Here is a 57,671-nt window from a genome sequence, read left to right as displayed (position 1 = left end):
GCGCAGGCGCTGGCGAAGCCGGAGTGCAAAATCATGCTGCTGTGCAGCCCGCACAATCCGACCGGTAAAGTCTGGACGCGGCCGGAGCTGGACACCCTGGCGGCGCTGTGCGAGCGACACGGCGTGCGGGTTATCAGCGACGAAATCCATATGGATATGGTGTGGCGTGGCAGCCATACGCCCTGGAGCGCGGTCGGGCGCGGCGTCTGGGCGCTGGTCACCTCGGCGTCCAAGAGCTTTAACATTCCTGCCCTGACCGGCGCTTACGGGTTCATCAGCGATCCGCAGGCGCGGGAGGCGTACCTGACGGCGCTCAAGGGGCAGGATGGGCTTTCTTCACCGGCGGTGCTGGCGCTGGTGGCGCATATTGCTGCCTATCGCGACGGATCGCCCTGGCTCGACGCGCTGCGCGACTACCTGCGGGCTAACCTCGATTACGTTGCGCAGACCCTGAATGCGGCGTTTGCGCAACTCAACTGGCAGCCGCCCGCCGCCACCTATCTGGCGTGGATCGATCTGCGTCCGCTGGGTCTTGACGATAAGGCGCTGCAACAGGCGCTGATCGAGCAGCAGAAGGTCGCCATTATGCCGGGTTACACCTACGGCGCAGAAGGCAACGGCTTTATCCGCCTCAACGTGGGCTGCCCGCGGGTTAAGCTGGAAGCCGGGGTTGCGCGCTTAATCGCCGCCATTCGCTCACTTAACTAACGCTTCGGGGTGGAAACACCCCTTTTTGTTGCGCAACGTAGCTTTTTCCCCCGCTTTATTTTTATAATGCTCTGCACTTTAGCTAAAAAAAGAGTGCGACCATGATTGATACCACCCTGCCGTTAACCGACCTGCACCGCCACCTCGATGGCAACATTCGCGCCCAAACCATTCTCGATCTTGGTCGCCAGTTCAATCTGAGCCTGCCCGCTACCACCCTTGAAACCCTGCGCCCGCACGTGCAGGTCACCGCCAACGAACCGGATCTGGTGAGCTTCCTTGCCAAACTCGACTGGGGCGTGAAGGTGCTGGCGTCGCTGGATGCCTGCCGCCGCGTGGCGTATGAAAACATCGAAGACGCCGCACAGCACGGCCTGCACTACGTCGAACTGCGCTTCTCACCGGGTTATATGGCGATGACTCACCAGCTGCCGGTGGACGGCGTGGTGGAAGCGGTGATTGCCGGGGTGCGTGAAGGCTGCCGTGATTTTGGCGTGCAGGCGCGTCTTATCGGCATTATGAGCCGTACCTTCGGGGAAACCGCCTGCGAGGTGGAGCTGGACGCCCTGCTGGCGCACCGCGACCATATCACCGCGCTCGATCTGGCGGGCGACGAGCTGGGCTTCCCCGGCAGCCTGTTCCTGCCCCACTTCAACCGCGCCCGCGACGCCGGCTGGCGTATCACGGTGCATGCCGGTGAAGCGGCAGGTCCGGAGAGCATCTGGCAGGCGATTCGCGAGCTGGGTGCCGAGCGTATCGGTCACGGCGTGAAGGCGATTGAGGATCCGGCGCTGATGGATTTCCTCGCCGAACAGCGCATCGGGATTGAGTCCTGCCTGACGTCGAATATTCAGACCAGCACCGTGGCGGCGCTGGAGAAGCATCCGCTGAAAACCTTCCTTGAGCATGGCGTGCTGGCAACCATCAATACCGATGACCCGGCGGTTCAGGGTGTGGACATCACTCACGAGTATCAGGTGGCTGCCGCGCAGGCCGGACTGAGCCAGGCGCAAATCCGCCAGGCCCAGCAGAACGGCCTGACAATTGCGTTTTTAAGCGAGCAGGAGAAACAGGCGCTGCGCGAGTCCGTTCGCGCCTGATGCGTTACGGCTCAGGGTTTTGCCTGGGCCGTCTCTTCCGCTGCGGTACGGCGGGCGTAACGCTGCGCCAGTACCGCACAGACCATCAGCTGGATCTGATGGAAAATCATCAGCGGTAGCACCATCACCCCCACCGCACTGGCCGGGAACAGCACATTCGCCATCGGCACGCCGTTCGCCAGGCTCTTTTTCGAACCGCAGAACACGATCGTCACCTCATCAGCCGTGTTAAAGCCCAGCATCCGCGCCGCCAGGGTGTTCACCACCAGCACCACCGCCAGCAAGACCGTAGACAGGCCTACCACCACCATCAGCGCAGCGCCGTCGATCTGATGCCAGATCCCGCCCACTACCGCTTCACTGAATGCCACGTACACCACCAGCAGAATCGACGAGCGGTCGGTCATGTTGATCAGCTTTTTATGACGATCGACCCAGCGGCCAATCAGCGGGCGCGACAGGTGCCCCACCACAAACGGCACCATCAGCTGCAGCACGATCTTGCCGATGGCATCGAGGGTGTTGGTATCCCCCTGCTGGGCCTGCATCAGCGCCCCGACCAGCACCGGCGAGAGGAAAATCCCCAGAATGCTCGATGCCGAGGCACTGCAGATGGCAGCGGCCACGTTGCCCTTCGCTACCGAGGTGAACGCGATAGCCGACTGCACCGTGGCCGGCAGCGCGCAGAGATACAGAAAGCCGAGCCAGAGCGACGGTGGCAGCACCGAGTGCGGAATAAACTGCATGAGCAGCCCGAGCGCCGGGAACAGGGCAAAGGTGCTGATAAACACCACCAGATGCAGCCGCCAGTGGCCCATCCCGGCAAAAATCGCCTCGCGGGAGAGCTTTGCACCGTGCATAAAGAACAGCAGTCCGATTGCAAAAGTCGTCAGGTATTCAAAGGCCGTTTTCACCCTACCTTCGCACGGGAAAAACGAGGCGACGATCACTACGCCAATCATAATCACTAAGAAGGTGTCTATCTTCAGACGCTGCAGCCAACGCATAGGGTATCCCTGTTGATATCAAAAAAGCCTACTCTGCCCTGGTCGGGGGCAATGATAAATATAACCTGCTATTAACATTCTGTTTGTTGAGCGGCGGTTGAGCGAAAAAAAGGGGCGTTTTCACGCCCCCGGCAGGACTGCGGCTACTCAGGCCAGCGACAGCGTCGCGCGATGCTTCGCCGATTCGATACCCAGCTCAATCAGCTCCATGATGGTAATCGCCTGGCTTGCCAGCACCGGATTTTCGCCGTTGCCGGTCAGGGCGTCGCGGATTGCCGCATAGTAGGCCGGATAGTTGCCCGGCACCGTCAGCAGCGTTTTCTCCACCATCTCCTCGCCCTGCGCCAGCGTCAGGGTGCCATCGCGCATGTCGTAGCCCCAGTCGCTCTGCGGCAGGCGCTCCCCGGCCTTCAGGCGATCCTCCTGCGGGTCGAGACCAAACTTCACATAGCTGCCGCGGGTGCCGTGCACGATATAGCGCGCCGATTCCGCCGCCGCCAGCATGGTGCCGTGCAGCACGACCCGGCGCTGCGGGTAGCTCAGCACCGCGTGGAAGTAGTCGGTCGCCTGTGCGCCGGGACGCAGCTGGGCGAGATCCACCGACAGGCTGACCGGCAGGCCAAACAGATTAATCGCCTGGTCGAGCAGGTGCGGAGCCAGATCGTACCAGATGCCGCTGCCCGGCCCAGCCTGCTCGCGCCAGCGGTTACGCACCTGCGGACGGAAGCGGTCAAAGTGGGATTCGAAGTAGCTCACTTCGCCCAGCGTGCCCTCTGCCACCAGCGCTTTCAGCGTCAGGAAGTCGCTGTCCCAGCGGCGGTTGTGAAACACCGACAGCACCAGATTGCAGCTTTTAGCCAGCGCGTCCAGCTCGCGTGCCTGTGACAACGTCACGGTGAAGGGTTTATCCACCACAACGTGCTTGCCCGCTTCCAGCGCGGCTTTAGCCAGCGGGAAGTGGGTATCGTTGGGGGTGGGAACCACGATGAGGTCGATATTGGGATCGTTAAACAGTTGCTTCGGCTCGGATACCACCGGCACGGTCGGCCAGTCGGCATGAACCTTTGCCGCATCGCTGCTGGAGATGGCGGCCAGCTCCATGCCCGGCGTGCCGGCGATCAGCGCCGCATGGAAGGTTTTACTGGCATAGCCATAGCCGATGAGTCCAACGCGGATTTTATCACTCATAGAGATTCCTCTGGTCAGTTGACGCTGTCATTTCACACCAATCCCCCTGATGTCTCAACAGATTATTACCGTATCGTTACCGCGCCGGGTTTCACATGAAAGCGGAAAAGTGATCGCGATCGCAACGCTGCAACCGGTTACCGAAACCGGTTGCAGCGTGAAAAAGCCGTTGCCTACACTCGATGACATCACCACTACGCAAGGAGTTACCGATGTCAGGATTTCCACAGGATTTTCTCTGGGGTGCGGCCAGCGCAGCGTATCAGGTTGAAGGCGGACATGATGCCGACGGCAAAGGCCCGTCGATCTGGGATGTGTTTTCCCACCTGCCGGGTACCACATGGCAAGGCACTAACGGCGATATCGCCGTCGATCACTACCATCGCTTCCGCGAGGACGTGGCGCTGATGGCGGAGATGGGGATGCAGAGCTACCGCTTCTCCATTGCCTGGCCGCGCCTCCTGCCTACCGGGCGCGGCGCGGTTAACGAAGCCGGGGTGCAGTTCTACAGCGATCTGATTGATGCCCTGCTGGAGCACAACATTGAACCGATGATTACGCTGTATCACTGGGATCTGCCCCAGGCGCTACAGGATGAAGGCGGCTGGGAAGCGCGCTCCACCGCCGAGGCGTTCCTGGAATATGCGCAGCTCTGCTATGACCGCTTTGGCTCCAGGGTGAAGCTCTGGGCGACGTTTAACGAAACCGTGGTATTCATTGGTCACGGCTACATCACCGGCAGCCATCCCCCGGCGGTACAAGATCCTGCCCGCGCGGTACAGGCCTGCCATCACGTGTTTGTCGCCCATGCCCTGGCGGTCAACGCGTTTCGCAAAAGCGGCATTAAGGGGCAGATCGGTTTCGTCAACGTGCTGCAACCCCACACGGCGCTGACCGACAAGCCGGAAGATGTGGCAGCGAAAGACCTGGCCGATGCCATCTATACCCACTGGCTTTACGATCCGGTGCTCAAGGGCGAATACCCGGCGCAACTCGTGGCGCAGACCCAGGCACTGTGGGGCGTGCCGCGCTATGCCCCGGGAGATGACGCGCTGCTGAAAGAGAATATCTGTGACTTTATCGGCCTGAACTACTACAAACGGGAAACCGTGGCGGCCAACCCGGATGCAACCGGCCTGAAAGCCAACCACAGCGGGGAGCGCAACAGCGGACACCAGTTCGGCTTCAAGGGGCTGTATAAGTTTGTGCGTAATCCACAGGGGGTCTATACCGACTGGGACTGGGAGATCTGGCCGCAGGGACTGACCGACGGCATTATGCAGGTAAAAGCCCGCTACGGTGATATTCCGATCTACATCACCGAAAACGGCCTGGGGGCAAAAGACCCGATTATTGATGGCGAGGTGGTGGACGATGCGCGCATCGATTATTTGCGTATGCATATTGACGCCATGGAAAGCGCCATTGCTCAGGGTGCGGACGTACGCGGCTATTATCCCTGGTCCTTCATTGATTTATTAAGCTGGCTGAACGGTTATCAAAAACAGTACGGCTTTGTGTATGTCGATCATAACGACAATCTCAACCGGAAACGGAAGAAAAGTTTCTGGTGGTATCAGAAGGTTATCAGCAGCAACGGCGAACAGCGTTAATCTCAACGGGTCAGGTATCGTGCGGTGCCTGGCCCTCTGAACGCAGGATTACTCTTAAAGTCTTATTCCCCCGTGGTTATTTATCCAGCCTTTTCCGCTTTCAGTTTATTATTCGTTAACGTTAATTCAGCTACGCTGGCTGGCTTCTCATTAAGGAATATTTACCGATGACGGTGCAGGACTATTTATTAAAGTTTCGCAAAATTAGCACGCTCGACAGCCTGGAAAAGCTTTTTGATCATCTTAATTATTCCCTGACCGATAATCAGGAGATTATTAATATGTATCGCGCCGCCGATCACCGCCGTGCCGAACTGGTTTCCGGCGGCAAACTGTTCAACATCGGCGAGGTCCCGAAATCCGTTTGGCGATACGTGCAGTGAGCCCTGTGCGACAGTAGCAATTACTGAGAATTTCTTTATAATTCCTGCGCTCTTAATTCGTTTGCGCGCCGTGAAATTCCTGAGGAGGCTGTATGTCTACCACGCCGACAACGCGTATCGGAGGCTGGCTGCTGGCCCCTCTCGCCTGGCTCTTATTAACGCTCCTCAGCACCTCGCTCGGCCTGGTCGTCTGGTTTATGGCGATCATTTCGCCGCGCGCGCATCAGATGTTAAGCGAAATGAGCACACAAAATGTCGTGCTGTGGTATCTGTCGATGGCCACGGCGGTGGCCGTATGGATCTACACCCTGTGGCTGAGCGTGGCGTTCTTTAAACGCCGCGCGCTGGTGCGCAAGCACTACATTATCTGGCTGCTGGTTTGCGTGCTGCTGGCGCTCAAATCTTTTGCCTTTTCGCCGGTTAACGATGAGATTGCGGTGAGTCAGCTTATTTTACCTCTGCTGGCTGCGGCGCTGATGGCGCCCTATTTCCGCTACGCCCAGCGCGTAAAAAACACCTTCGTTAACCCGTAAATAACCCTACGGATACTACGTTGTCGCATTCGGTCGGATGACCGATAATATGCGGCTGCTTTTGTTTCAGGTCGAAAAATGGCTGATTATCTGCTTCTTTTTGTTGGTACGGTGCTGGTCAATAACTTCGTATTGGTGAAGTTTCTTGGCCTGTGTCCGTTTATGGGCGTATCGAAAAAGCTCGAAAGCGCCATCGGAATGGGACTGGCCACCACCTTTGTGATGACGCTGGCGTCAATCAGCGCCTGGCTTATTGATACCTGGATCCTCATCCCGCTGGATCTTATCTACCTGCGCACCCTCTCCTTTATTCTGGTCATCGCCGTGGTGGTGCAGTTCACCGAAATGGTGGTGCGTAAAACCAGTCCGGCGCTCTATCGCCTGCTGGGCATCTTCCTGCCGCTTATCACCACCAACTGCGCGGTGCTCGGCGTGGCGCTGCTCAACATCAACCTTGGCCACAACTTCCTGCAGTCGGCGCTGTACGGTTTTGCCGCTGCCGTTGGCTTCTCGCTGGTGATGGTGCTGTTTGCCGCCATCCGCGAGCGTCTGGCCGTGGCCGACGTGCCGGCACCGTTTCGCGGTAACGCCATTGCGCTTATCACCGCCGGGCTGATGTCGCTGGCCTTCATGGGCTTTAGCGGGCTGGTGAAAGCGTAATGAGTGCTGTCTGGATTGCGATTGCCGCCGTCAGCGTGCTGGGACTGCTGTTCGGCATGATCCTCGGCTTCGCCTCGCGCCGCTTTGCTGCCGATGAAGATCCGATCGTTGACCGTATCGATGACATCCTGCCGCAAAGTCAGTGCGGGCAGTGCGGCTACCCCGGCTGTCGTCCTTACGCCGAAGCCGTGGGCAATCAGGGTGAAAATATCAACCGCTGCGCCCCCGGCGGCGAAGCGGTGATGCTGAAAATCGCCACGCTGTTAAACGTTGACCCGCAGCCGATTGGCGAAGATGCCCAGGCCGCAGAGCCGGTGCGCATGCTGGCGGTGATCGACGAACCCAACTGCATCGGCTGCACCAAATGTATTCAGGCCTGTCCGGTGGATGCCATCGTCGGCGCGACGCGCGCGATGCATACCGTGGTCAGCGATCTCTGCACCGGCTGCAACCTGTGTGTCGATCCCTGCCCAACCGCCTGTATCGAGCTGCGTCCGGCTGCAGCCACTACGGATAACTGGAAGTGGGATCTGCACACCATTCCTGTCCGCAATATTCCAGTGGAACAACATGCTTAAGTTATTTTCCGCTTTCCGCAAAGACAAAGTCTGGGATTTTCACGGCGGCATCCATCCTCCGGAGATGAAAACCCAGTCTAACGGTACGCCGCTGCGTCAGGTTCCTCTGCCGGGGCGTTTTGTTATCCCGCTGAAGCAGCATATCGGTGCCGAAGGCGAGCTGGCGGTCGCCGCGGGCGATCGCGTCCTGCGCGGCCAGCCGCTGACCCGCGGCCGTGGACGGATGCTTCCGGTGCATGCGCCGACGTCCGGTATCGTTACGGCGATTGCGCCCCACTCCACCGCGCACCCGTCGGCGCTGGCCGAGCTGTCAGTCATTATTGATGCCGATGGCGAAGACCGCTGGATCGAGCGCGACGGCTGGCAGGACTATCAGTGCCGCAGCCGCGAGGAGCTGATCGCCCGTATTCACCAGTTCGGCGTGGCCGGGCTGGGCGGTGCCGGCTTCCCCACCGGCAATAAACTGGCGGGCGGCGGCGATAAGATTGACACCCTGATCATCAACGCCGCGGAATGCGAACCCTATATCACCGCTGATGACCGTCTGATGCAGGACTGCGCCGCACAGGTAGTGGAAGGCATTCGCATCCTCGCCCACATCCTGCAGCCGCGTGAAGTGCTGATCGGTATTGAAGATAACAAGCCGCAGGCCATCTCGATGCTGCGCGCGGTTCTGGCGGATGAATACCGCATCAAGCTACGCGTGATCCCGACCAAATACCCGTCCGGCGGCGCGAAGCAGCTGACGCAGATCCTGACCGGTAAACAGGTGCCGCACGGCGGCCGTTCATCGGATATCGGCGTGCTGATGCAGAACGTCGGCACCGCCTATGCGGTAAAGCGCGCGGTGATCGACGGTGAACCGCTGACCGAACGCGTAGTGACGCTGACCGGCGAGGCCGTGGGCCGTCCGGGCAACGTCTGGGCGCGCCTCGGCACCCCGGTGCGTCACCTGCTGGAAAACGCCGGTTTTATTCCCACCAGTGAACAGCTGGTGATCATGGGCGGCCCGCTGATGGGCTTCACCCTGCCGTGGCTCGACGTGCCGGTGGTGAAAATCACCAACTGCCTGCTGGCCCCTTCCGCCAGCGAGATGGGCGAAACGCCGGAGGAGAAAGGCTGTATCCGCTGCAGCGCCTGCGCCGATGCCTGTCCGGCGGACCTGCTGCCGCAGCAGCTCTACTGGTTCAGCAAAGGCCAGCAGCACGATAAAGCCACGGCCCATAACCTGGCGGACTGCATCGAATGTGGTGCCTGCGCCTGGGTCTGCCCGAGCAACATTCCGTTGGTGCAGTATTTCCGTCAGGAAAAAGCAGAAATTCGCGCCATCGCTGAGGAAGAGCGCCGCGCCGCGGAAGCGAAAGCGCGCTTTGAAGCCCGTCAGGCGCGTCTGGAACGCGACAAGCTGGCTCGCGCCGAACGCCACAAAAAAGCGGCGGTGCAGCCTGGCAGCGAAGATAAAGAGGCGATCAACGCCGCGCTGGCCCGGGTGCGTGAAAAACAGGCCGCCGCTGCCGAACCTGTTAACGTTGTTGCCGGTGAAACGCCGGATAACAGCGCGGTTATCGCCGCGCGCGAGGCGCGCAAAGCGCAGGCCCGCGCCCGTCAGGCAGAAAAAACACAGCCGGAGACCGCTGAGGCGGCCGATCCGCGCAAAGCGGCAGTGGAAGCCGCTATCGCCCGTGCCAAAGCGCGTAAAGCAGCCCAGGCGGAAGAGCGCGTTGCCGATGCGCTAACCCCTGATGCCACTGAGGCTGTCGATCCGCGTAAAGCGGCAGTGGAAGCGGCCATCGCCCGTGCCAAAGCGCGTAAAGCAGCCCAGGCGGAAGAGCGCGTTGCCGATGCGGTAACCCCTGACGCCACTGAGGCTGTCGATCCGCGTAAAGCGGCAGTGGAAGCCGCTATCGCCCGTGCCAAAGCCCGTAAAGCAGCCCAGGCGGCGGAAGCGGCTGAAGCTGAACCGGCTCAGGACGTTGACCCGCGCAAAGCGGCGGTTGAAGCGGCCATTGCCCGCGCCAAAGCGCGTAAAGCCGCTCAGGCCGCTGAAGCCGCGGCAGAAACCGCGGCTGCTGAGCCGGAAGCGCCAAATGTCGAGGCGGTCGATCCGCGCAAAGCGGCGGTGGAAGCCGCCATTGCCCGCGCTAAAGCCCGAAAAGCGGCCGAGGCGGCCCGGACGGCAAGCGATGCGGCTCCGCAGGAACCCGAGGCCTCGGTGATCTCCCAGGTGGAAGCCGACGATCCGCGCAAAGCCGCAGTAGAAGCTGCTATCGCCCGTGCCAAAGCGCGTAAGGCAGCGGAAGCGGCCAACGAAGCGGCAGAAGAAGATTCAGACGATCCTCGTAAGGCGGCGGTCGCTGCCGCTATTGCCAGGGTTCAGGCGCGTAAAGCCGCACAGAAGGTCGTTAACGAGGAATAAATGGTTTTCAGAATCGCAAGTTCGCCCTATACCCATAATCAGCGCCAGACCGCGCGTATTATGCTGCTGGTCAGCCTCGCCGCCCTGCCGGGCATCGCGGTGCAGTGGTTCTATTTTGGCTGGGGTACGCTGGTTCAGACCGGCCTCGCTATCATCGCCGCCGTGCTGGCCGAAGCTCTGGTGGTGCGTCTGCGCAAGCAGAACGTAACCGCTCAACTGCGGGATAACTCGGCGATGCTCACCGGGTTGCTGCTCGGCATCAGTCTGCCACCGCTTGCGCCCTGGTGGATGATCGTCCTCGGCACGCTGTTCGCGGTGATTATCGCCAAACAGCTTTACGGTGGTCTTGGCCATAACCCGTTTAACCCGGCGATGATCGGCTACGTCGTGCTGCTGATCTCCTTCCCGGTGCAGATGACCAGCTGGCTGCCGCCGCAGGAGATTGCGGCGGCGGCACCGGGCTTTATCGATACCCTGAACGTGATCTTTACCGGCCATACCGCCGGCGGGCTGAATGCCGATACCCTGCGTCTTGGTGTCGATGGCATCAGCCAGGCCACCCCGCTCGACACCTTCAAAACCGGGCTGCGGGCTGGCCACAGTGCCGATGCGGTGATGGAGATGCCGATCTATCGCGGCGTGCTGGCAGGCGTTGGCTGGCAGTGGGTAAACGCCGCCTTCCTGCTCGGCGGCCTGTTTATGATCTGGAAAAACACCATCCGCTGGCATATTCCGGTGAGCTTCCTGCTGTCGCTGGGCCTCTGCGCCACCCTCGGCTGGGTGTTTGCGCCGGAATCGCTGGCTTCGCCACTGGTGCATCTGTTCTCCGGGGCGACGATGCTGGGCGCGTTCTTTATCCTTACCGATCCGGTTACCGCTTCGACTACCAACAAGGGGCGTCTGCTGTTTGGCGCGCTGGCAGGTCTGCTGGTGTGGCTGATCCGCAGCTTCGGCGGCTACCCGGATGGCGTGGCGTTTGCCGTACTGCTGGCGAACATCACCGTGCCGCTGATCGACTACTACACGCGTCCGCGCGTTTACGGACACCGTTAATATGGACATGCTGAAAGCGATACAGAAACATGGCGTGACCCTGGCGGTGTTTGCCGCCGTCACCACCGGACTTACCGCGCTGGTGAACGAGCTGACCCGCACTACCATCGCCGGCCAGGCCGCAGAGCAGCAAAAGGCGCTGTTTGACCAGGTGATGCCCGCCGACCTGTACGACAATGACTTACAGAGCAGCTGCTTTGTGGTTACCAACATGCAGCTCGGCAGCGGCAGCCATCGTATTTATGTCGCACGCCAGGGCGATAAGCCAACCGGCGTGGTGATGGAAGCGACCGCGCCCGACGGCTACTCCGGTGCCATTCATCTGCTGGTCGGGGCGGATTTTAGCGGCACCGTGCAGGGTGCGCGCGTCACCGAACACCACGAAACCCCGGGCCTCGGCGATAAAATTGAGCTGCGCCTGAGCGACTGGATCCTCTCATTCAACGGGAAACGCATCCAGGGCAGCGATGACGCCAGCTTTGCGGTTAAAAAAGACGGCGGTCAGTTTGACCAGTTTACCGGGGCAACCATCACGCCACGCGCGGTAGTCAACGCGGTGAAACGGGCCGGGCTCTATGCGCAAACCCTGCCGGACCAGCTCGATCGTCTGCCGGCCTGCGAGGAGTAATCATGAATCAGATTAAAGAGATTTTTGTTCAGGGGCTGTGGAAGAACAACTCGGCGCTGGTGCAGCTTCTCGGCCTCTGCCCGCTGCTGGCCGTGACCTCCACCGCCACCAATGCCCTCGGTCTGGGGCTGGCGACCACGCTGGTGCTGACCCTGACCAACACCTCCGTCTCCCTGTTCCGCCAGTGGATGCCAGAAAGCATTCGTATTCCCATCTACGTGATGATCATCGCTGCGGTGGTGAGTATCGTGCAGATGCTTATTAATGCTTACGCATTCGGCCTGTACCAGTCCCTCGGCATCTTCATTCCGCTGATCGTCACCAACTGTATCGTGGTGGGACGTGCGGAAGCCTTTGCTGCCCGCAACGGGCCGTTCCTCTCCGCGCTGGACGGCTTCGCTATCGGCATGGGGGCAACCTGCACCATGTTCGTGCTGGGTTCCCTGCGTGAAATTCTCGGCAACGGCACGCTGTTTGATGGTGCAGAGGGGCTGCTGGGCGGCTGGGCGAAATCCCTGCGTATTGAAGTGTTCCACACCGATACCCCGTTCTTGCTGGCGATGCTGCCGCCAGGGGCATTTATCGGCCTCGGGATGCTGCTGGCGATCAAGTACCTGATCGACGAGAAGAAAAAAGCGAAACGGGCGGCGGTTCAGCCTGTGGTACAGGGAAGCCCTGAGAAAGCCTCATGAACAATATTAAACGGCGCGAGATCCTGACGCGCCTGCGTGACAACAATCCTCATCCCACCACCGAGCTTAACTTCAGCTCACCCTTTGAGCTGCTGATTGCCGTGCTGCTCTCGGCCCAGGCCACCGACGTCAGCGTCAACAAGGCCACTGCCCTGCTCTATCCGGTGGCGAATACTCCGGCGGCGATGCTGGCGCTGGGCGTAGACGGCGTGAAGACCTATATCAAAACCATCGGCCTGTTTAACAGCAAAGCGGAGAACGTGATTAAAACCTGCCGCATTCTGCTGGAACAGCACGGCGGCGAGGTGCCGGAAGATCGCGCCGCGCTTGAGGCGCTGCCCGGCGTTGGCCGTAAAACCGCTAACGTGGTGCTCAATACCGCCTTCGGCTGGCCCACTATCGCGGTGGATACCCATATCTTCCGCGTCTGCAACCGTACCAACTTTGCGCCGGGTAAGAACGTCGAGCAGGTGGAAGAGAAACTGCTGAAGGTGGTGCCGGCCGAATTCAAAGTGGACTGCCACCACTGGCTGATCCTGCACGGCCGCTACACCTGTATCGCCCGCAAACCGCGCTGCGGCTCCTGCCTGATTGAAGATCTGTGTGAATTTAAAGAGAAGGTTTACGCTGAGTAATACCGATGCCCGATGGGCATCGGTATTCACCGTCTAAATTGTTGCGTAAGCATTCATGTCCACAGGAAATACATGGTTACGCTGTTCCGGTTGGTTACTGGCTTTTAATCCCGGCGGTTACGCAAAAACCCTTGTTATCGACTGGTCAATACCACCCCTGCAGGTTAATCATTTTTTTTCGACAGGAATTTTCTATAAATTTGTGACAGCGATCACTTTGATAACATGGTGTTAAGAGTGGTGAGTAATTATGCAGTTTACGTGCCTGAAACCCGGAGTAATTTCGTCAGTAAACCATATATATAACCAGATTTAGTTAGCCAGCCAATCAATATCACCACTTCCTGCGCAAGTATCCAGCACATCTCACCGCGAGCTACCAGAAAACCCTTCCAGACAGAGGAAAAAACTGCCGTTTCCCTTACCATAAAATTTAACCCTCGATAACAAATTCAGATTCCGAGCATTATTCCGCGCCGGTTATATGTAACAGAGTATTACAAAAGCCTTGCCTGATGGCCCTGGATAGTGAACATTACCCGCCGTTTCCCCTCCCTATATAACAAAAACAGCGGCTGCCGAAACGGCATCACGCTGTCAGCACCCCCGTTACTACGGGATGTAAAAAAAGAGGTATATGTGTCGACTGCAAACAAGAAACCAGCACAAAGCGTGAGTCTTAACGCTTTCAAACAACCAAAATCGTTCTATCTGATTTTCTCCATCGAACTGTGGGAGCGTTTCGGCTTTTACGGCCTGCAAGGCATCATGGCCGTCTACCTGGTCAAAATGCTGGGTATGTCCGAAGCGGATTCCATTACGCTCTTCTCCTCCTTCAGCGCGCTGGTCTATGGTCTGGTGGCCATTGGCGGCTGGCTGGGCGATAAAGTCCTCGGCACCAAACGCGTGATCGTGCTCGGCACCATCGTGCTGGCAATCGGCTACGCGCTGGTCGCCTACTCCGGTCACGATGCTGCCATCGTGTACTTCGGTATGGCCACCATCGCGGTGGGTAACGGCCTGTTTAAAGCCAACCCGTCCTCCCTGCTCTCTACCTGCTACGAGAAAGATGACCCGCGTCTGGATGGGGCGTTCACCATGTACTACATGGCGATCAACATCGGTTCCTTCTTCTCAATGCTGGCGACCCCGTGGCTGGCGGATAAATTCGGCTGGAGCGTGGCGTTCTCGCTGAGCTTTGTCGGCATGCTGATCACCCTGGTGAACTTTATGTTCTGCAAGAAGTGGGTGAAAAATTACGGTTCTAAACCGGACTTTGAGCCGATCAACTTTGGCAAGCTCATCGCCACTATCGCCGGTATCGTGGTGCTGATCGCCATCGCCACCTGGCTGCTGCATAACCAGGGTATCGCCCGTATGGTGCTGGGCGTGGTCGCGCTGGGTATCATCATTATCTTCGCTAAAGAAGCGTTCGCGATGCAGGGCGCAGCGCGTCGTAAAATGATCGTCGCGTTTATCCTGATGCTGCAGGCAATTGTCTTCTTCGTGCTGTATCAGCAGATGCCGACCTCCCTGAACTTCTTCGCTATCCGCAACGTTGAGCACGAGATCCTCGGCCTGACGTTCCAGCCGGAGCAGTTCCAGGCGCTGAACCCGTTCTGGATCATGGTGGGTAGCCCGATTCTGGCCGCTATCTATAACAAGATGGGCGACCGTCTGCCGATGCCGCACAAGTTTGCCTTCGGTATGCTGCTGTGTTCCGGTGCCTTCCTGGTGCTGCCGCTGGGTGCGAAGTTTGCTAACGACGCCGGTATCGTCTCCGTTAACTGGCTGATCCTGAGCTACGCCCTGCAGAGTATCGGTGAGCTGATGATCTCCGGTCTGGGCCTGGCGATGGTGGCACAGCTGGTGCCGCAGCGTCTGATGGGCTTCATCATGGGTAGCTGGTTCCTGACCACCGCTGGCGCAGCGATCATTGCCGGTCGCGTTGCTAACCTGATGGCGGTGCCGGAAAACGTCACCGACCCGCTGATGTCGCTGGAAGTGTACGGCCGCGTCTTCATGCAAATTGGTATCGCCACCGCGGTGATTGCCGTGCTGATGATGCTCACCGCACCGAAGCTGAACCGTATGACCCAGGACGACGAGGCGGATACCCGCAGCGAAGCGGCGAAAGCCTGACGTTAACGAGAAACGTCTGCGTTAAACCACTAACCTTCGGGTTAGTGGTTTTTTTTTATCCGTGATAGCCCTACCATACGACGACAGCTAACCCAAGGAGAGTGACTGATGAAACTGTTCTATAAACCCGGCGCCTGTTCGTTCTCGCCGCATATCGTGTTGCGCGAGGCCGGCGTGGACTTCACGCTGGTTAAAGTGGACCTGATGACCAAACGCCTGGAGAACGGCGAGGACTACTTTGCCATCAACCCGAAGGGCCAGGTACCGGCGCTGCAGCTCGATGACGGCACGCTGCTCACCGAGGGGCTGGCGATTGTGCAGTACCTGGCGGATACCGTTCCCGATCGCCAGCTGCTGGCGCCCGCGGGCAGTATCACCCGTTATCAGGCGCTGGAGTGGCTCACTTACATCGCTACCGAGTTCCACAAAGGCTTTACGCCGCTGTTCCGCCCGGATACGCCGGAGGATTACAAACCGGTGGCCCGCGCCCTGCTGGAGAAAAAACTGGCGTATATCAATGAGAGCCTGGAAGGGAAGCAGTGGATTGTCGGAACGCGCTTCAGCGTGGCCGATGCCTACCTGTTTACCGTGCTGCGCTGGGCGCCGCACGTTGGCCTGAATCTCGACGGCTACAGCAATATCACCGCATACATGGCCCGTATTGAGGCCCGCCCGGCGGTTGCCGCCGCCCTCGCTGCCGAACGCGGATAATAAAAAAGGGCAGCCGCTGGCTGCCCGTTTCACGTCATTCGTCACGCGTCAGAGTTTTACCGCGCTGAAGTAGTGTTCCGGTTTGGCTATTCCGTCCTGGGCCGCCACCACCTGCAGTTCATATTCTTCCATGCGTTTGGTCACTACCATGATGTCGTACACCGCCGCCGTCACGTGCTCCAGCGCGTCGCGCAGGGCTGCACCCTGCAGCAGCTTCACCAGCAGCAGACCGCTGGTGACATCGCCGACGCCCACCGGCTGACGGGCACCGAAATCCACCAGCGGACGGCTGATGTGCCAGGCTTCCTCAGCGGTGACCAGCAGCATCTCAAAGCGATCGGTCTGGTAGCCAGCCCGCGCCAGATGCTTCACCAGCACAATCTCCGGCCCCTGAGCGATCAGCTCCCGGGCGGCGCTTACCGCTTCATTCACGTTATTGACGCCGTGGCCGGTCAGGATCTCCAGCTCCAGCAGGTTCGGGGCGATGATATCGCTCGCCGGCATGGCATAGCGGGTGTGAAACTCCGCCACGCCCGGCGCGACGATACAGCCCTTTTCAGGGTGACCCATCACCGGATCGCAAAAATAACGCGCCTGCGGATTGGCAGCTTTCACCTGACGCACAATGCCCAGAATATGCTCGCCCTGCTCCGCCGACCCCAGATACCCGCTCAGGACCGCATCACAGCGCGCCAGTTGCCCGATGTTGGCGATGCCCTGCACGATCTCGCTCAGGTGCGACGGCGGCATTACGGTGCCGGTCCACTGGCCGTACTGGGTGTGGTTGGAGAACTGCACGGTATTGAGCGGCCAGACGTTCGCCCCGAGGCGACGCATGGGGAATTCAGCCGCACTGTTGCCGGCATGACCGAACACCACGTGGGACTGGATGGCGAGAATATTCTTCATTGTGTTGTGTTACCCGGACTCATTTCATTGCCAAAAATAAGGGGCGTGGTCTCCCACGCCCCTTGCCGGTTGCGATTACTTCCAGCAAACCAGGCAGTAGTTTTTCTTGCCGCGACGCAGCAGCGTATAGCGACCGAACAGGCGGTCAGCGTCGGTAAAGGTGTATTCCGGGTCAGACTGCTTCTCACCGTTGATGGTGACCGCGTTAGAGGCGATGGTTTTACGCGCCTGGCCACGGGACGGCTGCAGCTCAGCGTCCACCAGCGCCTGCTGGAGGTCTGCGCCTTTTTCCATCTCGACCATCGGCACGCCATCCTGCGCCAGCTGTTCGAAATCAGCTTCGCTCAGGTCGCTCAGGGTGCCGTTAAACAGGCTTGCCGTGATGCGCTTCGCCGCGGTCAGCCCCTCTTCGCCATGCACCAGACGGGTCACCAGCTCGGCCAGCACATACTGGGCCCGCGGCGCTTTACCGCTGTTCTTGTCTTCTTCTTCCAGCGCGTTGATCTCGGCGATGTCCATAAAGGTGAAGAATTTCAGGAAACGGTACACGTCTGCGTCCGCGGTGTTGATCCAGAACTGGTAGAACTTGTACGGCGAGGTCTTCTTCGGATCGAGCCATACCGCGCCGCCTTCGGTTTTACCGAATTTGGTGCCGTCCGCTTTGGTGATCAGCGGAACCGTCAGACCGAACACCTGGTTCTGATGCAGACGACGGGTCAGGTCGATACCGGAGGTGATGTTGCCCCACTGGTCGGAACCGCCGATCTGCAGCGCCACGCCGTATTTTTCGTTCAGGCAGGCGAAGTCGTAACCCTGCAGCAGGTTGTAGGAGAATTCGGTAAAGGAGATGCCGACATCGTCACGGTTCAGACGCTGCTTCACCGCTTCTTTGTTGATCATCTGGTTGACCGAGAAGTGCTTACCGATATCGCGCAGGAAGGTCAGCACGTTCATGCTGCCGAACCAGTCGTAGTTGTTCGCCGCAACCGCTGCGTTATCGCCGCAGTCAAAATCAAGGAAAGGTGCAACCTGACGACGAATCTTCTCCACCCACTCGTGGACCGTGTCCTGGGTATTCAGCTTACGCTCAACGGCTTTAAAGCTCGGGTCGCCAATCAGACCGGTTGCGCCGCCGACCAGCGCCACCGGCTTGTGCCCGGCTTCCTGGAAGCGTTTCAGGCATAACAATGGAACCAGATGCCCCAAATGCAAGCTGTCGGCGGTAGGATCGAAGCCGCAATAGAGCGCGATCGGGCCTTGCGCCAGTCGCTCTGCTAACGCTTCCTCGTCCGTCACCTGAGCCACAAGGCCCCGCTCTTGCAGTTGTTTAATCAAGTTACTGCTCGCCATCAAAATCTCCATGTATCTACGATTGCACCTTTGCCGGTACACGACTTTTTCGCGAGTGCGAAAGAAAATTTAGCGAGCCATAGAATAAAGCGCTGACACCCGGAGTACCAGCGCTTCACACAAGAAAATCAGGGTTCAGGGCGCGAGACGGTCAATTTTCCATGCCGCTCCGTCGCGCTGGTATAAAAAGCGGTCATGAAGACGGTGTTCGCCGCCCTGCCAGAACTCCATCTGCTCGATGCTGACGCGGAATCCGCCCCAGAAACTCGGCAGCGGCACGTCACCCTGCTGGAACTTCTGCTTCAGTTCAAGGAACTTGCTCTCCAGAATGCCGCGCGCCGAAATACGGCTCGACTGCTGCGACACCCAGGCACCGATCTGGCTGTCGCGCGGACGGCTGTGAAAATATTTCACCACTTCCAGCGTTGAGAGCCGTTCCACCTTGCCGGTAACCATCACCTGACGCTCCAGCATATGCCAGGGGAACAGCAGGCTGATGCGCGGATTGTGTTCGAGGTGCTGCGCCTTTCGGCTGCCAAGGTTGGTATAAAACACCATGCCTTTTTCGTCATAGTGCTTGAGCAATACGATGCGCTGGTAGGGCTGCCCTTCGGCATCCACCGTCGCGACCACCATTGCCGTGGGATCGGCAAGCCGGGCCTCACAGGCCTGGGCCAGCCAGCGCTCAAACAGCGGAAGCGGCTCGGGGGAGAGATCGTTGCGGCGCAGACCGCCTTTGGTGTACTCGCGGCGCAGGTGCGCGATGTGATGAAGTGCGTCGTTATCAGACATGGCGTGACGTTGAGCAAGGGATGGGTGGAGCTATTGTGCGCTCCACCTGTCAAAATCTCAACGCTCGACCGCGGGTAACTGGCAGTTATTCAGGATGATACGATCGCGTTTATAGACTGTGGCGCTATCGCCCTTCGACCAGAACACGTAGACGCCGTCGGTGTAGCGAGCACCGGAAGCCGACAGCCCCTGCTTCAGCACGCGCGGCTGGTTGTCGAGGATCATACTGGCTTCCTGGCGCGGGGTATTGAGCTTCACGGTAAGCGGTTTTTCATCGCACTGGTACTCCAGCGTATCGGTATTCATGCGTTCAACAAACGAGTTGTAGTAGCTACAGCCGGCCAGCAGCGCGGGAAGTAAGAGAATTAGCAGTTTTTTCATCGACATGTCCTGATCTTTTCTTATGAGGGAGGGGTTACCCCCTCCTTGCTGCGGGACAGTCTAACGGGTCAGGCGGAGCGTGAATCTCGGCTAACTCTGATTGTTGAGCGGGTTGGCGGGATAGATGGCCCCGAGCACGCTCGGTCCGCTGGCACCGGTCACCGACGGCAGGTTGCCCGGCAGACCGGAGAGCGTACGGTAGGCGAGCCAGGCAAAGGCCAGGGCTTCCATATCGTCGCCGCTGATGCCCGCCTCGTCGGTGGGCCCTACTTCGGTTCCCGGCAGCAGCGCCGCCAGCCGCGCCATCAGCAGCGGGTTTCGGCTGCCACCGCCGCACACCAGCAGGCGTTCACAGCCGCCGTTAAGCAGCACCTGTTCGCTGATGGAAACCGCGGTCAGCTCGGTGAGCGTCGCCTGTACGTTTTCCGCAGCCAGACCCGGGAAGCCGGCCAGCTGACGCTCCAGCCAGCCGTAGTTGAAGTACTCACGCCCGGTGCTTTTCGGTGCCGGTGCCGCGAAGTAAGGGTCGCTGAGGAACTGCTGAAGCAGCGGCAGGATCACTTTGCCCTGGGTTGCCCAGCCGGCGTCTTTATCGTAGGGTTTGCCCTGCTGACGCCAGATCCAGGTGTCCATCAGCATATTGCCCGGCCCGGTGTCGAAACCGCGCACCGGCTTACCGGGAATCAACAGTGAGAGATTGGCGATGCCGCCGATGTTGAGCACCATGCGGCGCTCGCTGGGGTGCGCCAGCAGCGCCTGATGAAAGGCCGGCACCAGCGGCGCGCCCTGGCCGCCGAGGGCCATATCGCGACGGCGAAAATCGCCGACCACGGTTACGCCGGTGCGGGCGGCAATCTGGTTATGATCGCCGATTTGCAGGGAGTGCGGCGCATCGCCGTGCGGCTCGTGCCACACCGTCTGGCCGTGACAGCCAACCGCCATCACCTCTTCCGGGCGCAGCCCTTCCTGCTTCATCAGCGCCTCTACCGCATCGGCGAACAGTCGGCCGAGCCGGGTATCCAGCCGCCCTAACTGCGCCAGCGTCAGCTGCTGTCCCTGACAGATAGCGAGGATATCCTCTTTGAGCGAAAGCGGCATCGGCCAGTTCAGGCTCGCCTGCTGCGCAACCAGATGCTTATCAATGGCGGCCAGCACGACATCCACACCGTCCAGACTGGTTCCCGACATCACACCGATATAACGGCCCGACTTCATACGCCTTCCCTCTCTGCGAATAAATGTGGCCCTCAGTCCACCATAAAGCGGGTATCAATACTATGATTTATTGATTAATTTCCATCATTGCCAGCAATATGAGAACCCCGCTCCCTGCTGCGATAACGCCGTTGAGCTACGGTTAAACCAGGCGATAGTACTATTTTTGCAGGCTGCATCGAGAACGCGATGAAACGCGGCAGAAATTTGCCTTATAATCTACCTATGACGGATGCTCATGAGAGCGGCTGAATGTGAACAGGAGATTCAGAATGATTAAACGTGTACTGGCTATTTCGCTGGTGAGCTTTACGCTGGCAGGCTGCGTGAATGACAACAGCCTGTCCGGCGATGTATATACCGCCTCTGAAGCCAAGCAGGTTCAGAACGTCACCTACGGTACGGTGGTGCATGTGCGTCCGGTTCAGATTCAGGGCGGCAGTGACGAAAACGTAATTGGCGCACTCGGCGGCGCGGTGCTGGGTGGTTTCCTCGGTAACACCGTCGGCGGTGGCACCGGGCGTTCACTGGCTACCGCAGCGGGCGCGATTGCCGGCGGCGTGGCGGGTCAGGGCGTGCAGGGGTCTATGAATAAATCCCAGGGCGTAGAGCTTGAGATCCGTAAAGATGACGGCAACACCATTATGGTGGTGCAGAAACAGGGTAAAACCCAGTTTGCAGCCGGTCAGCGCGTCGTGATGGCGAACAACGGCAGCCAGGTTACCGTGTCTCCTCGCTAACGGCGCAGGAGATAAAAAAGCCTCACCCGATGGTGAGGCTTTTTTTTAGCTGCGGCCCTGCAGCGAGATGATGTTCTGCTCCAGGCGCGACACCAGATTTACCAGCGCGTCCAGCTCCTCCGCACTGATGCCCGACAGGATCTCCCCCCGGGTTTTGCGGATCACATCCTCCATCTCCTCAATGATCGGCTCCGCTTTTTCAGTCAGCTTGATGCGCTTCGCCCGGCGGTCATTGGCGCAGGTGTGACGGGAAATCAGCCCCTTCTCTTCCAGCTGATCGAGCGTGCGCACCAGCGAGGGCTGTTCAATGCCAATCGCTTTTGCCAGCTGAATTTGCGACTGGTCAGGCGGCAGCTGATGGATATTGTGCAGCGTCACCCAGTGCGTCTGGGTCAGCTCCAGAGGCTTGAGGCGATGGTCAATCAGAGCACGCCAGATGCGCACCAAGCGGGCTAAATCGGATCCCAGTGGCGATTCCAATTTCATCTCCTTATAATTAGCTTGCTAAGTTATTGTGCTGATTTTAGACTACGCTGCAGTGCGTAAATCAGCAAACATTTGTCTTACTTTTGCTGGCGTTATGCAAAAAGATATAATTTCATAATACAACAGGTCCCGGGAAACGGCAGTCTCTCTCCCCTATTAAAGGATGATCTTAGGTGAAATTTACGTTTTGCTTACCAGGATTTCCGCTTCAGGACCTGGTTTTTGGCGCGTCGGTCTATTTTCCACCGCTGTTTAAAGCCGTGTTCATCGGTTTTTTCATCTGGCTGGTGGTTCATCGCGCCCTGCGCGGCTGGCTCTATTCCGGCGACGTCTGGCATCCCACGCTGATGGACCTGTCGCTGTTTTCCCTTTCTGTCTGCCTCGGCGTGCTGGTGCTGGTGATATAGATGAAAACCCTGAAATATTTCTCCACGCTGCTGGTGGTGGCCCTCGCGCTGACGGCGGGCTGGCTGGTGTGGACCTATTACATGCAGTCGCCCTGGACACGCGATGGCAAGGTGCGGGCGGAACAGGTGAGCATTACGCCGCAGGTGTCCGGCACTGTCCGCATGCTTAACGTCGTCGATAACCAGCACGTCAAGGCCGGCGAGGTGCTGTTCACGTTGGATAAAACCCCGTATGAGATTGCGGTACTGAACGCCGACGCCCAGCTGGCGCGCAGTGAAGCGGATCTGGCAGAGGCTCGCAGTGAAGCGGCCCGGCGTCAGCATCTGCCGCACAACTACATTTCCGCTGAGGATCTTGAGTCCGCCAACATGACCGTCAAACAGAAGCTGGCCGAGCGCGACGTTGCCCGGGCGACGCTGAAACAGGCTCAGTGGCAGCTCGCGCAGACCACGGTGACCGCGCCGGTGGACGGCTGGGTGACGAACCTCACAACGCGCCCCGGCAACTACGCGACCCAGGGCCAGCCGGTGTTTGCCCTGATCGACAGCCGGTCGTTTTACGTGGTGGGCTATTTCGAAGAGACCAAGCTACGCCATATCCGCATCGGCGATCGCGCCAGGGTGGAGTTGTACAGCGGCGATATCCCGCTGAGCGGCCGCGTGTCCAGTATCGGACGCGCCATCTACGATCAGAGCGTGGAGAGCGACAGCGGGCTGGTGCCGGATATCAAACCCAACGTGCCCTGGGTGCGGCTGGCCCAGCGTGTGCCGGTGCGTATCGCGCTGGACCGCGTGCCGGACGGCGTGACGCTGGTCTCGGGCACCACCTGTACCCTCTCGCTGTCGCGCTGATCCCGCCATGACGATGAAATGGCTGGAGTGGCAACACTCGCCCTGGGGCAAAGCCACCGCCGTCCAGTGGCGTTACGCCCTGCGCAACGCCATCGCCATGTGTCTGGCGCTTACCCTCGCCTACGCCCTTACGCTGGATGAACCTTACTGGGCAATGACCTCGGCCGCGGTGGTAAGCTTTCCCACCGTCGGCGGCGTGGTGAGTAAGAGTCTCGGGCGCATCGCCGGCAGCCTGCTTGGGGCCAGCGCGTCGCTGATCATCGCTGGCCATACCCTCAACGACCCGTGGCTGTTCACCCTGGCAATGGCGGCCTGGCTCGGGCTGTGCACCTGGGCGGCGAGTCATTTTCAGAATAACGCCGCCTATGCCTTCCAGCTTGCGGGGTATACCGCTGCCATCATCGCCTTCAGCCTGATCATAACCGTGGAGATCGTCGAGCTGTGGGATCTGGCGCAGGCGCGGGTCTGCGAGGTGATCATCGGTATCCTCTGCGGCGGGTTTATGATGATGGTGCTGCCCGGCAGCGCAGACGGCAATGCGTTTATCACCGCGCTGAAAAACATGCATGGCCGCCTGCTGGAGCACGCCAGCCTGCTGTGGCAGCCGGACAGCAACGAGGCCATCCGCAGCGCACACGAAACGGTGATCGGCCAGATCCTCACCCTTAACCTGCTGCGTATTCAGGCGTTCTGGAGTCATTACCGCTTTCGCCGGCAAAACAACCTGCTGAACTACCTGCTTCACCAGCAGCTGCGGCTCACCAGTATGATCTCCAGCCAGCGGCGCATGCTGGTTAACTGGCCCCATCCCCCCGCCCGCCTGTGGCCGGTGCTGCAGCAGCTTCTCACTCTGCTTGCCGATCCGCGCGCCGACAAGCTCAGCGTGGCACGCCTGCTGGTGCAGATTACCCCCGACAGCACGGCAGATTACCGCCAGCGCGCCTTCTTCGAGCGGCTGCGCGCCTTCTGTTGGATCTACCTCAATAACCGCCGCTGGCTGCGCGACGTGGAAAGCGCCACGCCGGTGTCGCGCTTTACGCCGCCGAAAACCGCCGCGCTGGCGCGTCATACCGATAACATCGAAGCGCTGTGGAGCGGGTTGCGCACCTTTTGCGTTATCACCTTTACCGGGGCCTGGTGTATCACCACCCAGTGGGATGCCGGCAGCAGTGCCCTGTCGCTGGCGGCGATCAGCTGCGTGCTTTACTCCTCCTCGCCCGCGCCGTTCCGCTCCTTTACCCTGCTGATGCGCACGCTACTGCTGCTGACGCTGTTCAGCTTCGGAATAAAGTTCGGCCTGATGGTGCAGATTAGCGCGCTGTGGCAGTTCCTGATGTTCCTCCTGCCGCTGCTCGTCACCATGCAGCTGATGAAGCTGCAGCAGCCGAAGCTGGCCGGGCTGTGGGGCCAGCTAATCGTGTTTATGGGTTCGTTTATTGCGGTGACCAATCCACCAACCTTCGATTTTGCTGATTTCCTCAATGACGATCTGGCGAAAATCGTTGGGGTGGGCGTCTCATGGCTGGCTTTTGCTGTGCTGCGTCCGGGGTCGGATACCCGCAAAGGCCGACGTCATATCCGGGCCATCCGGCGCGGATTTATCGATCAGCTCAGCCGCAGGCCACAGCACAGTGAAGGAGAGTTTGAATCACGGGTGTATCACCACATCAGTCAGCTGAGCGGGAGTAAAGAGGACGCCGCGCGGCGCTGGCTGCTGCGCTGGGGCGTGGTGCTACTGAACTGCTCTCACGTGGTGTGGCAACTGCGCGACTGGGAAACCCGCTCCGATCCGCTTGCACAGGTGCGGGATGTCGCCGTTTCGCTATTGAGTGAGGTGATGAGCGAGCGTGGGGTGCACCAGCGCACGCTGAGCGCGACGCTTGCCGAACTGCACCGCATCAGTGAGGTGCTGGCGCAACATCATCAGCCTGCAGCTCAGGATCTGGCGGCGTTAATCTGGCGGCTCTACTGTTCGCTGTCGCAGCTGGAGCAGGCTCCCCCGCCGGGCAGCCTGCTTGCCACTACCGGCGTTACTTAATGACGCCGCAGGCGTAGCGCTCACCGCCGCCGCCAAGGGGTTTCGGATGATCGGCCATGTTATCCCCGCCGACGTGAACCATCAGTGCCCGATTTTTCACTTCATCAATCTTCTTGATGCGCGGGGCGACCACCGGATCGGTGGCGATGCCGTCATAGTTCACCGTCAGCACCGGCAGATCGCCGAGATGGCCGTCGCCTTCCGGCCCCAGATGTTTACCGGTGTTGTGAGGATCGAAATGGCCCCCGGCTGCTTCCGCCGCCGTGGCTTTGCCCGCTTTTATCGCCGGCTGGCAGGTGCCATTGGTGTGAATATGGAACCCGTGCTCGCCGGGCGGCAGGGCTTTGAGGTCGGGCGCAAACTCCAGCCCCTTATCGGTTTCGGTGATTTTTACCGTGCCGACCGACGGGCCAATGCCCTGGTCGGTGACAAGATTCAACTCCACATCCTGACTGGCGGCATGCGCAGTGGCGCAGGCACACAGTGTCAACATAGCCAGACTCAAACGCTTCATGTTGCCTCCTTCGGGTTCGAATTCGCTTTAAGTCTATACCAGACGCGCGATTGTCACCGGGAAGGAGGCCATTTTCAGCCTTATGGAACGTCGTAGCCCAGCGCCGCCTTGCGAATGCGGAACCACTGCTGGCGCGTGAGGGTCAGCGACAGCACCGCTACCGCGCTCTGCACGCGTTCGATTTTCCCGGAGCCGATAATCGGCAGCGGACGCGACGGCAGCATCATGATCCAGGCGTACACCACCTGCTCAATGCTCTGCGCCCCGATCTCCTGCGCCACCGTCTGCAGCTCGTCGCGCAGCGCCCGGAAAGACTCATCATTGAACAGACGCCCGCCGCCGAGGCATGACCATGCCATCGGACGAATGCGCAACTGCTGGAGCTGATCCAGCGTGCCGTCGAGCAGCAGCGGCTGGTGCACCGGGGAGATCTCTACCTGGTTAGTCGCCAGGGTGAACGGCAGGCGCGACTGCAGCAGCGCAAACTGCGCCGGCGTGAAGTTGGATACGCCGAAGTGGCGCACTTTTCCGCTCTGGTGCAGCGTCGTGAACGCCTCAGCCACCTCATCGGCATCCATCAGCGGGTCCGGGCGGTGGATCAGCAGCAGATCGAGGTAGTCGGTGGCGAGATGTTTCAGCGAGGCATCAGCGCTGGAAAGAATATGGTCGCGGGTGGTGATGTAGTGCCCGAGCTGATGCGCGGGATTTGCGGTAGTGGCAATGCCGCATTTGGTGACGATCTCCATGCGGCTGCGCAGGTGCGGGGCCAGGCGCAGCGCCTCGCCAAACGCCGCCTCGCACTGGTAGCCACCATAGATATCTGCGTGATCGACCGTGGTGATACCGAGATCGAGATGCTGCTCAATAAACGTCGCCAGCTCCCGGGCGGACATCTTCCAGTCCATCAGCCGCCAGTAGCCCATCACCAGACGCGAAAATTCCGGTCCCTGCGGGGCCAGGGTTATGCGCTCAACCATAAACAGATCCTTAGTAAAGTAGAAAAATGGCAGTGAGTATAAAAGGAATGCGCGGCTAAAACAGTGAGGGCTGCTGCTCTTCATCGGGCGGCTGGTTTTTTCCGGCACGCAGCTTGCGCAGCAGACGCTGGCGGCACAGGCGCAGCACCTCCTGCTTCTGGGTATCGCTCAGGCTCTGCCAGTTAAAGCGCTCATCGCGGCTGCGCATGCACCCTTTGCAGAAGCCGCGCTCATCGACCTGGCAGATGCCCCGGCAGGGACTCTGAATTGGGAAAAACTCAAGTTGTTCAGCCACGCCGTCTCCTGGTTAACACCCCTGCTACAATTGAAGCCTCTCCGGCGGCAGGATGCAAGCCTGCCCTGATAAGCATGAGAGGCTTGCACTAGACCGTTCGGTCTAGTAGTCTGTGCGGCATGAACAGAGATACTGAACACGATACCCGCGAACACCTCCTTGCCACCGGCGAGCGGCTCTGCCTGCATCGCGGCTTTACCGGCATGGGGCTCAGCGAACTGCTGAAAACCGCCGAGGTGCCGAAGGGATCGTTCTACCACTATTTTCGCTCGAAAGAGGCCTTCGGTGCCTGCATGCTGGAGCGACACTACACCTGCTACCTGGCAACGCTGCGCCAGCACTTTACGCAAAGCCCCGGTACGCAGCGTGATCGCCTGCTGAGCTGGTATGAGCAGAATCTGCAGCAGTTCCGCCAGTGCGGCATGATCAGTGGCTGCCTGACGGTAAAACTCTCTGCCGAAGTGTGCGATCTTTCCGAAGATATGCGCATCGCCCTTGACCAGGGCGCAGCGCAAATCATCGCCCTGCTGGCAGAATCCATTGAGCAGGGCGTAGCAGAGAAGAGTCTTACTGCCGTGGACGACCCTCGCGCGCTGGCGCAGGCGCTGTATGCCTTGTGGCTGGGCGGTAATCTGCAGGCGAAGATCTCGCGCAGCGCCACGCCGCTGGAGAGTACGCTACGCTACATGCAGTCTTTATTAGCGGTGCCTGCCTGACAGGCACTTATTTTTACTCATTTACTAGACGACCGGTCTACTCAGGAGTCATGATGTCCCAGGAAAAACTGTTTACCTCGCTTAAAGTGGGTGCGATTGAAGCCCCGAACCGCGTATTTATGGCCCCGCTGACGCGTCTGCGCAGCATCGAGCCGGGTGATATCCCCACCCCGCTGATGACCGAATACTACCGCCAGCGCGCCAGCTCTGGTCTGATTATCAGCGAAGCCACCCAGATCTCTTTCCAGGCGAAAGGTTACGCCGGCGCGCCAGGCCTGCACACTGCCGAGCAGATTGCCGCCTGGAAAAACATCACCGCTGCCGTGCATCAGGAAGGCGGTCGCATCGCCGTTCAGCTCTGGCACACGGGCCGTATTTCCCACAGCAGCATCCAGCCGGGCCAGCAGGCACCGGTCGCGCCGTCGGCCATTAACGCCGGAACCCGCACCTCGCTGCGCGATGAGAACGGCAACGCCATTCGCGTCGACACCACTACCCCGCGCGCGCTGGAAACCAGCGAAATTCCGGGGATCGTGAATGATTTCCGTCAGGCGGTGGGCAACGCCCGCGATGCCGGCTTCGACATGGTTGAGCTGCACGGCGCGCACGGCTACTTGCTGCACCAGTTCCTCTCCCCGACTTCCAACCAGCGTACCGACCAGTACGGCGGCAGCGTTGAAAACCGCGCTCGCCTGGTGCTGGAAGTGATTGACGCCGTGTGTGAAGAGTGGAGCGCCGATCGCATCGGTATCCGCGTGTCGCCGATCGGTACTTTCCAGAACGTCGATAACGGCCCGAATGAAGAAGCCGATGCGCTGTACCTGATTGAAGAGCTGAACAAGCGTGGCATCGCCTATCTGCACATGTCCGAGCCGGACTGGGCGGGCGGTGAATCCTACACCGAGGCGTTCCGCGAGAAAGTGCGCGCGCGTTTCGACGGTGTGATCATCGGTGCGGGAGCTTATACCCCGGAGAAAGCCGAAGCGCTGATTGAAAAAGGGCTGATCGATGCCGTGGCGTTTGGTCGCGACTACATCGCCAACCCGGATCTGGTAGAGCGCCTGCATAAAAAAGCGGAACTCAACCCGCAGCGTCCGGAATCCTTCTACGGCGGCGGCGCAGAAGGCTACATCGACTACCCGACCCTGTGATCCTGCATTGATAGCGGCGGCGATCCGCCGCTATACTAAAACAGTGTTTCTTAAAAACACCTGAAAAAATAACTCACTATCCCCTGCCCGCATAACACGACGTTAGCTGTCGCGGCACTGGTCACGGCAGCGGGCGGGATTACACCAAGAGGAAATTATGCGCTTACTTCACACCATGTTACGTGTCGGCGACCTGCAGCGTTCTATCGAGTTTTACACCAACGTGCTGGGCATGAAACTGCTGCGTACCAGTGAAAACACAGAGTACAAATACTCTCTGGCCTTCGTGGGTTACGGCCCGGAAAGCGAAGAAGCGGTAATTGAGCTGACCTATAACTGGGGCGTGGACAGCTATGAGCTGGGCAATGCTTACGGTCACATCGCGCTGGAAGTCGATAACGCCGTGGAAGCCTGCGAGCGCATCCGTCAGAACGGCGGCAACGTCACCCGTGAAGCGGGTCCGGTGAAAGGCGGTACCACCGTCATCGCGTTCGTGGAAGATCCAGATGGTTACAAAATTGAGCTGATCGAGGCGAAAGACGCCGGTAAAGGTCTCGGCAATTAATCTCCGACGGGCGCAATCGCGCCCGTATTACTGCATCCCTTCCTGAAATTTGCCATAATGCGCGCTGCTTTTTTTTGACTCCAAGAGACGCTTAATGTCAGACACTGCTCAACTTACCGGTCTCTGTGACCGTTTCCGTGGCTTTTATCCCGTTGTGATTGACGTGGAAACCGCCGGATTCAATGCCAGAACGGACGCGCTGCTGGAAATTGCTGCCGTCACGCTGAAAATGGACGAGCAAGGCTGGCTGAGCATTGACGAGAAACACCATTTTCACGTCGAGCCGTTCGAGGGCGCGGTCCTGCAACCGGAAGCGCTGGCGTTCAACGGCATCGATCCGCACAACCCGCTGCGCGGTGCAGTCAGCGAATATGATGCCCTGCACGCTATCTTCAAAGCGGTACGCAAAGGTATGAAGGACAGCGGCTGTAACCGGGCGATCATGGTGGCGCACAATGCCACGTTCGATCACAGCTTTATGATGGCCGCCGCCGAGCGCGCCTCGCTGAAACGTAACCCGTTCCATCCGTTCGTCACCTTCGACACCGCCGCCCTGAGCGGTCTGGCGCTGGGTCAGACGGTGCTGGCGAAAGCCTGTATCGCGGCGGGCATTCCGTTCGACAGCGCTCAGGCGCATTCGGCGCTGTACGATACCGAGCAGACTGCCCTGCTGTTCTGCGAAATCGTCAACCGCTGGAAGCGTCTCGGCGGCTGGCCGCTGGCGCCGCTGGCGGAACCGGAAGCATAAAAAAAGGCGACCCGCGGGTCGCCTTTTTTTTACCTGACGCTTATTCTGCGTCTGGCTCTGCGGACTGGTACTTCGCCGCGGTCTCTTTGATCAGCGGCTGCAGTTCGCCACGCTGATACATTTCGATGATGATATCGCAGCCGCCAACCAGCTCGCCGTCAACCCACAGCTGCGGGAAGGTCGGCCAGTTCGCGTATTTCGGCAGCTCGGCGCGGATGTCCGGGTTCTGCAGAATGTCCACGTAGGCGAAGCGCTCGCCGCAGGCGGAAAGCGCCTGTACGGCCTGGGCAGAGAAGCCGCAGCTCGGCAGTTTCGGGGAACCTTTCATGTACAGCAGGATCGGGTTCTCAGTAATCTGGCGCTGAATTTTTTCGATGGTGTCGCTCATTGTCTCACTTCCTCAAGCTTGATACGGCAATAGCCTGTTATTGTAGCGGCTACCCGTCGCCCCGGAAAACAGCATTTTGCAGGCCGCGATTCACGGAACGGATACGCCGTCGTTAAACATACCTGAAGAATAACATTTTTCTTGCCGATGCCCCACGAAATCTCGTTGCGCCTGCGCAGGCAACATATTGTGCGACACACCGCGTATCAGACGAAATGGCTATTAACTTTCCCGCTTTTTTTCGATTAGAATCGTCTGGTTTTGCACTAGTATAGTGCTCGCATTGTTGCCTGCATCTAAAGAGGGACTAGCCAGTGGCGCGTATTAAGACCATCTCAGTCACGCTCTGTGCTGTATTACTGACAACATTTTCCTTTGTCGCAACGCCGCTGGCGGTGGCGTCCGAGCACGCGCGTCCGGCGAAGGTACAAAAAACCAGTACCGCGACCAACGCGAAAGCGAAAAAGAAATCCACCCCGGCGAAAAAGCGCATCGAAAAAAGTAAAAAAAGCCCCACCGCACTCAAGAAACGTAGCACCTCGCCAAAAACAGCTTCTCGCACCACCCGCACCGTTTCTCGTGTCGCCAGCACCACTTCCGCCGCCTGCCGCAAAAGCCGTAACGCCAGCGCCTGTCTGAAATCACGCAGGACTAAAGGGCTCACCATCGCCGATGCGCACAAGCTGCGGGTGCAGAAAGCGCAGAAAACCGCGATGTCGAAGCTGATCCAGCAGATTGGCAAACCTTATCGCTGGGGCGGCACCTCGCCGCGTACCGGTTTCGACTGCAGCGGCCTGGTGTGGTATGCCTATAAAGATCTGGTGAAGTTCCGCATTCCGCGCACCGCCAACGAAATGTACCACCTGCGCGATGCCGCCGCAGTGGATCGTGGCGCGCTTGAAACCGGCGATCTGGTGTTCTTCCGCACCCAGGGTCGCGGCACCGCCGATCACGTCGGCGTTTACATGGGCAACGGCAAATTTATTCAGTCCCCGAGCAGCGGCCAGGGCATTCAGATCACCAGTCTGAGCGAAGACTACTGGAAGCGCCACTACGTGGGCGCGCGCCGGGTGATGACTCCGAAAACCATTCGCTGAAGCGAGCGGATATAAAAAAAGGAGAAGGTTATCCCTTCTCCTTTTTTATTGCCTGCGCGTGATGCGCAACGCGTTATTCAGCCGCGCACGCCTGCGCCTGGGGTTTACGCGAGGCGATCAGCACCAGCAGCAGACCCGCTGCGGCGATCGCGGCACCCATCACAGGCACCACGCTGTAGCTCAGGCCTGCGGAGATCACCGCCCCGCCCGCTGCCGCGCCCAGCGCATTACCGAGGTTGAACGCCCCGATATTCACCGAGGATGACAGCCCCGGTGCTTCGCTGGCGACGCGCATCACACGCATCTGCAGCGGCGGCACCACCGCAAAAGTAGCCGCGCCCCACACCACCATGCTGATGGCTGCGCCAGGCTCGGTGCGTGCCAGCCACGGAATAGCGGCCATAATCACGATCAGCAACAACAGAAACCCTTTCAGCGTGCCGTTGACCGAACGGTCAGCCAGCTTGCCGCCGAGGAAGTTACCGATGGAGAAGCCCACGCCAATCAGCACCAGCATGCCGGTAATAAATGCCGGAGTGGCGGCGGTAACGTCATGCAGCACCGGGGCAATATAGGTGTAGAGCGTGAACATGGCGCCGGCACCCAGTACCGTGGTCAGCAGCGCACTCAGCACCTGCGGACGCAGCAGTACCGACAGCTCTTTACGCACGTCAGGCCGCTCGCCGGCACTGCCCTTCGGCAGCGACAGCCAGAGGCTCAGCATGGCGATAACGCCCAGCCCGGCGGTGGCGAGGAACGACATGCGCCAGCCGATGGTGGCACCCAGCCAGGTCGCGGCCGGAACGCCACCGATATTGGCGATGGTCAGCCCCATAAACATGGTTGCTACCGCGCTGGCCTGTTTGTGCTTCGGCACCACGCTTGCCGCCACCACGGAACCCAGCCCGAAGAACGCGCCGTGGTTGAGGCTGGTGAGAATGCGCGACAGCATCAGCGTCGTGTAGTCCGGGGCGATGGCAGACAGCACATTGCCGAGAGTGAAGATAGCCATCAGGAAGATCAGGGCATTGCGGCGTGCGCGATGCGACAGCAGCAGCGTCATCAGCGGTGCGCCAATCATCACCCCAACCGCATAGGCGCTAATCAGCATCCCGGCGGCGGGAATGGAGACGTTAACCCCGTCGGCGATAACCGGCAGCAGCCCCATCGGTGAGAATTCTGTGGTACCAATCCCAAAAGCGCCGATAGCCAGGGCAAGCAGCGGAAAGTTGATTTTCATAGCATTTTTACTCCGGGCCAGACGCCGTGTAATCCGGTCTGGCCGTTACCGCCGGAGCGGTGATCATTCAGGGAGCGAAAGAATGACAGTTTGTAAACAAAAACAGAAGTGACAAAACATGCTAAAGACTATTGCTGAATTGTTAATTATCGGAGGGTAAAACGGGAGGAGGGTCACACTGTTGTTGCGCAAACGGGAGAGAAGCGGCTTCCCTCCCGTTTCAGGGGCGATTTTTTAGTGCAGAATGGCGGTCAGCGCGCCGAAAACGATCAAACCCAGCGTGATAACGGTCGTCAGCAGTGAAAATTTCAGATCTTTGTTCATTTTTTGGCTCCAGAATATCCCTGTAAAAAGCAGGTCTTGATCATTTTTGCATAGTTCGTGCGAAAAATCCCCTGCGATTTAGTTTGATATGCGTATTAACGCTTCCACTTTTGCTGCGGATCGGCCAAAATTCGTCGCTAAATTATTTTGTTTACCGGCCACTACTCCCTCCTGACGTTTGGTGTAACTCTCCCGGTCATTTGCAACACAACATGGTTGCAACCGAGGCTTAACACAGGCAAACGTTTACCTTGATAAATTTCAGGAGTTTAGAGGGTGGTCTGGAGTGATATTTCATGGCAACAATTAAAGACGTCGCGAAAAAAGCAAACGTTTCTACTACAACTGTTTCACACGTCATTAACAAGACGCGTTTTGTTGCGGAAGAGACGCGCAACGCGGTGTGGGCAGCGATTAAAGAGCTGCACTATTCACCCAGCGCGGTCGCCCGCAGCCTGAAAGTGAACCATACGAAATCGATTGGCCTGCTGGCGACCAGCAGCGAAGCCGCGTATTTCGCCGAAATCATCGAAGCGGTGGAAAAAAACTGCTTCGCCAAAGGCTACACCCTGCTGCTCGGCAACGCCTACAACAACCAGGAGAAGCAGCGCGCTTACCTGTCGATGATGGCGCAGAAGCGCGTCGACGGTCTGCTGGTAATGTGCTCAGAGTATCCGGATTCGCTGATCGGCATGCTGGAAGAGTATCGCCACATTCCGATGGTCGTCATGGACTGGGGCGAAGCGCGCGCCGACTTTACTGATTCGGTTATCGATAACGCCTTCAAGGGCGGTTACATGGCCGGGCGCTATCTGATTGAGCGCGGACACCGTGACATCGGCGTCATTCCCGGCCCGCTGGAGCGCAACACCGGCGCAGGCCGCCTGGCAGGCTTTATGCAGTCAATGAAAGAGGCGCAGATTGCGGTGCCGGAGGCCTGGATCGTGCAGGGCGACTTCGAGCCGGAATCCGGGTACCGCGCAATGCAGCAGATCCTCTCTCAGGCGCACCGCCCTACCGCGGTATTCTGCGGCGGCGACATCATGGCGATGGGCGCCATCTGTGCCGCGGATGAGATGGGTCTGCGCGTACCGCAGGATATTTCTGTGATTGGCTATGACAACGTGCGCAACGCGCGTTTCTTCAGCCCGGCGCTGACCACTATCCACCAGCCGAAGGATTCGCTGGGCGAGACGGCCTTCAACATGCTGCTGGACAGGATCACCAGCAAGCGCGAAGAGGCCCAGACCATCGAGGTGCATCCGCGCCTGATCGAACGCCGTTCCGTCGCTGACGGTCCGTTCCGCGACTACCGCCGCTAATCCTGCGGGGAGCCTGTCACTCAGGCTCCCGCAGCCACTCCCGGTTCAGCGTTTCACTGTCCCCTAAATAATCCAGCAGCCACTGCAGCGCCGGTGAGGCATCATTCTGCCGCCACGTCAGGCAGCAGGCCGCATCCGGAAACGGGTTCTCCAGCGTCAGCGCTTTCCACTCGCCGCGGTCCAGCCAGGGCCTGGCAAAATGCGACGGCACCATGCCAATGCACAATCCGGCGCTGAGACACACCTCCGCCGAGGCCCAGTCCGGTGCCACCAGCCGGCGCTGGTTATCGAGCAGCCAGGTAATACGCTTCGGCAGCGAGCGCGAGGTATCTTCCAGCACCAGCGATGGCCAGTTGCGCAACCGATCGTCGCTCACTGGCTCCTGCTGTTGCGCAAGCGGATGACTGGCAGCCACCACGCACTGCCAGCTCAGCATCCCCATATCGCGAAAGGCGTAGCGCCCGCCGACCGGAATCGCCTGGGTCGCGCCAATCGCCAGCTCGACGCGCTCGTCGGCCAGCGCATCCCAGACGCCGTTGAACACCTCCTGAGAGACCAGCAGCTCCACGTCCGGGAAGTGGCGATAGAAGTCGAGCACCAGCTGCCGGGTGCGCTCCGGGCGGACAATATTGTCCACCGCAATCGACAGCTGGCCGCGCCAGCCGTTGGCGATCTGCTGACACTGCTGGCGGGTGACCATCATTTTTTTGATAACAGAGCGCCCCTCCTTCAAAAACCACGCCCCGGCGGGGGTCAGCTCCACATCACGATGGCGGCGCGCAAACAGCGGCACCGCCAGCCACTCCTCCAGCTGACGCACGGTATAACTGACGGCAGAAGGCACGCGATGCAGCTCTTTGGCTGCCGCGCTAAAGCTGCCGTTGCGCGCCACCGCATCCACCACTTCCAGCGAATATTCAGACCACATGTTTTTGCCTGCAAAATTTTTGAACGCAATCTACAAATATTAACGGTTCACAAGCCGGAACGCACTTCTTACACTCACGCCCCGTCTACCTGCACTGATTGATAAAAGAGAAAGTTCATGCGTCCATCAAAAGGATTTCTGATCTGGCTTGCCGGGCTGAGCGTGCTCGGCTTTCTGGCAACCGATATGTACCTGCCGGCGTTTGCCGCCATTCAGCAGGATCTCGGGGTTGCGCCTGCCGCCGTCAGCGCCAGCCTGAGCCTGTTCCTCGCCGGTTTCGCTCTGGCGCAGCTGCTGTGGGGACCGCTCTCTGACAGCTATGGCCGTCGCCCGGTGCTGCTGGTGGGTCTGGCGGTTTTCGCCCTCGCCAGCCTCGGCATGGTCTGGGTCGAAAGCGCCACCGGCCTGCTGGTGCTGCGCTTCATTCAGGCGGTCGGAGTCTGCTCAGCGGCGGTGATCTGGCAGGCGCTGGTCACCGATTATTACCCGACCAACGCGCGGCGCATCTTTGCCACCATCATGCCGCTGGTCGGCCTGTCGCCGGCACTCGCCCCGCTGCTGGGGAGCTTTATCCTCAACCACAGCGTCTGGCAGGCGATCTTCGTGGTGCTGTTTGGCATCACCCTCGCGCTGATGATCCCGGCCCTGCGCCTGAAACCGCTGCCGCGCCATCCAACCAGCGAAAAGGCCGCTCCGCTGCGCTTTCTCTCCCTGCTGCGCTCCCGCGTCTATACCGGTAACGTGCTGATCTATGCCGCCTGCTCAGCGAGCTTCTTCGCCTGGCTGACCGGCTCACCGTTTATCCTCAGCGAAATGGGTTATGGTCCGGGCATCATCGGCCTGAGCTACGTTCCGCAGACTATCGCGTTTCTGATAGGCGGGTACGGCTGCCGCAGCGCGCTGCAGAAGTGGTCCGGGGCGCGCATGCTGCCGTGGCTGCTGGCGACGTTTGCCCTGAGCGTGGTGGCAACCTTCGCCGTTGGCGTGCTGGCTGGCTCGTCGCTGACGCTGCTGCTGATCCCGTTCTGCCTGATGGCGATGGCGAACGGCGCTATCTACCCCATCGTGGTTGCCGCCGCTCTGCTGCCCTTCCCGCAGGCCACCGGACGCGCTGCCGCGCTGCAGAATACTTTGCAGCTGGGCCTGTGCTTCTTCGCAAGCCTGGTAGTGTCAGCGCTGATCGCCTGGCCGCTGCTGGCCACCACCAGCGTCATGCTGGCTACGATTGTACTGGTGGTGCTGGGCTGGGCGATGCAGGCGAGCATCAATCCTGCACGCACCGCCGCCTCGTCGTCCGACAGGTAATTTCCCAGGCGATAATTTCGTTATCGCCTGATTAGCCTGCTACCTTTTTCACTTGAACCCACCCCAGGCGGGGCCTATACTGATTTTCGTTGCTGCCAGCCGTAACACCATAATAAACAGGCAGAAACGGGGATCAGGATGCTCCCCTCCCACCATGGAAGGCACTTCTGGCAAGGGTTTTCATCCCTTCCTCTGTTCATCGTCAGAAATCAGGCTCACGGTGTAAACCGTGATAATTCTCTCAATCCTTAAAATGCGTCTACGCTTTTTGAAGGTTCTGATCACACGTGGGTGATGGAGAAGCTATGAGTTCATCATGTATAGAAGAAGTCAGCGTCCGGGACAGTGAATGGTTCCGCATCGTCAGTGAACTGTTGGGCCGCGCCGGCATTGAAATCAACGGCAGCCGGCCCGGCGACATCAGGGTAAACAATCCCCAGTTTTTCAAACGCGTGCTGCAGGAAGGCTCACTCGGCCTCGGTGAAAGCTATATGGATGGCTGGTGGGACTGCGACCGCCTCGATCTCTTTTTTACCCGCGTGCTGCGCGCCGGGCTGGAAAAGCAGCTACCGCACCATTTCAAAGATACGCTGCGCATCCTCGGCGCCAGGGTTTTTAACCTCCAGAGCCGCAAGCGCGCGTGGATGGTAGGCAAAGAGCACTACGATCTGGGGAACGATCTCTTCAGCCGCATGCTCGACCCGGCGATGCAGTACTCCTGCGGCTACTGGAAAACTGCCGACAACCTGGTCGATGCACAACAGGCGAAACTGAAGCTCATCTGCGACAAGCTGGCGCTGGAGCCGGGCATGACGCTGCTAGACATCGGCTGCGGCTGGGGCGGGCTGGCGGAGTATGCCGCGCGGCACTACGGTGTCAGCGTGCACGGGGTGACCATCTCCGCCGAGCAGCAGAAGATGGCGCAGGAACGCTGTCAGGGTCTGGACGTCAACATCCGCCTGCAGGACTACCGCGACCTCGATGAGCAGTTTGACCGCATCGTTTCGGTAGGCATGTTCGAGCACGTCGGGCCAAAAAACTACGCCACCTACTTTGAGGTGGTAGACCGGAACCTGAAGCCGGACGGTCTGTTCCTGCTGCATACCATCGGTTCCCGCACCACCAGCAACAGCGTAGACCCGTGGATCAATAAGTACATCTTCCCCAACGGCTGTCTGCCTTCGGTGCGCCATATCGCCAACGCGGCGGAAAAGCACTTTGTGATGGAAGACTGGCACAACTTTGGGCCGGACTACGACAAAACGCTGATGGCGTGGTATGCGCGTTTTCAGGCCGCCTGGCCGGAGATTGCGGATAACTACTCCGAGCGCTTCCGCCGCATGTTTACCTATTACCTCAACGCCTGTGCCGGTGCCTTCCGCGCCCGTGATATCCAGCTGTGGCAGGTGGTCTTCAGCCGCGGCGTAGAGCACGGCCTGCGCGTTCCCCGCTAACCTTCCCCGGCGTTGCCGGGGTTTTTGTGAACTCTCTCACGGTTTCCCGCTCTTCGTTCCTCAGGGAGTGATCTGCTTAACAATTAACTCATTATAAATTGGAAACCGGTTTCCATCTTGTTTCACAATCATGACGTGCCTACGACCCCTACAAGGAAAAACCGTCATGAGCCTGTACCAGAGCATGGTCCATGTAATTGAAAATAAGATCACCCCGCTGGCCGGTGCCATGGGTTCTCAGCGCCACGTGGTGGCTATCAGGGATGGTTTTCTCGCCGCCCTGCCGTTTATGATCATCGGTTCGTTTTTACTTGTCTTTATCTTTCCGCCCTTCTCGCCCGATACCCAGAACGCCTTCTGCCGCGGCTGGCTCGATCTGTCGCTGAAGTATCGTGAACAGCTGATGCTGCCGTTTAACCTCAGCATGGGGGTAATGACCTTCTTTATCTCGGTTGGGATCGGTGCCAGCCTCGGTAAACACTACAAGCTCGACCCGACCATGACCGGCCTGCTGGCGTTTATGGCATTCCTGCTGGTTGCCGCGCCTTACAAAGACGGCCAGATCTCCACCCAGTACTTCTCCGGCCAGGGCATCTTTACCGCGCTGATCGCGGCTATTTACGCCAGTGAGATGTATGCCTTCCTGAAGCGTCGCAACATCACTATTCGCCTGCCGAAAGAGGTGCCGACCGGGGTGGCGCGCTCGTTTGAGATCCTTATTCCGGTAGTGGTGATTATTGCCACCCTGCACCCGCTGAATCTGCTGATCGAATCCACCACCGGGATGATTATTCCCGAAGCGATTATGCATCTGCTGTCGCCGCTGGTCGCGGCGTCCGACTCGCTGCCCGCGGTGCTGATTTCGGTCCTTATCTGCCAGATCCTGTGGTTCGCAGGCATTCACGGTGCGCTTATCGTCACCGGCATCATGAACCCGTTCTGGATGGCTAACCTGTCTGCCAACCAGGCGGCGCTGGCCGCCGGGAGCGCACTGCCTCACGTCTACTTGCAGGGTTTCTGGGACCACTATCTGCTGATCGGCGGCGTCGGCTCGACCCTGCCGCTGGCCCTGCTGCTGCTGCGCAGCCGCGCGATCCACCTGCGCACCATCGGCAAAATGGGCGTAGTGCCAAGCTTCTTTAACATCAACGAGCCGATCCTGTTCGGTGCGCCGGTGATCATGAACCCGGTGCTGTTCCTGCCCTTCATTCTGATCCCGATGGTGAACGCCACCCTCGCCTGGACCGCCACCAAAATGGGCTGGGTCGCGCAGGTGGTATCGCTCACCCCGTGGACCACGCCAGCGCCGATCGGTGCCTCCTGGGCCGCCAACTGGGCCATCAGCCCGGTGATCATGTGCCTGGTTTGTATGGTGATGGCCGCCCTGATGTATTACCCGTTCCTGAAAGCTTACGAGCGCACCCTGCTCAAACAGGAAGAAAATAATCACGCGCAAAGTGACACTGTCACCGTAAATTAATCTCCGTCACCGCTGAGAGGATGCAATGGACTACGTATTTCCGAAAAATTTCTGGTGGGGCAGCGCCAGCTCCGCGCCGCAGACCGAAGGCGAGAGCCTTGCGTATGGTAAAACCCCGACGGTGTGGGACCACTGGTTCGATGCCCAGCCCGAGCGTTTTCACCACGGCGTCGGCCCGGCGCAGACCTCCACCTTTTATCAGAACTGGAAAGCGGATATCGCGCTGCTGAAGCAGCTTAACCACAACAGCTTTCGCACCTCGATCTCCTGGGCGCGGCTGATCCCCGACGGCAGCGGCGAGGTTAACCCGCAGGCGGTGGAATTCTATAACCAGGTGATCGACGAACTGCTGGCCCAGGGGATCACGCCATTCATTAACCTGTTCCACTTCGATATGCCGATGACGATGCAGGAGAAAGGCGGCTGGGAGAGTCGCGAAGTCGTAGAGGCGTATGAGCATTACGCCCGCACCTGCTTTGGGCTGTTTGGCGATCGGGTGAAAACCTGGTTCACCTTCAACGAACCGGTAGTACCGGTGGAAGGCGGCTATCTGTATGACTTCCACTACCCCAACGTGGTGGACTTCAGGCGTGCGGCGACCGTGGCGTACCACACCATTCTGGCCCATGCCCGGGCAGTAAAAGCCTGGCGCGAGTGTGGCGCCGAGGGCGAAATCGGCATCATTCTCAACCTTACCCCCTCCTACCCGCGCTCGCAGCATCCGGCGGACGTCAAGGCCGCCCACATTGCGGATCTGTTCTTCAACCGCAGCTTCCTCGACCCGGTGCTGCGCGGCAGCTACCCGGAAGATCTGGTGTCGCTGCTCAACGAGTACGGTATGCTGCCGGTCAGCGAGCCGGAAGACGCGGCGCTGATCCGCGATGGCGTGGTGGATCTGCTCGGCGTGAACTATTATCAGCCGCGCCGCATCAAGTGCCGCGACAGCGTGGTCAATCCGGCCAGCCCGTTTATGCCGGAGTGGTTCTTCAGCGCGTATGAGATGCCGGGCCGTAAGATGAACCCGTATCGCGGCTGGGAGATCTACGAGCGCGGTATCTACGACATCCTCACCAACCTGCGCGAAAACTATGGCAATCCGCGCTGCTATATTTCCGAGAACGGTATGGGTGTGGAGAACGAGCAGCGCTTTGAAAAAGACGGCAAAATCGAGGACCAGTACCGCATCGATTTTGTACGCGAGCACCTGAAGTGGCTGCACAAGGGCATCAGCGAGGGCAGCAACTGCCTCGGCTACCATATGTGGACCTTTATCGATAACTGGTCCTGGTGCAACGCGTATAAAAACCGCTACGGCTTTGTGTCGCTTGATATTAAAACCCAGCAGCGCACCATCAAGCGCAGCGGGGAGTGGTTCAGCCAGACCGCGGAACGCAATGGCTTTACTGAGTGAGTGCCCGGCGGGCTTGCGCGCCCGCCTGTTTTCAGGAAATGATTATGTCCACCATTAACGATGTCGCGCGTCTGGCGCAGGTCTCCAAGGCCACGGTATCGCGCGTGCTGAGCGGCAGCCGCGGCGTGAAGGAAGCGAGCCGTCAGGCGGTGTTACGCGCCGCCGAGACGCTGAACTACAAGCCCAACGCCATCGCCCGCTCGCTGACCAGTCAGACCACGCACTGCATCGGCGTGATCTGCGCCACCGAACACGTTCAGCAGTCCACCGGCTATTTACAGGCGCTGGAGAAACAGCTCAGCCAGCACCGCAAGCATCTGCTGCTGCGCTTTGCCAGCGATGCGCCGGCGGTACTGCGGGCGGTGGAGGAGTTGTCGAGCGGGCTGTGCGATGCCCTGCTGGTGGTGGGGGCGCGCTTCGCCCTGCCGCCGCTGCATGAGGACGTGATCTTTATCGACTGCCTGAGCGCCCCGGACGCCCAGAGCGTGGCCTGCGACCGTCAGTTTGCCGCGCAGACCGCGGTGGAGTATCTGAGTCGTCACAAGCGCCGCGACATCGCGCTGATCAACTTTCCCGGCGGGGATGCGGCACGGGAAACCCTGCAGGGCTATCGCGAAGCGGCAGAAAACCAGCTTATTCCCTTCAACCGTCAGCGGGTAATTGAGGGCGAAAGCGAGCCGCGCATCGCGCTGCAAAAACTGATCAACAGCCGGGTGAAGTTTACTGCCCTGCTGGTCACCGACGACAGTCAGGCGCAGGAGGCGATAACCCTGCTGCGCGACTATCAGATTAGCGTGCCGGAGCAGGTGGTGGTGTTCAGTCTCGACGGCAGTACGCGTCTGCCGGGGCAGAGCGCCATACCGGCAATCGGCTATTCGCTGGAGGGCATTGCCCGCAAGGCGGTCGCGCTGGTGCTCGGGCAGGACGATGAGCACAACAGGGTACGCGGCACCCTGCTGTGCGACTGAATCAGGACTCTTGCTGAGCCTGTACAGCGGCGGCGGCCAGCGCCGCTTCACGGCTCGCCATCACCCGCTCCACGGTATCCACCACCGCCTGAGTCTGGGGGTCGATTTCAATGTTAACGCGATGCCCGAGCTTTTTACTGCCGAGGGTGGTGCGCTGCAGGGTTTCCGGGATCAGGTGTACGCAGAAACGCGTTGCCGTGGTTTCCCCCACCGTCAGGCTGATGCCGTCCACGCCGACATACCCCTTCTGCAGAATGTACTTCATCAGCTCCGGCTGCTGGAGCTTAAACCAGATCTGACGGTTGTTTTCTGAGGTTAAGATCTTCGCCACCTCGGCGGTGGTCATGATGTGCCCGGACATCAGGTGCCCGCCAATCTCATCATTGAACTTTGCCGCACGCTCGATATTCACCACGTCGCCTTCGTTCAGCTCGCCGAGGTTGGTGACACGCAGGGTCTCTTTCATCAGGTCGAAGCTGACCCGATTTCCGTCGATCTCTGTGACGGTCAGGCAGCAGCCGTTATGCGCCACCGAGGCACCGGTTTCCAGACCGGGCAGCAGCGCCTCCGGCAGTTCCACCACGTGGGTACGGAAGTTAGGTTTTTCAGTGATGTTCACTACTTTTGCTATGCCCTGCACAATCCCCGTAAACATAATGTTGACTCCTCAATTCGTTATGCGGCCCGCGCCGCAACGCCATGCCCAGCACAATAACAGGTGGAAAATCCCCTTGCCAGCCTGCAGCGCCTTAAGTGCACTATTTCACTGGCTTAATGAATTACTCCCGCTACAATGGACTGAAATTCCCCGCATTCTCTTCCTGCTGCCACGTATGGCGGCTTTTTTAGTCTCGCAAATAACAACAATACAGGTGTTCACGTGCAGAAGTACTCCAGTGAAGCGCGTCAGTTACTGGCTCTGGCTATTCCGGTGATCCTCGCGCAGGTTGCCCAGTCCTCAATGGGCTTTGTTGATACCGTGCTGGCCGGCGGTTACAGCGCCACCGACATGGCGGCGGTCGCCATCGGCACCTCTATCTGGCTGCCGGCGATCCTCTTCGCCCACGGCCTGCTGCTGGCCCTCACGCCGACTATCGCGCAGCTCAACGGCGCAGGCCGCCGCGATCGCGTCGCGCATCAGGTGCGTCAGGGCTACTGGCTGGCGGCGCTGGTGTCTGTGCTGGTGATGGTGGTGCTCTGGAACGCGGGTCATATTATTCACGCCATGCATGATATTGACCCGAAAATGGCCGATATCGCCGTCGGCTACCTGCGGGCGCTGCTGTGGGGCGCGCCGGGCTACCTCTTCTTCCAGGTGGCGCGCAACCAGTGCGAGGGGCTGGCGAAAACTAAGCCGGGAATGGTAATGGGCTTTATCGGCCTGCTGGTTAACATTCCGCTGAACTACATCTTTATTTACGGTCATCTCGGGATGCCGGAGCTGGGCGGCGTCGGCTGCGGCGTGGCCACCGCGGCGGTCTACTGGGTGATGTACCTCTGCATGTCGCTGTGGGTGCGCCGCGCGCGCTCCATGCGCGATATTACCGCCGAGTCGCGCTTTGAGAAGCCTGACTGGGCGGTGCTGAAACGCCTGACCCAGCTCGGCCTGCCCATCGCACTGGCGCTGTTCTTCGAAGTGACGCTGTTTGCTGTGGTTGCCCTGCTGGTCTCCCCGCTGGGAATTGTTGACGTGGCGGGGCACCAGATTGCGCTTAACTTCAGCTCGCTGATGTTCGTCCTGCCGCTGTCGCTGGCGATGGCGGTCACCATTAGGGTTGGCTATCGTCTGGGTCAGGGTTCGCCGGAGCTGGCGAAAACCGCCGCGCGTACCGGGCTGATGGTCGGCGTCGGCATGGCATGCGTGACGGCGCTGTTTACCGTCACCCTGCGCGAGCAGATCGCCCTGCTGTATAACGACAATCCGGCGGTGGTGGCACTGGCCTCGCAGCTGATGCTGCTGGCGGCAATCTACCAGCTCTCCGACTCCATCCAGGTGATTGGCAGCGGCATTCTGCGCGGCTACAAAGACACCCGCTGGATCTTCTACATTACCTTCACCGCGTACTGGGTGCTGGGTCTGCCGTCGGGCTATATTCTGGCGCTGACCGACTGGGTGGTGGAGCCGATGGGGCCGGCCGGTTTCTGGATGGGCTTTATTATCGGCCTGACCTCCGCGGCAGTATTAATGATGACGCGGATGCGCTTTTTGCAGCGCCAGCCGGACGCCGTCATTCTGCAACGCGCCGCGCGCTAAGGCATAAGCCGCCTGCGGGCGGCTACTTTCTCTCCATTTTGCGCACATGCGCAGCAATCGCGTGAAATCAGAGAGAAAATTGCCATTTAGCGCTTGCCAGGCGGCAGGGGGATCGCTAATATTCGTCCCCGCTGTCAGCGACAGTCAGTGCGTTCATAGCTCAGTTGGTTAGAGCACCACCTTGACATGGTGGGGGTCGTTGGTTCGAGTCCAATTGAACGCACCATTCTCTTCTCAGTGCGTCCGTAGCTCAGTTGGTTAGAGCACCACCTTGACATGGTGGGGGTCGGTGGTTCGAGTCCACTCGGACGCACCATTCTGTAGTACCTCTTAGCGTTTCCGTATAATCCCCCTCTTCTTTTCAGGCTGCAAAATTAAACCTTGTCGTTTTGCCGGTAAAACGCATCACGCGGTATGACATCCGTTCCTTTCTGAACGTGAGTTAACCCATCGCGGGTGCGAATGCAGGGATAACAGATACAAAAAAGCCGCCCCCTTCGGTGCGGCTTTTATTATGTTACTGCCTGGCTATCAGAAACCGACTTTCAGCGTGATTTGACCGCCGTAGCCGCCGGTGCCGGCGTCGTCGATGGTCTGGGTGTAGCCTGCGCGCACCCCGAGGGTGACGTTATCGCGGATCTGGCCGTCGATACCGACATCCAGCGCCGCGGCGGTGCCATCCTGATCCGGATTGAACGATACCTCACTGCCGGCAACGCCTGGCGCGCTGACGTTCAGATCGCCCTTCGAATCGAAGGTCTGGATGAAGGACGGACGCACCCACCAGCTCACCGGAACCGGTTTGCCTGTCTCTTTTAGGGTGGCGTTGTTGCCCAGACGCAGACCGGCACGTACCTGCTGGCTGTGACCGTCCCCGAACTGCACGTCTGCTACGTCATCATCGCCATCTTTCAGGTTTACGCCGCGATACTGGTACTGCACCTGCGGTTCCAGCACCAGGCCACCGCCGATCTCAAACGGCAGACCGGTTTCGAAGGAGCCAACGTAGCCCCAGCCGTGGGTTTTCAGGCCGTCGCCGTCGCGCGGGTTAGTGTCGAAGTTGTGGCGTGTACCCTGGGCCACCACGTCCATCCACCAGCCGCTCTCATGCACGCCGTTGAGGTAGAGACCGCCGCTGTAAGCGTCGTCACGCACCGTACCGGCTTTCGACTTGTTGTTACGCTGTACGTCGATGGCTGACAGCCCCGCCGCACCGTACACCCCAACGCTCCACTCCATCGTCGAGGCAGAACCCTGCCACAGATCGCTACCGATCTGCAGGAAGGTATACCCGCCTTTACTCTCCGGCGTGCTGCCGCTGCGCAGATCGTCGCTGCCGTGATCGTGGCTCAGCTGACCGGCCTGGAAACGGGCCCACATGTTGCTGCCGCCTTCGGCTGCGGTACGCGCCGCATAGCGACGGGCATCCAGTGAGCCAAGCAGCGCACTGTCATAGTCCATCGCCTGGGCATAGATCGAGCTGTAGAGGTACATCGCCGAACGGTAGTTCTGCGGGCCACTCTCGCTGCTGCCTGCATCCGCGGTGGTCAGATACCAGCTCTCGTCAGCGCTGCCCTGTTGCAGGGTATAGTTGTACGCCCCCGCCTGCAGGCTGCCGTTGAGGCTGAAGGCATCGTCGGTGGTGGTCGCGCCGTTGATGGCGTTCACGACCTGGATACCATCGCCGGTGGTACGCGCACCCAGGCCACCCTGGCTGCGAATGGCGATCCGCGTGTTACCGGTCGCTGTACCGCCGTCCAGTACCAGGCTGTCGCTCACGGCGGTATCACCGTCGAACAGGGTATTCAGGGTGATGGTACCGCCGTTGCCCACCAGGTTAGTCACGGTCAGGGTTTTCGGGACGAACGCCCCGGTCGGTGCCTGATAGTCAATCGAGCCGCCCAGCGTCAGGTTATTGAGCAGGGAGTCATCGGTCATCAGCCAGCTCGAACCGGCATCGACGGTCAGGTCGGTCGGGTCGATCATCCCGGTGAGCGTGGTGCCATTGGTCAGCTGCAGCGAGGTGCCGAGCTGGGCGATGATGTCGGTCACGGCCTCAAGCCCGCTGAACACCAGGGTACCGCTCTGCAGATACGTGCCACCCGCCTGATTGAGCACGCCGCTCAGGGTCAGGGTGTTGCTTCCTTCTTTATACAGCGTCCCGTTGCCGTTGATGGCCGCGTTGATGGTGTTGGCGCTGGCCTCGGTGGTGATGCGCAGTTCGCCGCTGTTGATTACGTTACCGGCCAGGGTACCGCCGTCGTTGACTTTGGTGACTCCGGTCAGGGTACCGCCCTCGGTGACGCTCAGCATACCGTTCTCGCCGACCACGGTGTTGTTGGCGCTACCGTCAGCGGCAACCGACAGCAGACCGCCGCCCTCCAGCAGCAGGCTTTCCGCAACCTTATCGGCAATCGAGAAGCTGCCGTTCGCGTTGGTACCGTTGAGCGTGGTATCGGTGCCTGCCATCAGTGCCGCACCGCTGCTGAGATTGATATTGGTGGCCGTTGCGCCATCTTCCAGTGCCAGCATGCCGCCGCGTTCAATCGCCGTCAGATCCGCCACGCCGCCGGCGCGCACGAACTGGGCGCCGCCTTTGCTGACGCTGGTGGAGATGGCGGTGCCACCGAAGGTGACGCTCTGAGCGCCGTTTTCGCTGACGGTAGACGAGGCGACGGTGCCGCCCTGATTCACCACCTGATCGCCAACCACGGTGTTGTCGATAACAATCGCGCCGTCATTGACGTTCTGGATCCCGCCATCGCGGATGATGGTGGAGATTACCGTCCCGCCGCTGTTGACGTTCTGGGTGCCGCCGTCGTTGATGGTGGTGCTGGTGGCGGTACCGCCGTTCAGTACGTTCTGGATGCCGCCTGCACGAATGACCGCCAGAATGGACGAGCCGCCGTTGTGGATAGTCTGGATGCCACGCTCGTAGATCGTGGTGCGGGTGGCAGTACCGCCGTTATAGACGTTCTGTACGCCGTCTGAGGAGAGTTCGGTATCCGTCGCGTTGCCGTACACGTTCTGCTTGCTGCCGTTGCCCAGGGAGGTATTCACCGCCGTGGCACCTGCGGCGATATTCTGCACCGCAAAGTCATCCATCAGGGTGTTTTCCGCCCGTCCGCCACTGTACAGATTCTGGATACTGTTGCGGTTGCGGGTGTCAGTCACTACTGCACCGTCGTAAATACCCTGGATGGCACCGTCACTCAGGATAGTCGACGTGGCGGTACCGCCGCTGAAGATACGCTGTTCAGCGCGGGTAATCTCTGACCCGGTAGTGGTGCCGGACACCTCCTGAATACCGCCGTCGATAACCACCGAGACTTCGGCATTGGCGTTTTTATTGATGACCTGACGCCCGCCGTTTTTCACGATGCTGACAATCGAGGTGCCATCAACCACCTGCAGGCCGCCATCCACGAAGGTGAAGTCGGTGACGCCGCCGGCAGCTACGTTTTGTCGGCCGCCGGTAGAGATGGTGCCGCCATAGGTATAGCCGCCGGAATTAACGTTCTGCACACCGCCCTTCTCGATACGGGCTTCGAAGGCCTGACCGCCGCTGCCGATATTCTGGGTACCGCCCAGCAGGCGTGCGGCGAAGGATTTCGCGCCGTTATTGACGTGCTGCTCACCGCCGTTGAGTACGGTGGAGATCGCTACCGCGGAGTTGCTGAGGATCTGCGTCCCGCCAGCGTTGATCACGCTCTGGCGCGACCAGCCGTACGGGTCAACGATCTTCTGCCCGCCGTTATTCACCACGGCTTCAAACGACTGACCGTGTACGCGCTGGACGCCACCGCTGTTGATCAGCGTGCCGCTGGCCTGACCGCTCTTGGTGACCAGCTGCACCCCGCCATCGCTGATGCTGGTGCCGGAGGCCGAGCCTTCCACCAGTTGGGTACCGCCGCCAAACACCGTGCCGTCAGAGGCTGCGCCACCCGCCGAGATATGCTGGATACCACCGTTTTTCACGATGGAGCCGGCTGCCAGACCGCCGACGTTGACGATCTGCTGACCGCCGTTGTTGACGACCGAGGAGATTGCCGCGCCGTCTACGCTCTGTACACCGCCGCTGTTGATGTGGGTGCTGGTGGTTTTCCCGGTCCCTTTCACCAGTTGGGTGCCGCCATCGCTCAGGCTGGTGCCGGAGGCGGTGCCTTCTACTACTTGCTTGCCGCCGCCAAATACCGTGCCGTCCGAGGCCGCACCGCCGAGATTGATGTGCTGCAGGCCGCCGCTGTTCACGGTGGTGCCTGCCGCCAGACCGCCCTTGTTCACCAGCTGGGTGCCGCCGTTGCGCACCACGGCCGAGGTAGCATTGCCGTCCACGCTCTGTACGCCGCCGCTGTTGATCAGGGTGCCGGTGGCTTTTCCGGTGGTGGTGACGATCTGGTGGCCGCCCTCGCTCAGGCTGGTACCGGAGGCGGTGCCTTCTACTACCTGCTTGCCGCCGCCGAACACGGTGCCGTCAGAAGCTGCGCCGCCGAGGTTGATGTGCTGCAGGCCGCCGCTGTTGACGGTGGTGCCTGCCGCGAGGCCGCCCTTGTTCACCAGCTGGGTGCCGCCGTTACGCACGACCGACGAGGTGGCGTTACCGTCCACGCTCTGCACGCCGCCGCTGTTGATTTTGGTATTGGTGGTTTTGCCGGTGGACTGAACGATCTGCAGACCGCCGTCGCTGACGCTGGTGCCAGAGGCCGTACCCGCGACCAGCTGTCTGCCGCCGCCAAAGATGGTGCCGTCAGAGGCTGCCCCGCCGAGATTGATGTGCTGCAGGCCGCCGTTATTGACGATGGAGCCGGCAGCCAGACCGCCGCTGTTCACCAGCTGCACGCCGCCGTTGTTCACCACCGCTGAGGTGGCGGAACCGTCAACGCGCTGCAGGCCGCCGCTGTTGATCAGCGACCCGGTGGCGCTACCGCCCACCTGAACGTGCTGAATGCCGCCGTCGCCAATCACCGTGTCGCCCGCCGTGCCTGCGACCTGCTGCGTACCGCCCAGCAGCGTGGTTTTTGACGCTGCGCCGTTAGCACGCACGATCTGCACGCCGTTTTTATCGACACGGGTATTGTTCGCATGACCGCCGCTGCGGATCAGCTGGGTGCCGCCGGTGTAAACGATCGAGCCGTTGGCGGTGCCGTCCACATCCTGGAAGCCGCCGTCAAAAATTTTCGTGTCGGTGGTTTTCCCGGTGACATGAACCTGCTGCACGCCGCCAGAATCCACGCGGGTGCCGGATGCAGTCCCTTCAACAATCTGGGTTCCGCCCGCCAGCAGTCCGTCTGAGGCCGCGCCGCCTTCGTTGATGTGCTGCAGACCGCCGCTGTTCACCAGTGAGCCTGCCGCCAGCCCCCCGGCGTGAACCAGCTGCACCCCGCCGTCATTGACTACCGCAGAGATGGCCGCGCCGTCTACCGCCTGGGTGCCGCCGCTGTTGATGATGGTGTCGGTGGCTTTACCGGTGGCCTGCACCAGCTGATGACCGCCGTTGTTGATGCTGGTGCCGGATGCCGTGCCAGCAACCACCTGCTTACCACCGCCGAATACCGTGGTATCAGAAGCCGCACCGCCTTCATTGACGTGTTGCAGACCGCCGCTGTTCACGGTTGCGCTGTCAGCCAGCCCGCCGCGGTTCACCAGCTGGGTGCCGCCGTCATAGATGACTGATGACGTGGCGGTGCCGTCCACGCGCTGCAGACCGCCGTCATTGATCAGCGACCCGGTGGCGCTGCCGCCTACCTGAACATGCTGTACGCCGCCCGCGCCGATGATGGTGTCCGCTGCCACGCCCGCCAGCTCCTGAATACCACCCAGCAGCGTGGTGAAGGCAGTAGAGCCGCCCACCAGCACGTCCTGAATCCCGCCGCTGTTGATCACCGCGCTGGTGGCGGTGCCGCCGCTGCGCACCTTCTGCAGGCCGCCGTCGTTCACTTCCGCCGAGAACGAGACGCCGTCCACATCCTGTTCGCCGCCGGCGTTAACCACCGAATCATTGCTCATACCGCTGGCGTGCACCTGCTGCAGGCCGCCGTTGTTGATAATGGTGCCGGAGGACATCCCTTCGACCAGCTGGGTGCCGCCGAGCAGAATGGCATCCGAGGCCGCGCCGCCTTCACTGATGTGTTGCAGGCCGCCGGTGCTTATCACGCCGCCTGACGCCAGGCCACCGCGGTTAACCTGCTGCGTACCGCCCGCATTCACCACCGAGGAGATGGCCTGACCGTCTACCGTCTGGGTGCCGCGATTGTTGATGATGGTGCCGGTGGATTTACCGGTTTCCTGCACCAGCTGCGCACCGCCGTCGCTTACGCTGGTGCCGGAGGCCGTGCCCGCCACCACCTGGGTGCCGCCGCCAAACACCACGCCGTCTGAGGCCGCGCCGCCAAGGTTGATGTGCTGCACGCCGCCGCTGTTGACCGTGGTATCCGCCGCCAGCGCGCCGTTATGAACCAACTGGGTACCGCCGTTGTTTACCACCGAGGAGATGGCGGTGCCGTCTACGGTCTGGGTGCCGCGGTTGTTGATGATGGTGCCGATAGATTTACCGGTTTGCTGAACCAGCTGTGCGCCGCCGTCGTTGAGGTGCGCCCCGGAGACGGTGCCAGCAACAATCTGATTGCCGCCGCCGAAGATAGTGGTGTCTGCCGCTGAGCCTCCGACGTTAACATGCTGGCTGCCGCCGCTGTTGACCGTCGCGCTCTGAGAGAAGCCGCCGCTGTTGATGAGCTGGGTGCCGCCCGCGTTAACGGTGCCCTGAACGGAACTGCCGTTGACGGTTTGCACGCCGCCATTGTTGATCACGGTTTGCGTAGCCAGGCCATTTTGCAGCACGGTTTGCGCACCGCCAGCCCCGACCACCGTGTTGTTTGCCGTACCGGAGACCGCCTGCTTGCCGCCGCTGTTAAGCTGCGAGCCGTTTGCCGTTCCGTCCGCTTCAACAATCTGTACGCCCTCAGTCACCTGGGTACCGGTGGTCTGACCGTTCTGACGCACAATCTGTAAACCGCCGTCCTGAACGCGAGTATCGACCGCCTGCCCGCCCGCCACCACCTGGGTGCCGCGATTGCCGATGGTGTGGTTAGTGGTTAACCCGCCGGTACGCACGTTCTGTACGCCCTCCTGCACCACTTCATCCCGTATCGAACCGGTGACGTCCAGGGTAAATGCCATCGCCCCGGTGCTGGCGAACATGCCGCCCACCGCCGCGGAGATCAGCACCGCGCCGCCGGCGCGCTTGCCTTTTGCCCGGGTCAGCTCTGAAACCACCACAAACGCCCGCTGAACGTCATTCCACACCAGCCGGTAACTGCAGTTAAGACTTTTTTTCATTTCAATGTCCTCGAAACCCGTCTCTCATCCGTCACGCGGCATGTTGATCGGGGTCTGCCAATGCTGTTGTTTTGATGCCAAAGGGATTGCTTCGCAAGGCAACCAGCCGACGGAGATGGCCGATGACCTGCTTGCCAGTGATAAAACGTGTGCACTCGTACTGCCGGTCCGTGCCTTTGTGGCGCGGACACCAGAAATAGTCCTGATGGTCGAAATCAAGCCGCACGTCATCCCAGCAACCGTTGCAGACGTGGGTATTGATGACGCGCCAGGGGGTATAAAATTCGCTGTAAGGCAGGCTGAAGCCACTGATCAGCACCACCGGAATACGGCTGCCCCAGGCAAGCCAGGAGAGGCCGCTGCCGAGGCCGATGAAGAAGTCGGCGTGCTCCAGCAGCGCCACGCGCTCGGCGAGGGGCAGATTGCCGGTGAAATCTTCCGCACCGTGGGGAATTTTGTTCCAGACGTAACCGCGCCCGACCACGCGCTCTTTGTCGATGCACAGCACGCGATAGCCCTGCTCTTTCAGCCAGGCAATGACCTCATGCCAGCCGTTGCCGTTGTTCCAGAATTTGGCCTGGCTGGTGGACTGGGTTGCGATACAGACATAGGGTTCGGCGATACGACGCGGGCTGCGCTGGCGCAGATCCGGAACGATTTCCGTGGGGTCGACGCCGAGAATATGACCGGCTGTGCGGTGCAGGCCGACGGCGCGAAAATCAAACGGCTGCTTGTCGAGATCGCCGTGAAAAAACAGGCCGACACGCCAGCTGGCGTAAGGCGGCGCGCTCACGCCCGGCCCGGCCTGCCAGTCGTCAGGGGTGTAAAAATTTAGCTGAGGATAGACCGGCGTGAACAAATCGACGATAGGCTGGGCCATAGTGCAGTCCACGTGGCACTGCCAGGTCTGCCGAAAGCGTTCGGCGTAAGGCACCCAGCCGACCAGGTCGCCCAGCGTGCCGCTGGGAAACGAAACCAGCACCGTTTTGCCACGCATATCCAGCGTGTGGTCCAGCACCGGATCTGACTGCGCCCCGTCCCAGACCCGCAGGCGAAACGGCACATAGTATTTTTTCGTGCTGATTACCCAGCCCTGCGCAACGTCATCGGCAAACAGAATATTTCCCGTTTCGTCATCGCTTATTTCTACCCGCCAGTTTCCGGCAGGCAACAGTAACCGGGCGCCATCATTAAAATCATACAGGATACCCATCGGCCCCTGCTGAGTCGGAATTTCTGGCGGCAGAATAAAAGCATATCCCTGGCCAACAGCTGCGGAAGTCGTCATCACCTTACCTTTATCATCAGGAAAAGCAGTAATTAACACTGGCGTAAAATAGTAATCAGGCACCAGCAGATCCCCGGAGGTAATAATCCGGAGTGAGTTTTTTATAAATTTAATGAAACTCGTTAAGAGTCGCTTAATAGTAGCCAGCAGGTGATTTATTGCAAATTCTTTCAAAAAGTTAAGATGCTTATATATCAATAACTTATATTTTAAGTCGTTTTAGCCCCAATTTCCAAAACTGTTTAAAAACAGCAAGTTGACATCAATGAAATGCAAGTAGTTTAGGATTATCCTTAATCCAAATTTCGAGCAAAAACGTGATATTGCTTCCGAAATATAAAATATATTTCCCGCTTATCTCCCGACATTGATAACGATATATCCGCCTCGCTGACATAATTATTGAGTGGGAAAATAATTCGTCACACCAATTAAATAAACGAAGCCAGGAATTTTCTTGTTTATCAAATTTGAGCGCGCTCTCTTTTTCAATCACCATAATAAAAAGAGATATCTTATTGCTTATTCGTTTCGCTACCAGAATTAGTGGGTGAATAAGCGTAGCGCCAGGCGTGAAATAGTCCCTTTGTAAAACGGGGTTATGGGATGCCGTTGCTGGCGGGTAACCGGTAACACCCGTCGATGCAACTGTTGCGCAATTATGTGATAACGGTCTCATAACGAAACGAGAATGACGGTGAATTCGTATTTTGAAACAGCGTTTTCAATTCCTTTCTGTCACTGTGGAAGCTATAATGCCGCCATCTTAATTTGAATGGTTTCAGCGCATTGGACTGCAATCTGACAAATAACACTTCTCGCACTCCTTGCCGGGCCGCTACGTCGCCTGACATTCCTCTGCACGCTCTTTTGATGTCACCTATTCTTACTGCTGTGGCATCACAACTTTCGCAACACAGGCTTTACCCCGCGGTGCTGCACGGCCCGGGGAATGATTTCCATATCCTTCTCAACTTAAAAAGACTAAGACTGTCATGAAAAAGACGAAAATTGTTTGCACCATCGGTCCGAAAACCGAATCCGAAGAGATGCTGTCCCGTATGCTCGACGCGGGCATGAACGTAATGCGTCTGAACTTCTCCCACGGCGACTATGCAGAGCATGGTCAGCGCATCAAGAACTTGCGCAACGTGATGGAAAAGAGCGGTAAGAAAGCAGCCATCCTGCTGGACACCAAGGGTCCGGAAATCCGCACCATCAAACTGGAAGGCGGCAACGACGTCTCTCTGAAAGCGGGCCAGACCTTTACCTTCACCACTGACAAATCGGTGGTGGGTAACAGCGAAACCGTGGCAGTGACCTACGAAGGCTTCACTAACGACCTTTCCGTCGGTAACACCGTACTGGTGGATGACGGCCTGATCGGTATGGAAGTGACCGCCATCGAAGGCAACAAGGTTATCTGTAAAGTGCTGAACAACGGCGACCTGGGCGAGAACAAAGGCGTTAACCTGCCGGGCGTTTCTATCGCACTGCCGGCGCTGGCAGAAAAAGACAAGCAGGATCTGATCTTTGGCTGCGAACAGGGCGTGGACTTCGTTGCGGCTTCCTTTATCCGTAAACGTTCCGACGTAGAAGAAATTCGCCAGCACCTGAAAGCGCACGGCGGCGAAAGCATTCAGATCATCTCCAAAATCGAAAACCAGGAAGGCCTGAACAACTTCGACGAAATTCTCGAAGCGTCTGACGGCATCATGGTTGCGCGTGGCGACCTGGGCGTAGAGATCCCGGTTGAGGAAGTGATCTTCGCGCAGAAGATGATGATCGAGAAGTGCGTGCGCGCGCGTAAAGTGGTGATCACCGCCACCCAGATGCTCGACTCCATGATCAAAAACCCGCGTCCGACCCGCGCAGAAGCAGGCGACGTAGCGAACGCCATCATCGACGGCACCGATGCCGTGATGCTGTCTGGTGAGTCCGCGAAGGGTAAATACCCGCTGGAAGCGGTTACCATCATGGCGACTATCTGTGAGCGTACCGACCGCGTGATGTCCAGCCGTCTCGACAACGGTCATGACAGCCGTAAGCTGCGCATCACCGAAGCGGTATGCCGTGGCGCGGTGGAAACCGCTGAGAAGCTGGAATCCTCGCTGATCGTGGTCGCCACCCAGGGCGGTAAATCAGCTAAAGCGGTACGTAAGTACTTCCCGAACGCCACCATCCTGGCACTGACCACCAACGAAATCACCGCGCGTCAGCTGGTGCTGAGCAAAGGCGTGGTGCCGCAGCTGGTGAAAGAGATTGCTTCTACCGACGACTTCTACCGTCTGGGTAAAGAAGCGGCGCTGGCAAGCGGCCTGGCGAACAAAGGCGATATCGTGGTAATGGTTTCCGGTGCGCTGGTACCGAGCGGCACCACTAACACTGCTTCCGTACACGTTCTGTAATTTAACAGTCACGGAAATAACGCCTAAAGGCACCTTCGGGTGCCTTTTTTATTTCGCTAAATAGACGCAGATAATAAAAAAGCAAATTGAATTTCACTATTTAATAGCGGGAAACGTAAGATGAATCCGATTAGAGCCGCCTGTTTTCTCTCGCTTTTTTTAACTTCCCCGTTAATGTCGATGTTTCTTTGAGCGAACGATCAAATTTAAGCGTATTCCCATCAAAAAAATATTCTCAACCTAAAAAACTTTGTGTAATACTTGTAACGCTACATGGAGATTAACTCAATCTAGAGGGTATTTATAATGAATCGTACTAAACTGGTACTGGGCGCGGTAATCCTGGGTTCAACTCTGCTGGCTGGTTGCTCCAGCAACGCTAAAATCGATCAGCTGTCTTCTGACGTTCAGACTCTGAACGCTAAAGTTGACCAGCTGAGCAACGACGTGAACGCAATCCGTTCCGACGTACAGGCTGCTAAAGACGACGCAGCTCGTGCTAACCAGCGTCTGGACAACCAGGCTCACTCTTACCGTAAGTAAGAGTACCTGTAATAAAAATGGCGCACATTGTGCGCCATTTTTTTTGCCTGTAATTTGCTACTGAAGCTGCACCGTCCCGGACGCCGTCACGCTCCCCTCTTCTGCACCACTTTCCGCATTCACCTTCGCACTCTGTACTTGCTGCGCCGCCCTGCCAGGAGCCGTAGCGTCACCGCCCACTGCCACCGGATACCCGGCGCGCCGCGTTAGCGCCGCATCAGCCTGCTGCTTCGCGAGGGGATCGTCGCTCACGAAGGTTGTAAAGCTTGCTGGCAGCGTCAGCGGTGCGGTCTGGGTGTTTTGCTCATCCTGCTGCGACAGCGGCCTGTGGACCTCTACATAGCGCTTCCCGTCCGGCTCCTGCGTGAACTTCACCGGCTGGTTGATGATTTCAACCCGCGTTCCCCACGGCACGCTGGCAAACAGCGCCTGAATGTCATCGGCGTTCATACGAATACAGCCGGAGCTGACGCGCAGCCCGACGCTGTCCGGCGCACTGGTGCCGTGAATGAGGTACTCGCCGTTCCCCTTCGCCAGCCGCATTGCATAGCGTCCGAGCGGGTTACCTGGCCCGGCGGGTACCACTTTCGGCAACTCAATGCCTTTGGCCAGCGAGCGCGCCCGGATACCGGCCGGCGGCGTCCAGGTCGGATTAGGGATCTTCTGGCTGATGCGGGTGACCATCACCGGCGTCTCCAGCCCCACCTGGCCGATACCGATGGGATAAACCTGCACCATGTTCTTACCCGGCGGGTAGTAATAGAGGCGCAGCTCGGCGAGGTTCACCACGATGCCTTCCCGCGGCGTATCCGGCAGGATCAGCTGGGTCGGGATCAGGAGTTGCGTGCCCGGCATCGGCTGCGGGGCAACGGTATTGTTCGCTTCCAGCAGCAGGAAAGCGCTGGAGTTGAAGCGGCGGGCAATCGACTGCAGGTTGCGGTCGCCTTCCTGCACGATATAGCTCTGGTTCTGACCAATCAGACGGCCCCCGTTGGCCGGCAGCGGGTAATCCACCGCCAGCGCAGCATGGGGAAACAGAGCAGCGGTAAACAGGCTTGCAGCAATAAGCGAGGCGCGTTTCATACTGAATTCCTTTATCACTGGCGAAGCGCCAGAACGCTGAAAGAGAGCGAGGCAGCAGGCCGCCTCGCGTTGACAGGATGAAAGCTGTATCTGAAGTTTAGCTAAGAATTGCTGCTCTGGCGCGGATTGCGCGGATCATGGCTTCCAGCCCCTGGGAGCGGGACGGGGTGAGGTGTTGCGTCAGCGCCATTTCTTCGAACCACGGGCGCACATCAAAGGCGACGATATCCTGAGCGCTCATCTCCTGATAGAGAATAAACACCACGGCAATCAGCCCCTTAACAATGGCGGCATCGCTGTCGCCCTGTAGCTCGATTTTTCCGGCGTCGTTCTGGTGCATCACAATCCACACCTGGCTCTGGCAGCCCTGGATGATGTTGTCCGGATTGTGCGCCTCATCGCTCAGCGCCGGCAGACGCTGGCCCAGCTCGATGATGTAGAGATACTTCTCTTCCCAGTTGGTGCAGCGGCTGAAATTCTTCAGCAGTTTCTCTTTGTCTGGCAGCGTGGCCATGCGGTTCTCCCTGTTAACCCAGCAGACGGTGGATACGGGTTAACCCCGCCACCAGCCGGTCCACCTCTTCTTCGGTGTTATACATCACAAATGACGCGCGGCACATCGCAGGCACGTTAAAGAAGCTCATCAGCGGCATCGCGCAG

Annotated in this window: 53 protein-coding genes and 2 tRNA genes (2 of these 55 only partly in view); 34 read left to right on the top strand and 21 right to left on the bottom strand. The window is 59.3% G+C overall.

Annotated elements, in window-relative coordinates; all coding sequences use genetic code 11:
- Both KFZ77_RS08525 and add read left to right on the top strand, forming a co-directional pair.
- Positions 1-708, top strand: partial view of a MalY/PatB family protein gene (locus tag KFZ77_RS08525; RefSeq protein WP_264385983.1) — the 3' portion only. 462 nt of this gene lie to the left of the window's left edge; the window shows 708 of its 1,170 coding nt (coding positions 463-1,170); its start codon lies beyond the left edge, outside the window; it ends in the stop codon at positions 706-708.
- 101 nt (positions 709-809) lie between these two features.
- Complete coding sequence (gene add / locus KFZ77_RS08520; RefSeq protein ID WP_031522523.1) at positions 810-1,808, top strand: adenosine deaminase; 999 nt, start codon at positions 810-812, stop codon at positions 1,806-1,808.
- 11 nt (positions 1,809-1,819) lie between these two features.
- Here add and KFZ77_RS08515 read toward each other — a convergent pair whose 3' ends face one another.
- Together KFZ77_RS08515 and KFZ77_RS08510 are read right to left on the bottom strand one after the other, a co-directional pair.
- Complete coding sequence (locus tag KFZ77_RS08515; RefSeq protein ID WP_031522517.1) at positions 1,820-2,815, bottom strand: bile acid:sodium symporter family protein; 996 nt, start codon at positions 2,813-2,815, stop codon at positions 1,820-1,822.
- A gap of 147 nt (positions 2,816-2,962) precedes the next feature.
- Positions 2,963-4,003: an oxidoreductase gene (locus tag KFZ77_RS08510; protein ID WP_264385982.1), complete on the bottom strand. Its 1,041-nt coding sequence runs from the start codon at positions 4,001-4,003 to the stop codon at positions 2,963-2,965.
- Between the two features lie 212 nt (positions 4,004-4,215).
- On the opposite strand from KFZ77_RS08510, the gene KFZ77_RS08505 reads away from it, so the two are divergent.
- From KFZ77_RS08505 to gstA, 12 genes are all read left to right on the top strand, one after another.
- Positions 4,216-5,616: a GH1 family beta-glucosidase gene (locus KFZ77_RS08505; protein WP_264385981.1), complete on the top strand. Its 1,401-nt coding sequence runs from the start codon at positions 4,216-4,218 to the stop codon at positions 5,614-5,616.
- 167 nt (positions 5,617-5,783) lie between these two features.
- Complete coding sequence (gene ydgT / locus KFZ77_RS08500; protein ID WP_031522511.1) at positions 5,784-5,999, top strand: transcription modulator YdgT; 216 nt, start codon at positions 5,784-5,786, stop codon at positions 5,997-5,999.
- 92 nt (positions 6,000-6,091) lie between these two features.
- Positions 6,092-6,532, top strand: coding sequence for a DUF2569 domain-containing protein (locus KFZ77_RS08495; RefSeq protein ID WP_264385980.1), 441 nt, complete (start codon positions 6,092-6,094; stop codon positions 6,530-6,532).
- Between the two features lie 78 nt (positions 6,533-6,610).
- Complete coding sequence (rsxA, locus tag KFZ77_RS08490; protein WP_031522508.1) at positions 6,611-7,192, top strand: electron transport complex subunit RsxA; 582 nt, start codon at positions 6,611-6,613, stop codon at positions 7,190-7,192.
- Complete coding sequence (gene rsxB / locus KFZ77_RS08485) at positions 7,192-7,770, top strand: electron transport complex subunit RsxB (RefSeq protein WP_031522506.1); 579 nt, start codon at positions 7,192-7,194, stop codon at positions 7,768-7,770. Before rsxA ends, rsxB begins: the two co-directional genes overlap by 1 nt.
- Complete coding sequence (gene rsxC / locus KFZ77_RS08480) at positions 7,763-10,186, top strand: electron transport complex subunit RsxC (protein WP_264385979.1); 2,424 nt, start codon at positions 7,763-7,765, stop codon at positions 10,184-10,186. Before rsxB ends, rsxC begins: the two co-directional genes overlap by 8 nt.
- Complete coding sequence (rsxD, locus tag KFZ77_RS08475; RefSeq protein ID WP_264385978.1) at positions 10,187-11,239, top strand: electron transport complex subunit RsxD; 1,053 nt, start codon at positions 10,187-10,189, stop codon at positions 11,237-11,239.
- Between the two features lie 7 nt (positions 11,240-11,246).
- Complete coding sequence (rsxG, locus tag KFZ77_RS08470) at positions 11,247-11,867, top strand: electron transport complex subunit RsxG (protein WP_264386167.1); 621 nt, start codon at positions 11,247-11,249, stop codon at positions 11,865-11,867.
- A 2-nt stretch (positions 11,868-11,869) separates the two neighbouring features.
- Positions 11,870-12,559: an electron transport complex subunit E gene (locus KFZ77_RS08465; protein ID WP_264385977.1), complete on the top strand. Its 690-nt coding sequence runs from the start codon at positions 11,870-11,872 to the stop codon at positions 12,557-12,559.
- Positions 12,556-13,194 carry an endonuclease III gene (gene nth, locus KFZ77_RS08460; protein ID WP_264385976.1) on the top strand — a complete coding sequence of 213 codons (639 nt, stop codon included), beginning with the start codon at positions 12,556-12,558 and terminating at the stop codon, positions 13,192-13,194. Before KFZ77_RS08465 ends, nth begins: the two co-directional genes overlap by 4 nt.
- Before the next feature lie 639 nt (positions 13,195-13,833).
- Complete coding sequence (gene dtpA / locus KFZ77_RS08455) at positions 13,834-15,336, top strand: dipeptide/tripeptide permease DtpA (RefSeq protein ID WP_031522496.1); 1,503 nt, start codon at positions 13,834-13,836, stop codon at positions 15,334-15,336.
- A 108-nt stretch (positions 15,337-15,444) separates the two neighbouring features.
- Positions 15,445-16,047: a glutathione transferase GstA gene (gene gstA, locus KFZ77_RS08450; RefSeq protein WP_264385975.1), complete on the top strand. Its 603-nt coding sequence runs from the start codon at positions 15,445-15,447 to the stop codon at positions 16,045-16,047.
- 48 nt (positions 16,048-16,095) lie between these two features.
- On the opposite strand, the gene pdxY is transcribed toward gstA, so the two are convergent.
- From pdxY to anmK, 5 genes are all read right to left on the bottom strand, one after another.
- Positions 16,096-16,956 (bottom strand): pyridoxal kinase PdxY, encoded by an 861-nt coding sequence (gene pdxY / locus KFZ77_RS08445; RefSeq protein ID WP_031522493.1) that lies wholly within the window; start codon positions 16,954-16,956, stop codon positions 16,096-16,098.
- 75 nt (positions 16,957-17,031) lie between these two features.
- Entirely contained in the window at positions 17,032-18,306 is a 1,275-nt protein-coding gene (gene tyrS / locus KFZ77_RS08440) for a tyrosine--tRNA ligase (protein WP_031522491.1), read from the bottom strand.
- 135 nt (positions 18,307-18,441) lie between these two features.
- The gene (gene pdxH / locus KFZ77_RS08435; RefSeq protein WP_264385974.1) at positions 18,442-19,098 is read right to left on the bottom strand and encodes a pyridoxamine 5'-phosphate oxidase; all 657 of its coding nucleotides are present in this window, start codon (positions 19,096-19,098) and stop codon (positions 18,442-18,444) included.
- Positions 19,099-19,155: 57 nt separating this feature from the next.
- On the bottom strand, positions 19,156-19,485 hold the full coding sequence (gene mliC / locus KFZ77_RS08430; RefSeq protein ID WP_264385973.1) for a C-type lysozyme inhibitor: 330 nt from the start codon (positions 19,483-19,485) through the stop codon (positions 19,156-19,158).
- Positions 19,486-19,569: 84 nt separating this feature from the next.
- Complete coding sequence (gene anmK / locus KFZ77_RS08425) at positions 19,570-20,694, bottom strand: anhydro-N-acetylmuramic acid kinase (RefSeq protein WP_264385972.1); 1,125 nt, start codon at positions 20,692-20,694, stop codon at positions 19,570-19,572.
- Between the two features lie 272 nt (positions 20,695-20,966).
- Between anmK and slyB the strand changes: the two genes are divergently transcribed.
- Positions 20,967-21,434, top strand: coding sequence for an outer membrane lipoprotein SlyB (slyB, locus tag KFZ77_RS08420; RefSeq protein ID WP_031522484.1), 468 nt, complete (start codon positions 20,967-20,969; stop codon positions 21,432-21,434).
- A gap of 45 nt (positions 21,435-21,479) precedes the next feature.
- Here slyB and slyA read toward each other — a convergent pair whose 3' ends face one another.
- Positions 21,480-21,920, bottom strand: coding sequence for a transcriptional regulator SlyA (gene slyA / locus KFZ77_RS08415; protein ID WP_031522482.1), 441 nt, complete (start codon positions 21,918-21,920; stop codon positions 21,480-21,482).
- A 173-nt stretch (positions 21,921-22,093) separates the two neighbouring features.
- Between slyA and KFZ77_RS08410 the strand changes: the two genes are divergently transcribed.
- The 3 genes from KFZ77_RS08410 to KFZ77_RS08400 are packed head-to-tail and all read left to right on the top strand — an operon-like array spanning position 22,094 to position 25,217.
- Positions 22,094-22,327: a DUF1656 domain-containing protein gene (locus KFZ77_RS08410; RefSeq protein ID WP_031522481.1), complete on the top strand. Its 234-nt coding sequence runs from the start codon at positions 22,094-22,096 to the stop codon at positions 22,325-22,327.
- Positions 22,328-23,179, top strand: coding sequence for an efflux RND transporter periplasmic adaptor subunit (locus KFZ77_RS08405; protein WP_264385971.1), 852 nt, complete (start codon positions 22,328-22,330; stop codon positions 23,177-23,179).
- Between the two features lie 7 nt (positions 23,180-23,186).
- Entirely contained in the window at positions 23,187-25,217 is a 2,031-nt protein-coding gene (locus KFZ77_RS08400) for an FUSC family protein (RefSeq protein ID WP_264385970.1), read from the top strand.
- Here KFZ77_RS08400 and sodC read toward each other — a convergent pair.
- From sodC to KFZ77_RS08385, 3 genes are all read right to left on the bottom strand, one after another.
- Positions 25,210-25,731, bottom strand: coding sequence for a superoxide dismutase [Cu-Zn] SodC (sodC, locus tag KFZ77_RS08395; protein ID WP_264385969.1), 522 nt, complete (start codon positions 25,729-25,731; stop codon positions 25,210-25,212). The two genes, KFZ77_RS08400 and sodC, sit on opposite strands and share 8 nt — an antisense overlap.
- Positions 25,732-25,811: 80 nt before the next feature.
- Positions 25,812-26,708, bottom strand: a complete 897-nt coding sequence (locus KFZ77_RS08390) for an aldo/keto reductase (RefSeq protein ID WP_264385968.1) — start codon at positions 26,706-26,708, stop codon at positions 25,812-25,814.
- A 55-nt stretch (positions 26,709-26,763) separates the two neighbouring features.
- The gene (locus KFZ77_RS08385; RefSeq protein ID WP_031522473.1) at positions 26,764-27,003 is read right to left on the bottom strand and encodes a DUF1289 domain-containing protein; all 240 of its coding nucleotides are present in this window, start codon (positions 27,001-27,003) and stop codon (positions 26,764-26,766) included.
- 119 nt (positions 27,004-27,122) lie between these two features.
- On the opposite strand from KFZ77_RS08385, the gene KFZ77_RS08380 reads away from it, so the two are divergent.
- The 4 genes from KFZ77_RS08380 (at position 27,123) to rnt (ending at position 30,183) form a co-directional block, all read left to right on the top strand.
- On the top strand, positions 27,123-27,719 hold the full coding sequence (locus tag KFZ77_RS08380) for a TetR/AcrR family transcriptional regulator (RefSeq protein ID WP_031522471.1): 597 nt from the start codon (positions 27,123-27,125) through the stop codon (positions 27,717-27,719).
- Positions 27,720-27,772: 53 nt separating this feature from the next.
- On the top strand, positions 27,773-28,870 hold the full coding sequence (gene nemA / locus KFZ77_RS08375; RefSeq protein WP_264385967.1) for an alkene reductase: 1,098 nt from the start codon (positions 27,773-27,775) through the stop codon (positions 28,868-28,870).
- 157 nt (positions 28,871-29,027) lie between these two features.
- A complete protein-coding gene (gloA, locus tag KFZ77_RS08370; protein WP_031522468.1) occupies positions 29,028-29,435 on the top strand; it encodes a lactoylglutathione lyase in 408 nt (135 codons plus the stop codon).
- A 94-nt stretch (positions 29,436-29,529) separates the two neighbouring features.
- A complete protein-coding gene (gene rnt, locus KFZ77_RS08365; protein ID WP_264385966.1) occupies positions 29,530-30,183 on the top strand; it encodes a ribonuclease T in 654 nt (217 codons plus the stop codon).
- Between the two features lie 40 nt (positions 30,184-30,223).
- Here the strand turns inward: rnt and KFZ77_RS08360 are convergent, their stop codons facing one another.
- Positions 30,224-30,571 carry a Grx4 family monothiol glutaredoxin gene (locus KFZ77_RS08360; protein ID WP_031522464.1) on the bottom strand — a complete coding sequence of 116 codons (348 nt, stop codon included), beginning with the start codon at positions 30,569-30,571 and terminating at the stop codon, positions 30,224-30,226.
- Positions 30,572-30,885: 314 nt separating this feature from the next.
- Here KFZ77_RS08360 and KFZ77_RS08355 point away from each other — a divergent pair, with 314 nt between their 5' ends.
- Positions 30,886-31,668 (top strand): C40 family peptidase, encoded by a 783-nt coding sequence (locus KFZ77_RS08355; RefSeq protein ID WP_264385965.1) that lies wholly within the window; start codon positions 30,886-30,888, stop codon positions 31,666-31,668.
- 73 nt (positions 31,669-31,741) lie between these two features.
- Here the strand turns inward: KFZ77_RS08355 and KFZ77_RS08350 are convergent, their stop codons facing one another.
- Together KFZ77_RS08350 and cydH are read right to left on the bottom strand one after the other, a co-directional pair.
- Positions 31,742-32,908: an MFS transporter gene (locus KFZ77_RS08350; RefSeq protein WP_264385964.1), complete on the bottom strand. Its 1,167-nt coding sequence runs from the start codon at positions 32,906-32,908 to the stop codon at positions 31,742-31,744.
- 234 nt (positions 32,909-33,142) lie between these two features.
- Positions 33,143-33,232: a cytochrome bd-I oxidase subunit CydH gene (gene cydH / locus KFZ77_RS08345; RefSeq protein ID WP_035891304.1), complete on the bottom strand. Its 90-nt coding sequence runs from the start codon at positions 33,230-33,232 to the stop codon at positions 33,143-33,145.
- 296 nt (positions 33,233-33,528) lie between these two features.
- Here cydH and purR point away from each other — a divergent pair, with 296 nt between their 5' ends.
- Positions 33,529-34,554, top strand: a complete 1,026-nt coding sequence (gene purR / locus KFZ77_RS08340) for an HTH-type transcriptional repressor PurR (protein ID WP_031522459.1) — start codon at positions 33,529-33,531, stop codon at positions 34,552-34,554.
- Positions 34,555-34,570: 16 nt separating this feature from the next.
- Here purR and punR read toward each other — a convergent pair whose 3' ends face one another.
- Positions 34,571-35,482, bottom strand: a complete 912-nt coding sequence (gene punR, locus KFZ77_RS08335) for a DNA-binding transcriptional activator PunR (RefSeq protein WP_031522457.1) — start codon at positions 35,480-35,482, stop codon at positions 34,571-34,573.
- 117 nt (positions 35,483-35,599) lie between these two features.
- Between punR and punC the strand changes: the two genes are divergently transcribed.
- The 5 genes from punC to KFZ77_RS08310 all read left to right on the top strand — a co-directional run bounded on the left by punC (position 35,600) and on the right by KFZ77_RS08310 (position 42,100).
- Positions 35,600-36,787, top strand: coding sequence for a purine nucleoside transporter PunC (punC, locus tag KFZ77_RS08330; protein ID WP_264385963.1), 1,188 nt, complete (start codon positions 35,600-35,602; stop codon positions 36,785-36,787).
- 305 nt (positions 36,788-37,092) lie between these two features.
- Positions 37,093-38,241, top strand: a complete 1,149-nt coding sequence (gene cfa, locus KFZ77_RS08325; RefSeq protein WP_264385962.1) for a cyclopropane fatty acyl phospholipid synthase — start codon at positions 37,093-37,095, stop codon at positions 38,239-38,241.
- Between the two features lie 166 nt (positions 38,242-38,407).
- Positions 38,408-39,721: a PTS sugar transporter subunit IIC gene (locus KFZ77_RS08320; RefSeq protein WP_031522451.1), complete on the top strand. Its 1,314-nt coding sequence runs from the start codon at positions 38,408-38,410 to the stop codon at positions 39,719-39,721.
- A gap of 25 nt (positions 39,722-39,746) precedes the next feature.
- Entirely contained in the window at positions 39,747-41,132 is a 1,386-nt protein-coding gene (locus KFZ77_RS08315) for a glycoside hydrolase family 1 protein (protein ID WP_264385961.1), read from the top strand.
- A gap of 44 nt (positions 41,133-41,176) precedes the next feature.
- Positions 41,177-42,100: a LacI family DNA-binding transcriptional regulator gene (locus tag KFZ77_RS08310; protein WP_264385960.1), complete on the top strand. Its 924-nt coding sequence runs from the start codon at positions 41,177-41,179 to the stop codon at positions 42,098-42,100.
- 1 nt (position 42,101) lies between these two features.
- Here the strand turns inward: KFZ77_RS08310 and KFZ77_RS08305 are convergent, their stop codons facing one another.
- Positions 42,102-42,755 carry a riboflavin synthase subunit alpha gene (locus KFZ77_RS08305; protein WP_264385959.1) on the bottom strand — a complete coding sequence of 218 codons (654 nt, stop codon included), beginning with the start codon at positions 42,753-42,755 and terminating at the stop codon, positions 42,102-42,104.
- A gap of 225 nt (positions 42,756-42,980) precedes the next feature.
- Between KFZ77_RS08305 and mdtK the strand changes: the two genes are divergently transcribed.
- From mdtK to KFZ77_RS08290, 3 genes are all read left to right on the top strand, one after another.
- The gene (mdtK, locus tag KFZ77_RS08300; RefSeq protein WP_264385958.1) at positions 42,981-44,354 is read left to right on the top strand and encodes an MdtK family multidrug efflux MATE transporter; all 1,374 of its coding nucleotides are present in this window, start codon (positions 42,981-42,983) and stop codon (positions 44,352-44,354) included.
- A gap of 149 nt (positions 44,355-44,503) precedes the next feature.
- A tRNA-Val gene (locus KFZ77_RS08295) sits at positions 44,504-44,580 on the top strand.
- Positions 44,581-44,593: 13 nt separating this feature from the next.
- A tRNA-Val gene (locus KFZ77_RS08290) sits at positions 44,594-44,670 on the top strand.
- 215 nt (positions 44,671-44,885) lie between these two features.
- Here the strand turns inward: KFZ77_RS08290 and KFZ77_RS08285 are convergent.
- Positions 44,886-51,689, bottom strand: coding sequence for an AIDA repeat-containing protein (locus KFZ77_RS08285; RefSeq protein WP_264385957.1), 6,804 nt, complete (start codon positions 51,687-51,689; stop codon positions 44,886-44,888).
- 31 nt (positions 51,690-51,720) lie between these two features.
- Entirely contained in the window at positions 51,721-52,977 is a 1,257-nt protein-coding gene (locus KFZ77_RS08280; protein WP_031522438.1) for an autotransporter strand-loop-strand O-heptosyltransferase, read from the bottom strand.
- 995 nt (positions 52,978-53,972) lie between these two features.
- On the opposite strand from KFZ77_RS08280, the gene pykF reads away from it, so the two are divergent.
- Complete coding sequence (pykF, locus tag KFZ77_RS08275; RefSeq protein ID WP_031522436.1) at positions 53,973-55,385, top strand: pyruvate kinase PykF; 1,413 nt, start codon at positions 53,973-53,975, stop codon at positions 55,383-55,385.
- Between the two features lie 306 nt (positions 55,386-55,691).
- Positions 55,692-55,928, top strand: coding sequence for a major outer membrane lipoprotein (locus KFZ77_RS08270; RefSeq protein WP_007374746.1), 237 nt, complete (start codon positions 55,692-55,694; stop codon positions 55,926-55,928).
- A 57-nt stretch (positions 55,929-55,985) separates the two neighbouring features.
- Here the strand turns inward: KFZ77_RS08270 and ldtE are convergent, their stop codons facing one another.
- The 3 genes from ldtE to sufS all read right to left on the bottom strand — a co-directional run.
- The gene (gene ldtE, locus KFZ77_RS08265; RefSeq protein ID WP_031522431.1) at positions 55,986-57,011 is read right to left on the bottom strand and encodes a L,D-transpeptidase LdtE; all 1,026 of its coding nucleotides are present in this window, start codon (positions 57,009-57,011) and stop codon (positions 55,986-55,988) included.
- 97 nt (positions 57,012-57,108) lie between these two features.
- The gene (gene sufE / locus KFZ77_RS08260) at positions 57,109-57,525 is read right to left on the bottom strand and encodes a cysteine desulfuration protein SufE (protein WP_031522429.1); all 417 of its coding nucleotides are present in this window, start codon (positions 57,523-57,525) and stop codon (positions 57,109-57,111) included.
- Between the two features lie 13 nt (positions 57,526-57,538).
- Positions 57,539-57,671 carry the end of a cysteine desulfurase SufS gene (gene sufS / locus KFZ77_RS08255; RefSeq protein WP_264385956.1) on the bottom strand. The gene runs 1,088 nt beyond the window's last position, so 133 of the gene's 1,221 nt are visible here — the last part of the coding sequence; its start codon lies off the right edge, out of view — the gene reads right to left on this strand; the stop codon is at positions 57,539-57,541.

The organism is Siccibacter colletis (assembly GCF_025914095.1).
Lineage (GTDB): Bacteria > Pseudomonadota > Gammaproteobacteria > Enterobacterales > Enterobacteriaceae > Siccibacter > Siccibacter colletis.
This window is presented reverse-complemented; position numbering and strand designations above follow the sequence as displayed.

Coding starts and splice junctions, on each gene's coding strand:
- rsxC (WP_264385979.1), top strand. CDS start 7,763: ATGCTTAAGTTATTTTCCGCTTTCCGCAAAGACAAAGTCTGGGATTTT.
- gstA (WP_264385975.1), top strand. CDS start 15,445: ATGAAACTGTTCTATAAACCCGGCGCCTGTTCGTTCTCGCCGCATATC.
- KFZ77_RS08310 (WP_264385960.1), top strand. CDS start 41,177: ATGTCCACCATTAACGATGTCGCGCGTCTGGCGCAGGTCTCCAAGGCC.
- sufE (WP_031522429.1), bottom strand. CDS start 57,525: ATGGCCACGCTGCCAGACAAAGAGAAACTGCTGAAGAATTTCAGCCGC.
- gloA (WP_031522468.1), top strand. CDS start 29,028: ATGCGCTTACTTCACACCATGTTACGTGTCGGCGACCTGCAGCGTTCT.
- KFZ77_RS08400 (WP_264385970.1), top strand. CDS start 23,187: ATGACGATGAAATGGCTGGAGTGGCAACACTCGCCCTGGGGCAAAGCC.
- KFZ77_RS08405 (WP_264385971.1), top strand. CDS start 22,328: ATGAAAACCCTGAAATATTTCTCCACGCTGCTGGTGGTGGCCCTCGCG.
- KFZ77_RS08515 (WP_031522517.1), bottom strand. CDS start 2,815: ATGCGTTGGCTGCAGCGTCTGAAGATAGACACCTTCTTAGTGATTATG.
- rnt (WP_264385966.1), top strand. CDS start 29,530: ATGTCAGACACTGCTCAACTTACCGGTCTCTGTGACCGTTTCCGTGGC.
- punC (WP_264385963.1), top strand. CDS start 35,600: ATGCGTCCATCAAAAGGATTTCTGATCTGGCTTGCCGGGCTGAGCGTG.
- KFZ77_RS08390 (WP_264385968.1), bottom strand. CDS start 26,708: ATGGTTGAGCGCATAACCCTGGCCCCGCAGGGACCGGAATTTTCGCGT.
- KFZ77_RS08280 (WP_031522438.1), bottom strand. CDS start 52,977: ATGACGACTTCCGCAGCTGTTGGCCAGGGATATGCTTTTATTCTGCCG.
- rsxB (WP_031522506.1), top strand. CDS start 7,192: ATGAGTGCTGTCTGGATTGCGATTGCCGCCGTCAGCGTGCTGGGACTG.
- cfa (WP_264385962.1), top strand. CDS start 37,093: ATGAGTTCATCATGTATAGAAGAAGTCAGCGTCCGGGACAGTGAATGG.
- KFZ77_RS08505 (WP_264385981.1), top strand. CDS start 4,216: ATGTCAGGATTTCCACAGGATTTTCTCTGGGGTGCGGCCAGCGCAGCG.
- nth (WP_264385976.1), top strand. CDS start 12,556: ATGAACAATATTAAACGGCGCGAGATCCTGACGCGCCTGCGTGACAAC.
- KFZ77_RS08360 (WP_031522464.1), bottom strand. CDS start 30,571: ATGAGCGACACCATCGAAAAAATTCAGCGCCAGATTACTGAGAACCCG.
- add (WP_031522523.1), top strand. CDS start 810: ATGATTGATACCACCCTGCCGTTAACCGACCTGCACCGCCACCTCGAT.
- KFZ77_RS08305 (WP_264385959.1), bottom strand. CDS start 42,755: ATGTTTACGGGGATTGTGCAGGGCATAGCAAAAGTAGTGAACATCACT.
- KFZ77_RS08380 (WP_031522471.1), top strand. CDS start 27,123: ATGAACAGAGATACTGAACACGATACCCGCGAACACCTCCTTGCCACC.
- rsxG (WP_264386167.1), top strand. CDS start 11,247: ATGCTGAAAGCGATACAGAAACATGGCGTGACCCTGGCGGTGTTTGCC.
- mliC (WP_264385973.1), bottom strand. CDS start 19,485: ATGTCGATGAAAAAACTGCTAATTCTCTTACTTCCCGCGCTGCTGGCC.
- KFZ77_RS08510 (WP_264385982.1), bottom strand. CDS start 4,003: ATGAGTGATAAAATCCGCGTTGGACTCATCGGCTATGGCTATGCCAGT.
- nemA (WP_264385967.1), top strand. CDS start 27,773: ATGTCCCAGGAAAAACTGTTTACCTCGCTTAAAGTGGGTGCGATTGAA.
- sodC (WP_264385969.1), bottom strand. CDS start 25,731: ATGAAGCGTTTGAGTCTGGCTATGTTGACACTGTGTGCCTGCGCCACT.
- slyA (WP_031522482.1), bottom strand. CDS start 21,920: ATGAAATTGGAATCGCCACTGGGATCCGATTTAGCCCGCTTGGTGCGC.
- purR (WP_031522459.1), top strand. CDS start 33,529: ATGGCAACAATTAAAGACGTCGCGAAAAAAGCAAACGTTTCTACTACA.
- rsxD (WP_264385978.1), top strand. CDS start 10,187: ATGGTTTTCAGAATCGCAAGTTCGCCCTATACCCATAATCAGCGCCAG.
- rsxA (WP_031522508.1), top strand. CDS start 6,611: ATGGCTGATTATCTGCTTCTTTTTGTTGGTACGGTGCTGGTCAATAAC.
- anmK (WP_264385972.1), bottom strand. CDS start 20,694: ATGAAGTCGGGCCGTTATATCGGTGTGATGTCGGGAACCAGTCTGGAC.
- KFZ77_RS08495 (WP_264385980.1), top strand. CDS start 6,092: ATGTCTACCACGCCGACAACGCGTATCGGAGGCTGGCTGCTGGCCCCT.
- KFZ77_RS08315 (WP_264385961.1), top strand. CDS start 39,747: ATGGACTACGTATTTCCGAAAAATTTCTGGTGGGGCAGCGCCAGCTCC.
- slyB (WP_031522484.1), top strand. CDS start 20,967: ATGATTAAACGTGTACTGGCTATTTCGCTGGTGAGCTTTACGCTGGCA.
- pdxH (WP_264385974.1), bottom strand. CDS start 19,098: ATGTCTGATAACGACGCACTTCATCACATCGCGCACCTGCGCCGCGAG.
- KFZ77_RS08350 (WP_264385964.1), bottom strand. CDS start 32,908: ATGAAAATCAACTTTCCGCTGCTTGCCCTGGCTATCGGCGCTTTTGGG.
- KFZ77_RS08465 (WP_264385977.1), top strand. CDS start 11,870: ATGAATCAGATTAAAGAGATTTTTGTTCAGGGGCTGTGGAAGAACAAC.
- punR (WP_031522457.1), bottom strand. CDS start 35,482: ATGTGGTCTGAATATTCGCTGGAAGTGGTGGATGCGGTGGCGCGCAAC.
- pykF (WP_031522436.1), top strand. CDS start 53,973: ATGAAAAAGACGAAAATTGTTTGCACCATCGGTCCGAAAACCGAATCC.
- ldtE (WP_031522431.1), bottom strand. CDS start 57,011: ATGAAACGCGCCTCGCTTATTGCTGCAAGCCTGTTTACCGCTGCTCTG.
- cydH (WP_035891304.1), bottom strand. CDS start 33,232: ATGAACAAAGATCTGAAATTTTCACTGCTGACGACCGTTATCACGCTG.
- KFZ77_RS08270 (WP_007374746.1), top strand. CDS start 55,692: ATGAATCGTACTAAACTGGTACTGGGCGCGGTAATCCTGGGTTCAACT.
- tyrS (WP_031522491.1), bottom strand. CDS start 18,306: ATGGCGAGCAGTAACTTGATTAAACAACTGCAAGAGCGGGGCCTTGTG.
- ydgT (WP_031522511.1), top strand. CDS start 5,784: ATGACGGTGCAGGACTATTTATTAAAGTTTCGCAAAATTAGCACGCTC.
- KFZ77_RS08320 (WP_031522451.1), top strand. CDS start 38,408: ATGAGCCTGTACCAGAGCATGGTCCATGTAATTGAAAATAAGATCACC.
- pdxY (WP_031522493.1), bottom strand. CDS start 16,956: ATGAAGAATATTCTCGCCATCCAGTCCCACGTGGTGTTCGGTCATGCC.
- KFZ77_RS08285 (WP_264385957.1), bottom strand. CDS start 51,689: ATGAAAAAAAGTCTTAACTGCAGTTACCGGCTGGTGTGGAATGACGTT.